The organism is Streptomyces sp. NPDC021100, assembly GCF_044333095.1.
Taxonomy (GTDB): domain Bacteria; phylum Actinomycetota; class Actinomycetes; order Streptomycetales; family Streptomycetaceae; genus Streptomyces.
Window position 1 is genome coordinate 114,249 of the sequence record NZ_JBIRQH010000001.1, and the last position, 55,258, is coordinate 169,506.

General features: G+C 72.2%; 54 protein-coding genes and 5 tRNA genes (2 of these 59 only partly in view). 26 read left to right on the forward strand and 33 right to left on the reverse strand.

Annotated elements, in window-relative coordinates:
* Window positions 1-519, reverse strand: partial view of a bifunctional hydroxymethylpyrimidine kinase/phosphomethylpyrimidine kinase gene (thiD, locus tag ACH4PU_RS00520; RefSeq protein ID WP_398264091.1) — the 5' portion only. The gene continues 270 nt to the left of window position 1, outside the view; only the first 519 of its 789 coding nucleotides appear in the window; the start codon lies at window positions 517-519; its stop codon lies beyond the left edge, outside the window.
* A 21-nt stretch (window positions 520-540) separates the two neighbouring features.
* Complete coding sequence (locus ACH4PU_RS00525) at window positions 541-1,524, reverse strand: thiamine-phosphate kinase (protein WP_185941270.1); 984 nt, start codon at window positions 1,522-1,524, stop codon at window positions 541-543.
* A 155-nt stretch (window positions 1,525-1,679) separates the two neighbouring features.
* On the opposite strand from ACH4PU_RS00525, the gene ACH4PU_RS00530 reads away from it, so the two are divergent.
* Both ACH4PU_RS00530 and ACH4PU_RS00535 read left to right on the forward strand, forming a co-directional pair.
* Entirely contained in the window at window positions 1,680-1,913 is a 234-nt protein-coding gene (locus ACH4PU_RS00530) for an Lrp/AsnC ligand binding domain-containing protein (RefSeq protein ID WP_398264094.1), read from the forward strand.
* A 19-nt stretch (window positions 1,914-1,932) separates the two neighbouring features.
* Window positions 1,933-2,496 (forward strand): DUF3515 domain-containing protein, encoded by a 564-nt coding sequence (locus tag ACH4PU_RS00535; protein ID WP_398264096.1) that lies wholly within the window; start codon window positions 1,933-1,935, stop codon window positions 2,494-2,496.
* Here the strand turns inward: ACH4PU_RS00535 and ACH4PU_RS00540 are convergent.
* The 3 genes from ACH4PU_RS00540 to ACH4PU_RS00550 are packed head-to-tail and all read right to left on the reverse strand — an operon-like array spanning window position 2,493 to window position 5,438.
* Window positions 2,493-3,641 carry a D-alanine--D-alanine ligase family protein gene (locus ACH4PU_RS00540; protein WP_398264098.1) on the reverse strand — a complete coding sequence of 383 codons (1,149 nt, stop codon included), beginning with the start codon at window positions 3,639-3,641 and terminating at the stop codon, window positions 2,493-2,495. The two genes, ACH4PU_RS00535 and ACH4PU_RS00540, sit on opposite strands and share 4 nt — an antisense overlap.
* A gap of 34 nt (window positions 3,642-3,675) precedes the next feature.
* Complete coding sequence (locus ACH4PU_RS00545; protein WP_398264100.1) at window positions 3,676-4,674, reverse strand: NAD(P)H-dependent glycerol-3-phosphate dehydrogenase; 999 nt, start codon at window positions 4,672-4,674, stop codon at window positions 3,676-3,678.
* Window positions 4,671-5,438 carry a lysophospholipid acyltransferase family protein gene (locus ACH4PU_RS00550; protein ID WP_398264102.1) on the reverse strand — a complete coding sequence of 256 codons (768 nt, stop codon included), beginning with the start codon at window positions 5,436-5,438 and terminating at the stop codon, window positions 4,671-4,673. Before ACH4PU_RS00550 ends, ACH4PU_RS00545 begins: the two co-directional genes overlap by 4 nt.
* A gap of 251 nt (window positions 5,439-5,689) precedes the next feature.
* On the opposite strand from ACH4PU_RS00550, the gene cofC reads away from it, so the two are divergent.
* The gene (gene cofC, locus ACH4PU_RS00555; RefSeq protein ID WP_398264104.1) at window positions 5,690-6,370 is read left to right on the forward strand and encodes a 2-phospho-L-lactate guanylyltransferase; all 681 of its coding nucleotides are present in this window, start codon (window positions 5,690-5,692) and stop codon (window positions 6,368-6,370) included.
* 10 nt (window positions 6,371-6,380) lie between these two features.
* Entirely contained in the window at window positions 6,381-6,605 is a 225-nt protein-coding gene (locus ACH4PU_RS00560) for a hypothetical protein (protein ID WP_398264106.1), read from the forward strand.
* Window positions 6,606-6,924: 319 nt separating this feature from the next.
* On the opposite strand, the gene ACH4PU_RS00565 is transcribed toward ACH4PU_RS00560, so the two are convergent.
* The 4 genes from ACH4PU_RS00565 to leuC form a co-directional block, all read right to left on the reverse strand.
* On the reverse strand, window positions 6,925-7,605 hold the full coding sequence (locus ACH4PU_RS00565; RefSeq protein ID WP_185941264.1) for an HU family DNA-binding protein: 681 nt from the start codon (window positions 7,603-7,605) through the stop codon (window positions 6,925-6,927).
* A gap of 123 nt (window positions 7,606-7,728) precedes the next feature.
* Complete coding sequence (locus tag ACH4PU_RS00570; RefSeq protein ID WP_185941263.1) at window positions 7,729-7,974, reverse strand: hypothetical protein; 246 nt, start codon at window positions 7,972-7,974, stop codon at window positions 7,729-7,731.
* Between the two features lie 192 nt (window positions 7,975-8,166).
* Window positions 8,167-8,760 (reverse strand): 3-isopropylmalate dehydratase small subunit, encoded by a 594-nt coding sequence (leuD, locus tag ACH4PU_RS00575; RefSeq protein WP_185941262.1) that lies wholly within the window; start codon window positions 8,758-8,760, stop codon window positions 8,167-8,169.
* A gap of 52 nt (window positions 8,761-8,812) precedes the next feature.
* Window positions 8,813-10,234: a 3-isopropylmalate dehydratase large subunit gene (gene leuC / locus ACH4PU_RS00580; protein ID WP_398264109.1), complete on the reverse strand. Its 1,422-nt coding sequence runs from the start codon at window positions 10,232-10,234 to the stop codon at window positions 8,813-8,815.
* Window positions 10,235-10,331: 97 nt separating this feature from the next.
* Here leuC and ndgR point away from each other — a divergent pair, with 97 nt between their 5' ends.
* Complete coding sequence (gene ndgR, locus ACH4PU_RS00585) at window positions 10,332-11,060, forward strand: IclR family transcriptional regulator NdgR (RefSeq protein WP_040889156.1); 729 nt, start codon at window positions 10,332-10,334, stop codon at window positions 11,058-11,060.
* Window positions 11,061-11,294: 234 nt separating this feature from the next.
* Here the strand turns inward: ndgR and ACH4PU_RS00590 are convergent, their stop codons facing one another.
* On the reverse strand, window positions 11,295-11,789 hold the full coding sequence (locus tag ACH4PU_RS00590; RefSeq protein ID WP_398264112.1) for a DUF4188 domain-containing protein: 495 nt from the start codon (window positions 11,787-11,789) through the stop codon (window positions 11,295-11,297).
* 81 nt (window positions 11,790-11,870) lie between these two features.
* Here ACH4PU_RS00590 and ACH4PU_RS00595 point away from each other — a divergent pair, with 81 nt between their 5' ends.
* Complete coding sequence (locus tag ACH4PU_RS00595) at window positions 11,871-12,530, forward strand: MerR family transcriptional regulator (protein ID WP_398264114.1); 660 nt, start codon at window positions 11,871-11,873, stop codon at window positions 12,528-12,530.
* 28 nt (window positions 12,531-12,558) lie between these two features.
* Here ACH4PU_RS00595 and ACH4PU_RS00600 read toward each other — a convergent pair whose 3' ends face one another.
* The 9 genes from ACH4PU_RS00600 to ACH4PU_RS00640 all read right to left on the reverse strand — a co-directional run bounded on the left by ACH4PU_RS00600 (window position 12,559) and on the right by ACH4PU_RS00640 (window position 16,953).
* Window positions 12,559-13,437: an MEDS domain-containing protein gene (locus ACH4PU_RS00600; RefSeq protein WP_398264116.1), complete on the reverse strand. Its 879-nt coding sequence runs from the start codon at window positions 13,435-13,437 to the stop codon at window positions 12,559-12,561.
* Between the two features lie 98 nt (window positions 13,438-13,535).
* Window positions 13,536-13,608 (reverse strand) — tRNA-Glu (locus tag ACH4PU_RS00605).
* Between the two features lie 30 nt (window positions 13,609-13,638).
* Window positions 13,639-13,710, reverse strand: a tRNA-Gln gene (locus ACH4PU_RS00610).
* 13 nt (window positions 13,711-13,723) lie between these two features.
* Window positions 13,724-13,796, reverse strand: a tRNA-Glu gene (locus ACH4PU_RS00615).
* Window positions 13,797-13,857: 61 nt separating this feature from the next.
* A tRNA-Glu gene (locus ACH4PU_RS00620) sits at window positions 13,858-13,930 on the reverse strand.
* Window positions 13,931-14,011: 81 nt separating this feature from the next.
* A tRNA-Gln gene (locus ACH4PU_RS00625) sits at window positions 14,012-14,083 on the reverse strand.
* A gap of 221 nt (window positions 14,084-14,304) precedes the next feature.
* Window positions 14,305-15,816, reverse strand: coding sequence for a glutamate--tRNA ligase (gene gltX / locus ACH4PU_RS00630; RefSeq protein ID WP_398264118.1), 1,512 nt, complete (start codon window positions 15,814-15,816; stop codon window positions 14,305-14,307).
* Window positions 15,809-16,591 (reverse strand): fumarylacetoacetate hydrolase family protein, encoded by a 783-nt coding sequence (locus tag ACH4PU_RS00635; protein ID WP_185941256.1) that lies wholly within the window; start codon window positions 16,589-16,591, stop codon window positions 15,809-15,811. The genes gltX and ACH4PU_RS00635 overlap by 8 nt, the downstream gene beginning before the upstream one ends.
* Window positions 16,592-16,764: 173 nt before the next feature.
* Complete coding sequence (locus tag ACH4PU_RS00640; protein WP_398264120.1) at window positions 16,765-16,953, reverse strand: hypothetical protein; 189 nt, start codon at window positions 16,951-16,953, stop codon at window positions 16,765-16,767.
* A gap of 560 nt (window positions 16,954-17,513) precedes the next feature.
* Between ACH4PU_RS00640 and ACH4PU_RS00645 the strand changes: the two genes are divergently transcribed.
* The 8 genes from ACH4PU_RS00645 (at window position 17,514) to ACH4PU_RS00680 (ending at window position 28,042) form a co-directional block, all read left to right on the forward strand.
* The gene (locus tag ACH4PU_RS00645; protein WP_398264122.1) at window positions 17,514-21,443 is read left to right on the forward strand and encodes a nitrate- and nitrite sensing domain-containing protein; all 3,930 of its coding nucleotides are present in this window, start codon (window positions 17,514-17,516) and stop codon (window positions 21,441-21,443) included.
* Window positions 21,444-21,452: 9 nt separating this feature from the next.
* Entirely contained in the window at window positions 21,453-21,866 is a 414-nt protein-coding gene (locus ACH4PU_RS00650; protein ID WP_398265291.1) for a roadblock/LC7 domain-containing protein, read from the forward strand.
* Between the two features lie 103 nt (window positions 21,867-21,969).
* Window positions 21,970-22,377, forward strand: a complete 408-nt coding sequence (locus ACH4PU_RS00655; RefSeq protein WP_185941253.1) for a DUF742 domain-containing protein — start codon at window positions 21,970-21,972, stop codon at window positions 22,375-22,377.
* Window positions 22,358-22,939, forward strand: a complete 582-nt coding sequence (locus ACH4PU_RS00660) for an ATP/GTP-binding protein (RefSeq protein ID WP_185941252.1) — start codon at window positions 22,358-22,360, stop codon at window positions 22,937-22,939. Before ACH4PU_RS00655 ends, ACH4PU_RS00660 begins: the two co-directional genes overlap by 20 nt.
* A gap of 334 nt (window positions 22,940-23,273) precedes the next feature.
* Window positions 23,274-26,327 carry a nitrate- and nitrite sensing domain-containing protein gene (locus ACH4PU_RS00665; RefSeq protein WP_398264125.1) on the forward strand — a complete coding sequence of 1,018 codons (3,054 nt, stop codon included), beginning with the start codon at window positions 23,274-23,276 and terminating at the stop codon, window positions 26,325-26,327.
* Between the two features lies 1 nt (window position 26,328).
* Window positions 26,329-26,751 (forward strand): roadblock/LC7 domain-containing protein, encoded by a 423-nt coding sequence (locus tag ACH4PU_RS00670; protein ID WP_179082803.1) that lies wholly within the window; start codon window positions 26,329-26,331, stop codon window positions 26,749-26,751.
* An 84-nt stretch (window positions 26,752-26,835) separates the two neighbouring features.
* Window positions 26,836-27,480: a DUF742 domain-containing protein gene (locus ACH4PU_RS00675; RefSeq protein WP_398264127.1), complete on the forward strand. Its 645-nt coding sequence runs from the start codon at window positions 26,836-26,838 to the stop codon at window positions 27,478-27,480.
* The gene (locus ACH4PU_RS00680) at window positions 27,461-28,042 is read left to right on the forward strand and encodes an ATP/GTP-binding protein (RefSeq protein ID WP_049717346.1); all 582 of its coding nucleotides are present in this window, start codon (window positions 27,461-27,463) and stop codon (window positions 28,040-28,042) included. The genes ACH4PU_RS00675 and ACH4PU_RS00680 overlap by 20 nt, the downstream gene beginning before the upstream one ends.
* A 252-nt stretch (window positions 28,043-28,294) precedes the next feature.
* On the opposite strand, the gene ACH4PU_RS00685 is transcribed toward ACH4PU_RS00680, so the two are convergent.
* From ACH4PU_RS00685 to ACH4PU_RS00695, 3 genes are all read right to left on the reverse strand, one after another.
* On the reverse strand, window positions 28,295-28,489 hold the full coding sequence (locus tag ACH4PU_RS00685; RefSeq protein ID WP_398264129.1) for an acyl-CoA carboxylase subunit epsilon: 195 nt from the start codon (window positions 28,487-28,489) through the stop codon (window positions 28,295-28,297).
* 15 nt (window positions 28,490-28,504) lie between these two features.
* Window positions 28,505-30,088, reverse strand: a complete 1,584-nt coding sequence (locus tag ACH4PU_RS00690) for an acyl-CoA carboxylase subunit beta (RefSeq protein WP_398264131.1) — start codon at window positions 30,086-30,088, stop codon at window positions 28,505-28,507.
* Between the two features lie 197 nt (window positions 30,089-30,285).
* Window positions 30,286-32,613, reverse strand: coding sequence for a polysaccharide lyase 8 family protein (locus ACH4PU_RS00695; RefSeq protein ID WP_398264133.1), 2,328 nt, complete (start codon window positions 32,611-32,613; stop codon window positions 30,286-30,288).
* 323 nt (window positions 32,614-32,936) lie between these two features.
* Between ACH4PU_RS00695 and ACH4PU_RS00700 the strand changes: the two genes are divergently transcribed.
* Window positions 32,937-33,557, forward strand: a complete 621-nt coding sequence (locus ACH4PU_RS00700; protein ID WP_398264135.1) for a YceI family protein — start codon at window positions 32,937-32,939, stop codon at window positions 33,555-33,557.
* 22 nt (window positions 33,558-33,579) lie between these two features.
* Here the strand turns inward: ACH4PU_RS00700 and cimA are convergent, their stop codons facing one another.
* Window positions 33,580-35,202, reverse strand: a complete 1,623-nt coding sequence (cimA, locus tag ACH4PU_RS00705; RefSeq protein WP_398264137.1) for a citramalate synthase — start codon at window positions 35,200-35,202, stop codon at window positions 33,580-33,582.
* Between the two features lie 425 nt (window positions 35,203-35,627).
* On the opposite strand from cimA, the gene ACH4PU_RS00710 reads away from it, so the two are divergent.
* Genes ACH4PU_RS00710 through ACH4PU_RS00725 form a run of 4 tightly spaced genes read left to right on the forward strand, consistent with a single transcriptional unit; the run spans window position 35,628 to window position 39,316 of the window.
* Window positions 35,628-36,866: an asparagine synthase-related protein gene (locus ACH4PU_RS00710; protein WP_398264139.1), complete on the forward strand. Its 1,239-nt coding sequence runs from the start codon at window positions 35,628-35,630 to the stop codon at window positions 36,864-36,866.
* Window positions 36,863-37,114 carry a lasso peptide biosynthesis PqqD family chaperone gene (locus tag ACH4PU_RS00715; RefSeq protein ID WP_398264141.1) on the forward strand — a complete coding sequence of 84 codons (252 nt, stop codon included), beginning with the start codon at window positions 36,863-36,865 and terminating at the stop codon, window positions 37,112-37,114. The genes ACH4PU_RS00710 and ACH4PU_RS00715 overlap by 4 nt, the downstream gene beginning before the upstream one ends.
* Window positions 37,111-37,575: a lasso peptide biosynthesis B2 protein gene (locus ACH4PU_RS00720; protein ID WP_398264143.1), complete on the forward strand. Its 465-nt coding sequence runs from the start codon at window positions 37,111-37,113 to the stop codon at window positions 37,573-37,575. The genes ACH4PU_RS00715 and ACH4PU_RS00720 overlap by 4 nt, the downstream gene beginning before the upstream one ends.
* Window positions 37,535-39,316: an ABC transporter ATP-binding protein gene (locus tag ACH4PU_RS00725; protein WP_398264145.1), complete on the forward strand. Its 1,782-nt coding sequence runs from the start codon at window positions 37,535-37,537 to the stop codon at window positions 39,314-39,316. Before ACH4PU_RS00720 ends, ACH4PU_RS00725 begins: the two co-directional genes overlap by 41 nt.
* Before the next feature lie 3 nt (window positions 39,317-39,319).
* Here the strand turns inward: ACH4PU_RS00725 and ACH4PU_RS00730 are convergent, their stop codons facing one another.
* From ACH4PU_RS00730 to ACH4PU_RS00740, 3 genes are all read right to left on the reverse strand, one after another.
* A complete protein-coding gene (locus ACH4PU_RS00730) occupies window positions 39,320-40,651 on the reverse strand; it encodes an MFS transporter (protein WP_398264147.1) in 1,332 nt (443 codons plus the stop codon).
* Window positions 40,652-40,944: 293 nt separating this feature from the next.
* A complete protein-coding gene (locus ACH4PU_RS00735; RefSeq protein WP_398264149.1) occupies window positions 40,945-42,030 on the reverse strand; it encodes a branched-chain amino acid aminotransferase in 1,086 nt (361 codons plus the stop codon).
* A gap of 208 nt (window positions 42,031-42,238) precedes the next feature.
* Window positions 42,239-43,300, reverse strand: coding sequence for a 3-isopropylmalate dehydrogenase (locus ACH4PU_RS00740; RefSeq protein WP_398264151.1), 1,062 nt, complete (start codon window positions 43,298-43,300; stop codon window positions 42,239-42,241).
* Window positions 43,301-43,438: 138 nt separating this feature from the next.
* Here ACH4PU_RS00740 and ACH4PU_RS00745 point away from each other — a divergent pair, with 138 nt between their 5' ends.
* Window positions 43,439-45,013: a purple acid phosphatase family protein gene (locus ACH4PU_RS00745; protein ID WP_398264153.1), complete on the forward strand. Its 1,575-nt coding sequence runs from the start codon at window positions 43,439-43,441 to the stop codon at window positions 45,011-45,013.
* Window positions 45,014-45,032: 19 nt separating this feature from the next.
* Here the strand turns inward: ACH4PU_RS00745 and ACH4PU_RS00750 are convergent, their stop codons facing one another.
* From ACH4PU_RS00750 to ACH4PU_RS00760, 3 genes are all read right to left on the reverse strand, one after another.
* Window positions 45,033-45,428, reverse strand: coding sequence for a hypothetical protein (locus ACH4PU_RS00750; protein ID WP_398264155.1), 396 nt, complete (start codon window positions 45,426-45,428; stop codon window positions 45,033-45,035).
* A 247-nt stretch (window positions 45,429-45,675) separates the two neighbouring features.
* Complete coding sequence (locus ACH4PU_RS00755; protein WP_398264157.1) at window positions 45,676-45,810, reverse strand: hypothetical protein; 135 nt, start codon at window positions 45,808-45,810, stop codon at window positions 45,676-45,678.
* A 368-nt stretch (window positions 45,811-46,178) separates the two neighbouring features.
* Window positions 46,179-46,595, reverse strand: a complete 417-nt coding sequence (locus ACH4PU_RS00760; protein WP_398264159.1) for a hypothetical protein — start codon at window positions 46,593-46,595, stop codon at window positions 46,179-46,181.
* A 260-nt stretch (window positions 46,596-46,855) separates the two neighbouring features.
* Between ACH4PU_RS00760 and ACH4PU_RS00765 the strand changes: the two genes are divergently transcribed.
* The 3 genes from ACH4PU_RS00765 to ACH4PU_RS00775 all read left to right on the forward strand — a co-directional run bounded on the left by ACH4PU_RS00765 (window position 46,856) and on the right by ACH4PU_RS00775 (window position 48,679).
* Window positions 46,856-47,035: a hypothetical protein gene (locus ACH4PU_RS00765; protein WP_398264161.1), complete on the forward strand. Its 180-nt coding sequence runs from the start codon at window positions 46,856-46,858 to the stop codon at window positions 47,033-47,035.
* Between the two features lie 84 nt (window positions 47,036-47,119).
* On the forward strand, window positions 47,120-47,644 hold the full coding sequence (locus tag ACH4PU_RS00770) for a MepB family protein (protein ID WP_398264163.1): 525 nt from the start codon (window positions 47,120-47,122) through the stop codon (window positions 47,642-47,644).
* A gap of 159 nt (window positions 47,645-47,803) precedes the next feature.
* A complete protein-coding gene (locus tag ACH4PU_RS00775; RefSeq protein WP_398264165.1) occupies window positions 47,804-48,679 on the forward strand; it encodes a ribosome-inactivating family protein in 876 nt (291 codons plus the stop codon).
* Here ACH4PU_RS00775 and ACH4PU_RS00780 read toward each other — a convergent pair.
* Window positions 48,651-49,136, reverse strand: a complete 486-nt coding sequence (locus ACH4PU_RS00780; protein WP_398264167.1) for a hypothetical protein — start codon at window positions 49,134-49,136, stop codon at window positions 48,651-48,653. The genes ACH4PU_RS00775 and ACH4PU_RS00780 overlap by 29 nt on opposite strands.
* A 432-nt stretch (window positions 49,137-49,568) precedes the next feature.
* Between ACH4PU_RS00780 and ACH4PU_RS00785 the strand changes: the two genes are divergently transcribed.
* The gene (locus ACH4PU_RS00785) at window positions 49,569-49,838 is read left to right on the forward strand and encodes a hypothetical protein (protein WP_398264169.1); all 270 of its coding nucleotides are present in this window, start codon (window positions 49,569-49,571) and stop codon (window positions 49,836-49,838) included.
* A gap of 9 nt (window positions 49,839-49,847) precedes the next feature.
* The gene (locus tag ACH4PU_RS00790; RefSeq protein WP_398264171.1) at window positions 49,848-50,120 is read left to right on the forward strand and encodes a hypothetical protein; all 273 of its coding nucleotides are present in this window, start codon (window positions 49,848-49,850) and stop codon (window positions 50,118-50,120) included.
* 180 nt (window positions 50,121-50,300) lie between these two features.
* On the opposite strand, the gene pruA is transcribed toward ACH4PU_RS00790, so the two are convergent.
* A complete protein-coding gene (gene pruA, locus ACH4PU_RS00795) occupies window positions 50,301-51,932 on the reverse strand; it encodes an L-glutamate gamma-semialdehyde dehydrogenase (RefSeq protein WP_398264173.1) in 1,632 nt (543 codons plus the stop codon).
* Between the two features lie 32 nt (window positions 51,933-51,964).
* Window positions 51,965-52,891, reverse strand: a complete 927-nt coding sequence (locus ACH4PU_RS00800) for a proline dehydrogenase family protein (RefSeq protein ID WP_398264175.1) — start codon at window positions 52,889-52,891, stop codon at window positions 51,965-51,967.
* A 272-nt stretch (window positions 52,892-53,163) separates the two neighbouring features.
* Between ACH4PU_RS00800 and ACH4PU_RS00805 the strand changes: the two genes are divergently transcribed.
* Window positions 53,164-54,402 carry a PucR family transcriptional regulator gene (locus tag ACH4PU_RS00805; RefSeq protein ID WP_398264177.1) on the forward strand — a complete coding sequence of 413 codons (1,239 nt, stop codon included), beginning with the start codon at window positions 53,164-53,166 and terminating at the stop codon, window positions 54,400-54,402.
* Window positions 54,403-54,546: 144 nt separating this feature from the next.
* Here ACH4PU_RS00805 and ACH4PU_RS00810 read toward each other — a convergent pair whose 3' ends face one another.
* On the reverse strand, window positions 54,547-55,258 hold the 3' portion of the coding sequence (locus ACH4PU_RS00810) for a methyltransferase (protein ID WP_398265294.1). 293 nt of this gene lie beyond the right edge of the window; 712 of the gene's 1,005 nt are visible here — the last part of the coding sequence; the start codon falls outside the window, past its right edge — the gene reads right to left on this strand; it ends in the stop codon at window positions 54,547-54,549.

Genomic DNA, 55,258 nt, shown 5'->3' on the forward strand with positions numbered 1-55,258 from the left:
CAGCACCCACCGCGGCCCGAAGGCCAGAACGGCGTCCGCGGCCCGGCGGAGGTCCCCCTCGCCCGTGACGCGGACGCCCGTCAGCCACGCCGTCTCGTCCAGGTTGGGCGTGGCCACGGTGGCCAGAGGCAACAGCTTCATACGCAGAGCGTCGAGCGCGGAAGCGGCGAGCAGCGGATCCCCGTGCTTGGAGACGCCCACAGGGTCGACCACGACGGGCGTCCCGACGCCCGCCAGCAGCTCGGCCACCGTCTCCACCAGTTCCGCCGAGGCCAGCATCCCGGTCTTGACGGCCTGGACGCCGATGTCGTCGACGACGCTGTGGAACTGGGCCCGTACCGCCTCCGCGGGCAGCGGCCAGGCGCCCTGTACGCCGCGGGAGTTCTGGGCGGTGACGGCGGTGAGGACGCTCATGCCGTGCGTCCCCAGGGCGAGCATCGTCTTGAGGTCGGCCTGGATGCCGGCCCCGCCGCCGGAGTCGGAGCCGGCGACGGTCAGCACACGCGGAGGTATCGGCATGAGCACCAACCTACGCGCCGCTCAGTCCTCCTCCGCCTCCGGCAGGTCCTCGTCGCCGAAGTGGTCCCAGCCGCCCGCCCGCTCCCAGGGCGCGCCGTCGACGGTCACCTGGGGCAGGGCGGACGGGTTGACGACCTCGCCGATCACCTTCCAGCGGGCGGGCAGTTTCACGTCCGGCGGGAAGGTGGCGACGATGGCGTGGTCCTCGCCGCCGGTGAGCACCCACTGGAGCGGGTCGACGCCGACGGCCTGCCCGATGTCGGACATCTGCGTGGGGACGTCGATGGCCGCCGTGTGCAGGTCGATCCGGACCTTGCTGGCCTCGGCGATGTGCCCGAGGTCGGCGATCAGCCCGTCGCTGACGTCGGTCATGGACGTGGCGCCGAGCGAGGCGGCGGCCGGGCCCGCGTGGTACGGGGGTTCGGGGCGGCGGTGTGCCTCGACGAAGGCCCGGGGGGAGCGGAAGCCCCGGGAGAGGACGGCGAGTCCGGCCGCCGACCAGCCGAGCCAGCCGGTGACCGCGACGACGTCGCCCGGCTGCGCGCCGGAGCGCATGACGGGTTCGTGGTTGCGGAGGTCGCCGAGGGCCGTGATGGACACGGTGATGGTCTCGCCGCGCACCACGTCCCCGCCGACCACCGCCGCGCCGGCGACCTGACATTCGTCGCGGATTCCGTCCATGAGCTCCACCGGCCAGGTGGCGGGGAGTTCGGCCGGGACGACGAGGGCGAGCAGCACGGCGGTCGGCACGGCGCCCATGGCGGCGATGTCGGCGAGGTTCTGGGCGGCGGCCTTGCGGCCCACGTCGTAGGCGGTGGACCAGTCGCGGCGGAAGTGCCGCCCCTCCAGGAGCACGTCCGTGCTGGCCACGACCCTCCGGTCGGGCGCTGCGACCACCGCGGCGTCGTCGCCCGGTCCGAGCCGGACGGCCGGGGTGGTGGTGAGCCGGGACGTCAGCTCCCTGATGAGGCCGAACTCCCCCAACTCGCCGACGGTGCCTTTCACTGCGCTCCTCCTCGGAGTATCCGGTGCTGTGGTCTCGCGGTTCCCGAGGAACCGCGCGCCGCGCAGGTGGCGCGGGTCTCCCCGTGCCGTGCGGCGGCGCGGTACGGTGGCGTCTCTTCTCCCCACATGATCCTCGAAGCCGCCCTGGAGGTTCCGTGGTACAGGCGTACATCCTGATCCAGACCGAGGTCGGCAAGGCGTCGACCGTGGCCGAAGTCATCTCGAAGATCAACGGCGTGATCCGGGCCGAGGACGTGACGGGTCCCTACGACGTCATCGTCCGCGCCCAGGCCGACACCGTGGACGCGCTCGGCCGGATGGTCGTTGCCAAGGTCCAGCAGGTGGAGGGCATCACCCGGACGCTGACCTGCCCGGTCGTCCACCTGTAGCCCCTCGTATGCTCGGCCGGTGAGCACTGTGCCCGCCCGTTCAGCCCGTTCCACCCGTACCGTCCGTCCCGTCCGGCCGCGCCGGCGGGCCGCCCTGTCCGTCGCGGCGGCCCTGCTGTGCGCGGCCGTCGGCTGTTCGGCGGCGGACGACGCCCCGCGTCCCGCCGTACCGGCCCCGTCCGGGCGCCAGGCGGCGCTCTGCCGGGCGCTGCACGAGAGGTTGCCGGACGAGGTGGGCGGACTGAAGCGGCGCGCCACCGATCCCGTCTCGGACTTCACCGCCGCCTGGGGCGACGGCCCGTGGATCGAGCTGCGCTGCGGGGTGCCGCGGCCGGAGATCTTCAACGATGTACGGACGCAGGCCGTGGACATCGACGGGGTGAAGTGGTCGCCCGAGCGGCTGCCGGACGGGAGCATCCGCTGCACCACCCCTCTGCGGCCGGTGTACGTCGAGGTCACGCTGCCGAAGGAGGTGGTCGGCGACGGCGGCGACATGAGCGCGCTCGTCGATCTCGCCGCCGCCGTCCGGAAGGCGGTGCCGTCCGACGACCCGGACGACTCCCCCGCTCCGAAGACCCCCTAGCGCAGGCCCGTCGAGCGGCGCAGCGCGGCCTGGAGGAGGCGGTCCACCAGCTCCGGGTACGTGACGCCGCTCTCCTGCCACATGCGCGGGTACATGGAGATGGGCGTGAAGCCCGGCATGGTGTTGATCTCGTTGATGACGAACTCGCCGTCCTCGGTGAGGAAGAAGTCAGCGCGGACCAGGCCCTCGCAGGAGACGGCCTCGAACGCCTGGACGGCCAGCTCCTGGACGCGGCGGGTCTGCTCGTCGGTCAGCGGCGCGGGGACGATGCCGGCGGCCGAGTCGATGTACTTGGCCTCGAAGTCGTAGAAGGAGTGCGCCTCGACCGGCGGGATCTCGGCGGGCACGCTGGCGCGCGGGCCGTCCTCGAACTCCAGCACCCCGCACTCGATCTCGCGGCCCCGCAGCAGGGCCTCGACGAGGATCTTGGGGTCGTGGCGGCGGGCCTCCTCGATGGCCTCGTCCAGGCCGGAGGCGTCGTCCACCTTGGTGATGCCGATGGACGAGCCGGCGCGGGCGGGCTTCACGAAGAGCGGCCAGCCGTGCTCGTCGGCGAAGTCCAGCACCTTGCGGCGGGCCGCTTCGCGGTCGTTGTCCCACTCACGCGGGCGGATCACCTCGTACGGGCCGACCGACAGCCCGTAGGAGATGAAGATCCGCTTCATGTACTCCTTGTCCTGGCCGACGGCCGAGGCGAGCACACCGGCGCCCACGTAGGGGATGCCGGCCAGTTCCAGCATGCCCTGGAGGGTGCCGTCCTCCCCGTAGGGGCCGTGCAGCATCGGGAAGACCACGTCGACCTCGCCGAGCGCCTTGGGCACCGAGCCGGGCTCGGCGTAGACGATCTCGCGGTTGGCGGGGGCGACGGGCAGCACGACCTCGCCCTCCGACGACTCGGCGAGCCGGTCGACGCTGGGCAGCGTACGGCCGGAGATGGCCATCCGCTCGGGGTCGTCGGTGGTCAGCGCCCAACGGCCGTCCTGCGTAATGCCGATCGGCAGCACGTCGTACTTCGTGCGGTCGATCGCGCGCAGCACCGCGCCGGCGGTGACCACGGAGATGGCGTGCTCGGAACTGCGGCCGCCGAAGACGACCGCGACGCGCGGCTTGCGACCGGGGCTCTGGATGGGGTTCTCGCTGCTCATATCGCGTTGAGCGTACCTGGTGACCCCGCCGGTCTCAGTGCCGCTCCGGCTTGGCGCTGCGCGCCATGAGCTCCTTCAGGGCGACCATCGGCGGCTTGCCCTCGTGGACGATGCCCACGACCGTCTCGGTGATCGGCATGTCGACATGGTGCCTTCGCGCCAGATCGAGCACCGACTCGCAGGACTTGACGCCCTCCGCCGTCTGCTTGGTGACGGCGATGGTCTCCTCCAGGCTCAGCCCGCGGCCGAGGTTGCGGCCGAAGGTGTTGTTGCGGGAGAGCGGGGAGGAGCAGGTGGCGACGAGGTCGCCCATCCCGGCGAGTCCGGCGAAGGTGTGCGCGTCGGCGCCCATCGCCAGGCCGAGCCGGGTGGTCTCGGCCAGTCCGCGGGTGATGAGGGACGCCTTGGCGTTGTCGCCCAGGCCCATGCCGTCGGCGATGCCGACCGCGAGCGCGATGACGTTCTTGACGGCGCCGCCGAGCTCGCAGCCGACCACGTCGGTGTTGGTGTAGGGGCGGAAGTACGCGGTGTGGCAGGCGGCCTGGAGGCGCTTGGCGACGTCCTCGTCGCGGCAGGCGACGACGGCGGCGGCGGGCTGCCGGTCGGCGATCTCCTTGGCCAGGTTGGGGCCGGTGAGAACGGCGACGCGGTCCGGGGAGACCCCGGCGACCTCCTCGATGACCTCGCTCATCCGCTTGGCGGTGCCGAGTTCGACGCCCTTCATCAGGGAGACCAGCACGGTGTCGTCGGCCAGCAGCGGCTTCCAGGCGGCGAGGTTGCCGCGGAGCGTCTGGGAGGGCACGGCGAGCACGGTGAACGCGGCCCCGGCGGCGGCCTCGGCGGGGTCGGTGGTGGCCCGGACGGCGGAGGGCAGTTCGACGCCGGGGAAGTAGTCCGGGTTGGCGCCCTTGTTGACGGCGTCCACGACGGCGGCGCGGCGGCCCCACATGGTCACCTCGCAGCCGGCGTCCGCGAGGATCATCGCGAAGGCGGTGCCCCAGGAGCCGGTGCCGAAGACGGCGCAGCGTGTCACTTGCCGTCCTCCTGGCGGTCGGTGCCGGCCTGCCGGCGGGCGGCGGCGGCCGCGCGGGCCTTCTTGAGGGTGTACGGCTCGGCGGGGGCCGGCTCGTCGCGGAGTTCGGCGAGGAGTTCGGTGATCGCGGCCATGATCTTGTCGGTGACCGCGCGCAGCACCTCGGCGGTCGGCTCCTTGTCGTGGAACTCGGCGAGGTCCACGGGCGGGCCGGCCATCACCCGGAGGGTCTTGCGCGGGAAGAGGCGGACCTTCTTCTCCTTGGCGTAGGGCGGCATGGCCTCGTGCGCGCCCCACTGGGCGACCGGGATGACGGGCGCCTTGGTGAGCAGGGCGACCCGGGCGGCGCCGGTCTTGCCCTCCATGGGCCACAGGTCGGGGTCGCGGGTCAGGGTGCCCTCGGGGTAGAAGGCCACGCACTCGCCCTTGTTGATGGCGTCGACGGCGGCGCGGAAGGCGTTGGCCGCGTCGGTGCTCTCGCGGTAGACGGGGATCTGGCCGGTGCCGCGCAGCAGGGTCCCGACGAAGCCGTTGCGGAAGAGCCCGGCCTTGGCCAGGAAGCGGGGGACGCGCCCGGTGTTGTACTGGAAGTGGGCGTAGGACAGCGGGTCCAGATACGAGTTGTGGTTGATGGCGGTGATGAAGCCGCCGTCGGCGGGAATGTGCTCCATTCCGCGCCACTCCCGCTTGAACAGAACCACGAGCGGCGGTTTCGCCAACACCGCCGTAAAGCGGTACCAGAAGCCGATTCTGTGGCGGGACACCCGTACACCCTTCTCTTGGGACCTGGAAGCTTCCACGGGCCTGCTGCTCTCCCGGGGCCGGACAAGTGTGGCGCCAGGTACCCGGTCTGTCGAGAACACCGTAACCCCGCGCCCCTCCGGCGGCAGCGGCCGGACTCCCGGAGCGGGGGCGCGCGGCCGGGGGCGACAATGGGCCCGGCAGGGGCCGGTGGCGGCCGGGCGGGACCCGGGGGGACTCGGCGTGGCCCCGGGTGGAGGAGAGAGGGAGTGCCGTGCGCTGGACGCTGGTGGTGCCGCTGAAGCCGCTGGCGCGGGCCAAGAGCCGGCTGGCGGCGGCCGCGGGCGCGGGATCCGGTACGAGCCGGCCCGCGCTGGCGCTGGCCTTCGCGCTGGACACGGTGGAGGCCGCGCTGTCCTGTACGGCGGTACGCGATGTGGTGGTCGTCACCGACGACCCGCTGGCCGGCGCGGAACTGAGGGCGGTCGGTGCCCGTACGGTCGCCGAACCGGTGGGCGGCGCGGGCCTCAACGCGGCGCTCGCGCACGGGGCGCGGACGGTCCGCGCGCACCGTCCGCGGTCGGGCGTGGCGACGCTGAACGCGGATCTCCCGGCACTGCGCGCGGTGGAACTCGGGCGGGTGCTCGATTCGGCGGCGGAATTCCCGCGCGCATTTCTCGCGGACGCCGAGGGAATCGGGACGACGCTGTTGGCGGCGGCTCCCGGAATGCTTTTGGCGCCGGCGTTCGAGGGCCGCTCGCGCGCCCGGCACCGGGCTTCCGGGGCGCGGGAAATCGGGTTGCCGGGGGTGGATTCCGTACGCCGGGACGTGGACACCCCGGCGGATCTCCGGGCCGCGCTGGCCCTGGGCGTGGGACCGCGCACGGCCGCGGCCGCCGGTGCGTGGACGGCCGCCGGGCCGCCGCGCGGGGCCGCCGGCACGGCGACGGACTAGGCTCTCGGGCATGCAGGCCACCGCGTACACCTACGACCCCGAGACCCGCTGCGGAAGCGTTCTCCTCGACGACGGCACCCCGGTGCCGTTCGACGCCGAGGCGTTCGACGCGGGCGGTCTGCGGCTGTTGCGGCCGGGGCAGCGGGTGCGGATCGAGCTCGCGGACGCGGCGGAGGGGCCGGCGGACGGGCCGGGGCGGCGGCGTGTGACGTTGGTGACGTTGCAGACCTTCTGACGCGCCCTTCCCGTTTCGGGGCGCCGGGCGGGACTTCGGGCGCCGGAACGGCCGACGGCTTCCCGGAAGCACGGCCTCCGGCACACCCTCCCGGGCTGCCGCCCCCTTCCCGGCTCCTGGCGGCCGGTCTGAACTCCCGCGACGGCTCCGGCGTCCGGGGAGGCCCGTTCCGGGCGCCTACGGGCCTCAGCGGCCGTACAGCCGCTCCCGCGGAGCCGGGTTTCGCGCCCCCGTCCGCCGCCGTGCCGGAGGCGAACGCACCGCGGGCCGGGCTCCCCGAAGGGAGCCCGGCCCGGCGCGTGACGCCGTCAGCGGCTTTTTACTTCTTCTTGGCCGCGGCCTTCTTGGCGGTGGTCTTGCGCGCCGTGGTCTTGCGCGCCGGAGCCTTGGTCGCCGTGGCCTTCTTCGCCGGGGCGGTCTTCTTCGCCGTGGTCTTCTTGGCCGCGGCGGCGGTCGTCTTCTTCGCCGGCGTCGCCTTCTTCGCCGCTGCCGCCTTGGTGGCGGGCGCGGTCTTCTTGGCGGTGGTCTTCTTCGCGGCCGCCGTGGTCTTCTTGGCGGTGGTGGCCTTGGTGGCGGTGGTCGCCTTCTTGGCCGTGGTCGCCTTCTTGGCGGCCGTCTTCTTGGCGGTGGCCTTCTTGGCCGCGGCCTTGGTGGTGGCCTTGCCACCGGAAAGGCTGCCCTTGGGCGCCTTCTTCACCGCGACCTCGCCGCCCTTGGGCAGCTTCTTCGAGCCGCTCACCAGGTCCTTGAAGCCCTGACCGGCGCGGAAGCGGGGCACCGAGGTCTTCTTGACCCGGACGCGCTCGCCGGTCTGCGGGTTGCGGGCGTAACGGGCCGGGCGGTCGACCTTCTCGAACGAGCCGAAGCCGGTGACCGAGACCCGGTCGCCGGCGACGACCGCACGGACGATCGCGTCGAGTACCGCGTCGACCGCGTCAGCGGCCTGCTGACGGCCGCCGAGCTTGTCGGCAATCGCTTCAACGAGCTGCGCCTTGTTCACGTCTTCCCCTTCGGAGACACCTGCTGGAATTTGTTCCAGCCTTTTCGCACGTTAGGCAGATATATACCGCAAATCAAACACGAAACGGTCTAATCACCCTTGTGCCGCAACGAACCCGACCCATCACGGAGTTCCGTCGGTGCCGCGCTCTGAAGGGAAACGGCCCTCGTCGAGGTCCTTCATCAGCCGGTCCAGGCGCATTGCCGCGCCTGAGAGATCGTGCTTCGCCGCGGCCGTGATGGCCAGCAGCTTCCGGGACAGCGCCATCCGTACGCCCTCCGGGACTTGCAGTGCGCGCACTCGGGAGTGCGCTTCCTTGAGTTGGTCGGCGACGAGCCGGTAGAGCCCGAGTTGGCTGTCGCGTTCCATGCACCGATTGTGCCATCTGAGGCGAGTTGTCGCCTCACAGGGCCTCAACAACGCGATGCGCCCCCTGTCCGAAGACAGGGGGCGCATCATGCCAAACCTGGGGTGAACAGCGGAAATCGAGGGTCGGTCCGGGGCCCGGGCGCTGGGCCGAACGGGCGGGAAACCGGGTCGGCGACCGGGCCGGAAACCGCCTCAGACCTGGGCCGTGGACGGCTTGTGGGCCGGCCGGCGGGCCTCGAAGGCGGCGATGGCGGACTCGTGCCGGAGGGTCAGCCCGATGTCGTCCAGCCCCTCCAGCAACCGCCACCGGGCGTTCTCGTCAAGGCTGAAATCGGCCGTGATGCCCTCGGCCCGCACCTGACGGGCGACGAGGTCCACGGTCACCTCCGCGGCGGGGTCGGCCTCGGTCAGCTCCCACAGCCGCTCGACGGTCTCCTGCGGCAGGACGACCGTCAGCAGACCGTTCTTGAGCGAGTTACCCCGGAAGATGTCCGCGAACCGTGCGGAGATCACGGTTTTGAAACCGAAGTTCTGCAGCGCCCAGACCGCGTGCTCGCGGGAGGAGCCGGTGCCGAAGTCCGGCCCGGCCACCAGGACCGAGGCGCCCGCGCGGGCGGGCTCGTTGAGGACGAAGTCCGGGTCCTTGCGCCACGCCTCGAAGAGGCCGTCCTCGAAACCGTCGCGGGTGACCTTCTTCAGCCAGTGCGCCGGGATGATCTGGTCCGTGTCCACGTTGCTGCGGCGCAGCGGCACGGCCCGGCCGGTGTGTGCGGTGAACGCTTCCATGAGCTGCTCTTCCTCGCTGGGTGGGGTGCTGGGGTAGGGTGCCCTGCGCCGTTCAGGCGGCGAGGACCGGACCGGCCGGGAGATCGGCGGGCGAGGCGAGCCGGCCGAGCACGGCGGTGGCGGCGGCGACCTGCGGCGAGACCAGGTGCGTCCGGCCGCCCTTGCCCTGCCTGCCCTCGAAGTTGCGGTTGGAGGTCGACGCCGACCGCTCGCCCGGCGCCAGTTGGTCGGGGTTCATGCCCAGGCACATCGAGCAGCCGGCGTGCCGCCACTCGGCGCCCGCCGCGGTGAACACCGCGTCGAGCCCCTCGTCGACCGCCTGCAGCGCCACCCGGACGGACCCCGGGACGACCAGCATCCGCACCCCGTCGGCGACCGCGCGGCCGCGCAGGACGTCGGCGGCGGCCCGCAGGTCCTCGATCCGGCCGTTGGTGCAGGAGCCCACGAAGACGGTGTCCACCCGGATGTCCCGGAGCGCCTGACCGGCCGTCAACCCCATGTACTCCAGGGCCCGTTCGGCCGCCGAGCGCTCCGAGGCGTCCTGGTACGAGGCGGGGTCGGGGACGGCCGCCGACAGCGGCGCGCCCTGCCCCGGGTTGGTGCCCCAGGTGACGAACGGGGAGAGGGCCGACGCGTCGATGACCACCTCGCGGTCGAAGACGGCGTCGTCGTCGGTGCGCAGGGTGCGCCAGTGGGCGACGGCGGTGTCCCAGTCGGCGCCCCGGGGCGCGTGCGGGCGGTCCTTCAGATAGGCGAACGTGGTCTCGTCCGGGGCGATCATGCCCGCCCGGGCGCCGGCCTCGATGGACATGTTGCAGACGGTCATCCGGGCCTCCATCGAGAGCTTCTCGATCGCGGACCCGCGGTACTCGATGACGTACCCCTGGCCGCCGCCGGTGCCGATCTCCGCGATGACGGCGAGGATCAGGTCCTTCGCGGTGACCCCTTCGGGGAGTTCGCCCTCGACCGTGACGGCCATGGTCCTGAACGGCGACATGGGCAGCGTCTGGGTCGCGAGGACGTGCTCGACCTGGCTGGTGCCGATGCCGAAGGCGAGGGCGCCGAACGCGCCGTGGGTGGAGGTGTGGCTGTCCCCGCAGACCACGGTGGTGCCGGGGTGCGTCAGTCCCAGCTGCGGTCCCACTACGTGGACGACGCCCTGCTCGACGTCGCCCAGCGGGTGCAGCCGGACCCCGAACTCGGCGCAGTTGCGGCGGAGGGTCTCCAGCTGGACGCGCGAGACCGGGTCCGCGATGGGCTTGTCGATGTCGAGGGTGGGGGTGTTGTGGTCCTCGGTGGCGATGGTCAGGTCGGTGCGGCGCACCGGCCGGCCCGCCTTGCGCAGTCCGTCGAACGCCTGGGGGCTGGTGACTTCGTGCAGCAGGTGGAGATCGATGTAGAGGAGGTCGGGCTCGCCCTCGGCGCGCGCCACGACGTGCTCTTCCCAGACCTTCTCGGCCAGTGTGCGTCCCATCGCTGTCCCTCCGGATCGGGGTGCCGTGGGTACAGGTTGGCGGCTTCCGGGAAAACGTGAACTTGCGTTTCATAGTGTGAGACGCGAGTATCGTTGCATGGACAATTCTGGTGGCGCCTCGAGCGGAGTGGGCGTACTCGACAAAGCGGCCCTGGTGCTGAGCGCCCTGGAGTCGGGTCCGGCGACGCTCGCCGGGCTGGTGACGGCCACCGGCCTGGCGCGCCCGACCGCGCACCGGCTCGCGGTGGCCCTGGAACACCACCGCATGGTGGCGCGTGACATGCAGGGGCGCTTCATCCTCGGCCCCCGGCTGAGCGAACTCGCGGCGGCGGCGGGCGAGGACCGCCTGCTGGCCACGGCCGGCCCGGTCCTCACGCACCTGCGCGACGTGACGGGCGAGAGCGCCCAGCTCTACCGGCGCCAGGGCGACATGCGCATCTGCGTCGCGGCGGCGGAACGGCTGTCCGGACTGCGGGACACGGTCCCCGTCGGGTCCACCCTGCCGATGAAGGCCGGTTCCGCGGCTCAGGTCCTCATGGCCTGGGAGGAGCCCGAGCGGCTGCACCGCGGGCTGCAGGGGGCCCGGTTCACGGCCACGGCGCTTTCGGGTGTGCGGCGGCGCGGTTGGGCGCAGTCGATCGGGGAGCGGGAGCCTGGCGTCGCGTCCGTCTCCGCCCCGGTGCGCGGGCCGTCGAATCGGGTGGTGGCGGCCGTATCGGTGTCCGGGCCGATCGAGCGGCTCACCCGGCATCCGGGGCGTATGCATGCACAGGCGGTGCTCGATGCCGCGGTGCGGCTGACGGAGGCGCTGCGGCGCAACGGGTGAGGGTGCCCCGGTCCCGCCCTTTCACCGTTTCCCGGGAAGGGCCCCGGACCCCCTGAAACCGCGCTTCGCGCGGTTGTCCTCAAACTCCCCCAGAGGGGGCACCCCCAACGGGCTGAAATGCGCGCCCGGGCGCACGATCCAGCCCGTCCGGCGTTTGAGGACGAGCGGCGAAGCCGCGACAAGCGGGGTCTGGGGCACAGCCCCAGGAATCCGGCGAAGGGGCGGGTCAGGGGCTCAGCCCCCCGCAGGGGCCCCGAGCCGCTCCGCGGCCCGCTCGCCCCGCCGGGCCACCGGCTCGACCCCGTGGGCAGCCCCGAGACCATGCCGCGGCATCCCGCTGTAGAGCGTCTCGTACGACCCCGCGGGCACCACATACGTCTCGTGCCAGATCCCCACCCGCCCCGCCGCCTCCCGCGCCCGCCGGTTGAACGCGCCCCACGCAGGCCGGTGGAGCCGTCCCCCGTCCGCCGCGTAAGCGAGCAGCTTCTCCCGCGACTCCCAGTACTGGAGCACCGTGTACTCCCGCGGCCCGGCGGTCAGCAGCCGGTGCCCCAGGAGCCCGGCGTCCGGGTCGCGCCGGAGTTCGGCCAGCATCCGCCCCATCGCCCCGAACACCGGCACCCAGTGGCGCACGGAGCGCCAGCGGTTGATCCGCATGCCGATCAGGAAGACCACCACGTCCCCCTCGGCCGCCGCCGTGACCCGGCCCGCTATCGGTGACACACCCATGGCACAACCCCCACCCGTCATTGGATAGCGGCGCTATCCATGGTTGGATAGTTGCACTATCCGATGGAGGGCGCAAGGGCCATGCGACTGGGCGAACTCAGCGAACGCAGCGGCGTTCCCACCGCGACGATCAAGTACTACCTGCGGGAAGGGCTGCTCCAGCCGGGCCGCCGGGTCTCGGCGACGCAGGCGGAGTACAGCGAGGACCACCTGCGGCGGCTGCGGCTGGTGCGGGCGCTGATCCAGGTCGGTGGGGTGACGGTGGCCGCCGCCCGGGAGGTCGTCGCCGCGGCGGAGGACACCTCCCTCGACCACCACATGCGGCTGGGGGCGGCCACCTGGGCCCTGCCGCAGCCCCCGGCGCCCGCCGGGGACGACGCGGCCACGGAGGCCGCGCACCGCACGGTGGACGAGCTGCTGACCCGGCTGGGCCGGCGGCCGGAGCGGGTGGACATCACCTTCTCCCCCGCCTACCGGACCCTGGTCGACTCGGTGGCCGCCCTGCTCCGGCTCGGCTACCCGTGCGACATCGGGAATCTGCTGCGCTACGGGCGGTGCGCCGAGGAGATCGCCGTGGGCGACCTCGACCTGGTGACGGCGGAGCCGACGGCGGACGGGCAGGTGGAGCGGGCCGTCGCGCTCACCGTGCTCTACGAGCCGGTGCTGCTCAGCCTGCGGCGGCTGGCGCACGCGGAGGAGTCGGCGCGGCGGTTCGGCGCCGGCCGGGACGAAGGGGCCTGAGGGCCGCCCTGAAGCCCCTGGCGTCCGCTCAGCCGACCCTCTCCGCCAGCCGCAGCCCGGGCGTGCGGTCCCAGCCGATGAGCGTGATGACCTGGCACAGCCGCGGCGCCAGGCCGGTGAGTTCGACGGAGCGGTGGCGGGCGGCGCGGGCCCGCGCGAAGCTCATCAGCAGCCGGAGGCCGCCCAGGTCGGGGAACTCGACGCCGGACATCTCCAGGCGGAGGTCGCCGCGGACCGCGGCCACCGAGCGCAGGGCGTCCCGGAGCTGCCGGTGGGCGGAGGCGTCGACCCGGCCCTCCAGGCGCAGGCCTGGCGGCCGGTAGGTGCGGACGACGACCAGGTCGGCGGTTCTGACCAGCGGGTCGGGGCCCACGCCGCGGGTGTGGGCCGAGGTGGCGGCGTCCAGCGCCTCGGGGGCGCAGCGCCGGACGTCGTACTGGCAGACGGCCAGCGCGCGGCCGGCGGCGAACTCCTCGCCGAGGAGGGACTCGTACCGCAGCAGCCGGCGCACGTCGCGCCCGTCGTGCGGGGCCGGGCAGGGCTCCCCGGCGATGCGCAGGGCGCGGTAGCCCTCCGCGCGGCAGCGGGTGGCGGCGGCGCGTAACCGGTCCCGCAGCGCGGCGGGCTCCAACGGGCCGTCGCCGGTACGGAGTTCGTCCAGGGGGAGCACTTCCACGCCGGTGCGCGGGGACGGCAGCCGGTACCGGTCGAGTAGGGCCGCGGGGTCGTGGGGGTCCCGGCGGCCGGCCAGATAGAGGATCTTGTCCTGGGCGTCCAGGCCGCCGCGGACGAACTCCCGCAGCACCGCGGTCCGCTCCTCGTCGGAGGCGAAGAGCAGGCAGGCGTGGTCACCGGGCCGGAGGTCGCCGACGGGGGTCCGGTGGAGCGCGCCACGGGGAAGGGCCATGCGGGGAATTATGGCGACGGCGCCCCCGGGCGAGAAGAGCGCACGGGGCGGGAACGGGAAATGCCCCCCGCGTATCGCGGGGGGCATTTCCGTGTGCGTACCCCCGACCGGATTCGAACCGGCGCTACCGCCTTGAGAGGGCGGCGTGCTAGGCCGCTACACAACGGGGGCTTGCTCTATTGCAGACTCGAAAGTCTTGCGCTGGGCTACCAGGACTCGAACCTAGACTAAATGAACCAGAATCACTCGTGCTGCCAATTACACCATAGCCCATGGTGATGACCAGTACCCCCGACCGGATTCGAACCGGCGCTACCGCCTTGAGAGGGCGGCGTGCTAGGCCGCTACACAACGGGGGCCCTAGCGATCCATCGACATCGCCTCCGGATTCTCTCCGGATGGTGACGGATTCAGGATCAGTACCCCCGACCGGATTCGAACCGGCGCTACCGCCTTGAGAGGGCGGCGTGCTAGGCCGCTACACAACGGGGGCTCGCACTTCGCTTTTTGCGCTTTCGCGCGGTTTCTACTTTACCAGTAGATTTGCCAGAGAATTTCCAGTGAATTTCTCTTGCTGGGGTACCAGGACTCGAACCTAGACTAAGTGAACCAGAATCACTCGTGCTGCCAATTACACCATACCCCACCAGAACTCAACCCCCCTGAAGGGGTCTTGCTCGGCTCGCGCCCTCCGCTCCGGCCTCTCGGCCCTCCCGGGCGGCGCAGGAAGAACATTACCCGAAGGTGGACGGGGCACCAAAATCGATAACCCGGGCCGGTGCCCGGGCGGCCCCCGGGACACGGGGAAGGGCCCCGGAGGCCGCCTGAGCGGCTTCCAGGGCCCTTCGGGGCACGGGCGGGGAGGCGTCAGGCGGCCAGCTTCGCCAGGGCGGCGTCGACGCGCTCCAGGGTCCGCTCGCGGCCGAGGGCCTCCAGCGACTCGAAGAGCGGCAGGCCGACCGTACGGCCGGTGACGGCCACCCGGACCGGGGCCTGGGCCTTGCCGAGCTTGAGGCCGTGCTCCTCGCCGGCGGCGACGACGGCGGCCTTCAGCGCCTCGGCGTTCCACTCAGCGGCGGCCAGCTTCTCGCGGGCGGTCCGGAGCAGGGCGTCCGAGCCCTCCTTCATCGCCTTGGCCCAGGACGCCTCGTCGTCCACCGGGCGGTCGAGGAAGAGGAAGTCCACGTTGGCCGTGATGTCGGAGAGGACCGTGAGGCGGGTCTGGGCCAGCGGGGCCAGCTCCGCGAAGGCGGCGGCGTCGAACGCCTCGGGCGCCCAGGGGGCGTGCGGGGCGCGCAGCCAGGGCTCGCAGGCCGCGACGAAGTCCTTGACGTCCAGCCGGCGGATGTGGTCGGCGTTGATCGCCTCGGCCTTCTTGAGGTCGAAGCGGGCCGGGTTGGCGTTGACGTCCTTGATGTCGAACGCCGCGACCATCTCGTCCATCGAGAAGATGTCCTGGTCGGCCGAGAGGGACCAGCCGAGCAGCGAGAGGTAGTTGAGCAGGCCCTCCGGCAGGAAGCCGCGCTCCCGATAGAGGTTGAGGGACGACTGCGGGTCGCGCTTGGAGAGCTTCTTGTTGCCCTCGCCCATGACGTACGGCAGGTGGCCGAACTCCGGGACGGCCTTGGCGACGCCCAGCTCGATCAGCGCCTTGTAGAGCGCGATCTGCCGCGGGGTGGAGGACAGCAGGTCCTCGCCGCGCAGCACGTGGGTGATCTCCATCAGCGCGTCGTCGACGGGGTTGACGAGCGTGTAGAGGGGCGCGCCGTTGGCCCGGACGATGCCGAAGTCCGGCACGTTCTCCGGGGTGAAGGTGAGCTCGCCGCGGACCAGGTCGGTGAAGGTGATCGCCTCGTCGGGCATCCGGAAGCGGACGATCGACGGGCGGCCCTCGGCCTCGTAGGCGGCCTTCTGCTCGGGGCTCACGACCCGGCACTTGCCGTCGTAGCCGGACGGCTTGCCGGCGGCGCGGGCGGCCTCGCGGCGGGCGTCGAGCTCCTCGGTCGTGCAGTAGCAGTGGTAGGCGTGGCCGGCGGCCAGCAGCTTCTCCGCGACGTCGCGGTAGATGTCCATGCGCTGCGACTGGCGGTAGGGCGCGTGGGGGCCTCCGACCTCGGGGCCCTCGTCCCAGTCGAAGCCCAGCCAGCGCATCGCGCCGAGGAGCTGCTCGTACGACTCCTCGGAGTCGCGGGCCGCGTCGGTGTCCTCGATGCGGAAGACCAGGGTGCCGCCGTGGTGGCGGGCGAACGCCCAGTTGAAGAGGGCGGTGCGGACCAGGCCCACGTGGGGGTTGCCGGTCGGCGAGGGACAGAAACGTACGCGGGGGGGTACCCCCTGCTCGAGCGAAGTCGAGAGCTTGGGGGAGTTCGCGTTAGCCACGCTTGATCACCTTGTTGGTGAGAGTGCCGATGCCTTCGATGGTGACGGCGACCTCGTCGCCGTCGTGCAGGGGTCCGACCCCGGCGGGGGTGCCGGTGAGGACGACGTCGCCGGGGAGCAGCGTCATCGCCTCGGTGATGTGGACGATGAGCTCCTCGACGGAGCGCAGCATCTGGGCGGTGCGGCCGCTCTGCCGCAGCTCGCCGTTGACCGTGCAGGTGATCGCCAGGTCGCCCGGGTCGACCTCGGTCTCGATCCAGGGGCCGAGCGGGCAGGAGGAGTCGAACCCCTTGGCGCGGGCCCACTGCTTCTCGCGCTGCTGGACGTCGCGCGCGGTGACGTCGTTGGCGCAGGTGTAGCCGAGGATGACGTCCTTGACGCGCTCGCGCGGGACCTCGCGGCACATGCGGCCGATGACCACGGCCAGCTCGGCCTCGTGGTGGACGTCACTGCTGAAGGACGGGTACGCGATGGGGTCGCCCGGGCCGACGACCGAGGTCGACGGCTTGAAGAAGGCGACGGGCACCTCGGGCACCTCGTTGCCCAGCTCGGCGGCGTGCTCGGCGTAGTTGCGGCCGATGGCCACGACCTTGCTGGGCAGGACGGGCGGGAGCAGGCGGACCTTGCTCAGCGGCACCTTGGTGCCGGAGCGTTCGAAGTCGCCGTAGGGAATGCCCTTGATGATGTCGAGGACGGGACCGCCCTCGGTGGAGGCGTCCCCCTCGACCACGCCGTAGCCGACGTTGCCGTCGATGGAGAATCTGGCGATGCGCACGGGAAGCTGAGCCCCTCACTGATCCGGCCGGAGTCTGACACTTCAGGCTATCGCGGGGGCCGCGCGCGCTCCGTGCGCGGCGTTCGGCCGGGCGGGCCAGGCGGGGCCGGGACGAGCGAGGGGCCCGCCGGATCCGGCGGGCCCCTCGGGGGCTCCTCGGGCGCGCGGGCGCGTCAGTCCTCGACGAGGACCGGCGCGGGGGCGGTCATCAGGACGGTGCGGCGCGGGTTGGCGGTGACCGTGGGGAGCTCGACCGCGTGCTGCGGGCGCTCGGCCTCGAAGAGCGCCTTGGCGTCCTCGAGGTTGGCGAGCGTGGTGCGGCGCGGGTTGGCGGTCTTCCGGGAGGGGCTGGTGGTCTTCACTGTGCGGTTGCCTCGCGTTGTCTCTGGTGTCGTCGGTCTCGTCGTCGCGGTCGTCGCGGGCTTCGAGGGCGGCCGGCCGTGGCCTCGCGGGTCGTCCGCGGGCGTCGGCGGCCGTCACGTCCGCGCAAGGATCCAGGCTAGGCGCGCCCTTCCCCGCCATACCGAGCAGGATGCGGGGTGTCACCTGTGAGTTTCCTCACGAACCTTGGGATAAATACCGCATAACCGACAGCCGCCCCGCCTGCACGAAACGGACATCGCCGGACTGAAGCTGACGTTCCGCTCCTGATCATGGCGACTGGGACAGGTCGCTCACTGCGACGAGGTGCGGATCATTCGCCCATGAAAGTCCGAATTGATAGGAGTGGACCCTCCACGGAGAGCGACAGCGTGGGCTACCGTCCGTGACCGATCCGCGGTGGGGCGCACCGGCCTTGTTGGCGCATCCGGCACTGTGCTGGAATTCCACGGACCGCCAGGGGGGCACCGCGGTCCCCCCACGACTCGACACCGTTCCTCCGCTCGCCGGGGGGACGCCTGGTCCAGAGGTTGCGACGCTAGTGCAGGGACGTTTCAAGAGGGATGGCAGCGCTGCGGCGGAGCCGGAGCCGCACGGTGCGGCGACAGGTGGCGACCGCGGCACGCCCGTCGACGCGCCGGCCGGCGGTGAACCCACCGGCGGCCCCAAGGGGAAGGGCAAGGCGAAGGTCCCCAGCGGGCCGGGCTCACGAATAGCCCTGCGCAACTGGCGAATCAGTACCCGCCTGGTGTCCCTGCTCGCCCTGCCCGTCGTCGCCGCGACGACCCTGGGTGCGCTGCGTATCGACAGCTCGCTGCAGGACGTCGACCAGCTCGACCACATGAAGCTGCTGACGGACATGACCAGCGTGGCCACCGACCTCGCCAACGCGCTCCAGGAGGAGCGCGACCGGTCCGCCGCGCCGCTGGTCCTCAAGGACCAGAAGAACGACGACGTCGTGGCGCCGCGCCAGCGGACCGACAAGGCGATCGAGGAGTTCAAGAAGCTCACCGAGCGGGTCAAGCCCGACGACGCCACCACGACCGGCGTCAACGCCACGCTGGTGGAGATCTCGCGGCAGCTGACGGACATCCAGAAGTACCGCACCTCCGCGTACAACGACCCGAACCAGATCTCGCGGACCGTCAACGCGTACAACAGCCTCGTCACCTCGCTGATCACGCTGTCCCAGGACATGGCCCTGGCGTCCAGCAACAGCGAGATGATCGCCTCCACCCGCGCCCTGGCCTCGTTCTCCTCTGCCAAGGAGTACGCGTCCATGCAGCGCGCGCTGATCAGCGCCGGTCTCGCCCGCTCGCCGCACGAGCTCTCCGACAACGACCGCCTCTTCGGCCAGTCCGCGTTCACCGGCGAGGACCAGGCCTACAAGCGCTTCCTCCGCGTCCACGGCGACACGGACCGGGAGCTGCTCCAGGGTCTGAACGGCGGCACCTACGACATCTCGCAGGCCAACGCCTACGCCGAGCGCGTGCTGATGCGCGGCGACGGCCTGCGCGGCGCGGACAGCCTCACCTACCGCGACTGGTTCGACCGCGACAGCGTCAAGATCGCGGAGATGTCCAAGATCGAGACCACGCTCCTCAACGAGATGGAGCAGAAGGCCCTCGAACTCCGCGACGACGCCCAGCAGGAGGCGTACCTCAACGGTGCGCTGATCATCCTCGTCCTCGGCATCTCGCTGGTCGGCGCCTTCGTCGTGGCCCGGTCCATGGTGCGCTCGCTGCGCCGGCTCCAGGACACCGCGCAGAAGGTCGCCCAGGAACGCCTGCCCGAGCTGGTCAAGCAGCTCTCCGAGGCCGACCCGCAGGACGTGGACACCTCCGTCGAGTCCGTCGGCGTGCACAGCCGCGACGAGATCGGCAAGGTGGCCGCGGCCTTCGACGACGTGCACCGCGAGGCCGTCCGCCTCGCCGCCGAGCAGGCCCTCCTCCGGGGCAACGTCAACGCGATGTTCACCAACCTCTCGCGGCGGTCGCAGGGCCTCATCCAGCGTCAGCTCTCGCTCATCTCCGAACTGGAGTCCCGCGAGGCCGACCCGGACCAGCTGTCCTCGCTGTTCAAGCTCGACCACCTCGCGACCCGCATGCGCCGTAACGGTGAGAACCTCCTCGTTCTCGCCGGTGAAGAGCCCGGCCGCCGGTGGACCCGGCCGGTCCCGCTCGTCGACGTGCTCCGCGCCGCCGCGTCCGAGGTGGAGCAGTACGAGCGCATCGAACTCACCGGTGTGCCGCCGACCGAGGTCGCCGGCCGCGTCGTCAACGACCTCGTGCACCTCCTCGCCGAGCTGCTGGAGAACGCGACGTCGTTCTCCTCCCCGCAGACCAAGGTCAAGGTCACCGGTCACGCCCTGCCCGACGGCCGGGTGCTGGTCGAGATCCACGACACCGGCATCGGCCTCTCCCAGGAGGACCTGGCGGCGATCAACGAGCGGCTGGCCAGCCCGCCGACCGTGGACGTCTCCGTCTCCCGCCGCATGGGTCTGTTCGTGGTCGGCCGCCTGTCCCTGCGACACGGCATCCGCATCCAGCTCCGCCCGTCGGACTCCGGCGGCACCACCGCGCTCGTCATGCTGCCGGTCGACGTCGCCCAGGGCGGCAAGAAGCCCGGCCCCGGCGCGCCCGGCGGCCCCGGCCTGCCCGGTGGCGGCGCCCCCGGCGGCATGCCCGGCACGGGTGTCCCGAGTGCTCCGGGCATTCCCGGCGGGAAGGCCGCGCCCGGCCTGCCCGGTCCCGGCGGTCCCGGCGGTGCCCCGCAGGCGCCGGCCCGCGACCGCGGCCAGCTGCCGCCCAAGGGCCCGCGCCCGCCGGCCAACCCGTCGCGGGCCGGCGGCCTGACGCAGAGCGGTCTGCCGACGCGCGTTCCCGGGGCCACCCCGGGCGCGGGCGCGCCGACCGGCGGCCCCAGCCTCTTCGACGCCCCGCCGCACGCCGGCGCGGGTGACGACGCCTCCTCCGGCGGCAAGGGCGCCGACGGCCGGTCCGGCCTGCCGCCGCGCGGCAAGCGGCCCGCCGTGATCGCGCCGGTGGGCAACGGCCGCCGCCCGCAGGCGCCGCAGCGCGGTGAGGGCACCGGCTCCGACCTGCCCGTCCGCGGTGGCGGCGAGGCCGGCAAGGGCGGCGAGTCCACCAAGAGCGGCCTGCCCAAGCGCGGCGACCGGACGAGCACGCCCGGCGGGCTCCCGGTCCGCGGCGCCGGCACGCCGTCCGGTCTGCCCGAACTGCCCGTCCGCGGCGGCGGCGAGGACAAGCCCGCCCCCGGCGGGCTGCCCCAGCGCGGCGGTGCCGGGAACGGCCTGCCCCCGCGCAACGCGCTCTCCGGCCTGCCGAAGCGCGGCGACCGCAAGAACACCCCCGCCGAGCCGCCGGCCCGTCCGGCGCCGAGCTGGGGCAACGACCGCTCCCCCGCCGCGCCGGTGGACGACTGGCCGCTGGCCTCGAACGGTGCCTCGCGCGCCGCGCAGGACACCCCGCGCGGCCACGACGGCGTCGAGACCCCCGAGCGCGCCGAAGGACCGTCCGCCACCGGGCAGTTCCCGCAGCTCGCGCCCGTACCGGAGCCCGAGAGCAGCAGCACCGGCCGCCACGCGCTGCCCGCCGTCCCCGACGGTGACGCGGACGGCCCCGGCGGCACCGGGCAGTTCCCGCGCCTGGCGCCCGTGCCCGAGCCGGAGAGCAGCAGCACCGGCCGGCACGCGCTGCCCTCCCGCGACGCCACGTCTCCGGCCGACCCGGGCACCACCGCCGCCTTCCCGCAGCTGGCCCCCGTGCCGGACGCCGACGGCGCCGGGCGGATCGTTCCGCCTGCCGGTGCCGGCCGCTTCGGGCAGCAGGACGCCGGGCAGCAGGACTTCGGACGACAGGACACGGGCCGGTTCGAGACGGGCCGGTTCGAGACGGGCCGGTTCGACACCGGGCAGTTCGACACCGGGTCCGGCAACACCCCGCGGCACGACGGCACGCAGGAAGCGACGCCGCTCTTCCAGGAGCTGGAGTCGCACTGGTTCCAGGACCAGGAGACCCGCGAGCGGGCGCCGGAGCCGGCGGCCGAGCCCGAGGCGCCCCGCGGTCTGCCGCGCCGGGCCCCGCGCGCCGAGGCCCCCGCGGCCCCGGCCGCCCCCACCGCCCCCGACGTCACGGCGCAGACCCCGCTGCCGGACTGGCGCGAGTCCCCCAACGACGAGCGCTGGCGCCGGGCCGAGCAGGTCCGGGTGCCCGCCGCGGACGGGACCACCTCGTCGGGCCTGCCCCGCCGGGTGCCCCGGGCCAACCTCGTCGAGGGCACGGCCCAGCAGCAGGCCCTGCCGGAGGGTCCGCAGGTCTCGCGCGCGCCCGACGATGTGCGCGGCCGGCTGACCAACCTCCGCCGGGGCATTCAGCAAGGACGTCAGGCCGGCACCAGCCCGGCCACCGGTAGCCACCACGGTGGCCCCACCTACCAGCAGGAGCGTTAGTTGAGTCCGATGAGCCAGGCGGCGCAGAATCTGAACTGGTTGATCACCAACTTCGTGGAGAGCACCCCGGGGGTGTCCCACACGGTGGTGGTGTCCGCCGACGGACTGCTGCTGGCCATGTCCGAGGGGTTCCCCCGGGACCGCGCGGACCAGCTGGCGGCGGTGGCCTCCGGCCTGACCTCCCTGACGGCCGGTGCCTCGCGCATCTTCGAGGGCGGGCCCGTCAACCAGACCGTGGTGGAGATGGAGCGCGGCTTCCTCTTCATCATGTCCGTCTCCGACGGCTCCTCGCTGGCCGTGCTGGCGCACCCCGAGTGCGACATCGGCCTCGTCGGCTACGAGATGGCCCTGCTGGTCGACCGCGCGGGCAATGTACTGACGCCCGACCTCCGCGCCGAACTGCAGGGAAGCCTGCTGAACTGACCGTACACACACCGCAAATCCCGTCCGACCGTACGGCCGAAAGCTCCCACCGGCCCCCGCTCGACGGCATCATTGCCTTCCTGCTGTCCCGCCCGGAGGATTCATGACCCCGCCCGTCTCGCCCGGCCCGTACGGCGCCTCGCACCACATGCCGTACGGGAGTGAAGGCGACCAGCCACTGGTCCGTCCCTACGCCATGACGGGCGGCCGGACCCGGCCGCGCTACCAGCTCGCCATCGAGGCGCTGGTCAGCTCGACCGCCGACCCGGCCCAGCTGGGCAATCTGCTGCCCGAGCACCAGCGGATCTGCCACCTCTGCCGTGAGGTGAAGTCGGTCGCGGAGGTCTCCGCGCTGCTGAACATGCCGCTCGGCGTGGCGCGGATCCTGGTGGCCGACCTGGCCGAGGCCGGGATGGTGGCGATCCATCAGCCGGGCGGCGGCGGCGAGGCCGGCGGAACGCCGGATGTGACACTGCTCGAAAGGGTGCTCAGTGGACTTCGGAAGCTCTAGCGGGACCACCGGTCGCGCCACGACCTCCGCGAAGATCGTGGTGGCCGGTGGTTTCGGCGTGGGCAAGACCACGTTCGTCGGCGCCGTCTCGGAGATCAGCCCGCTGCGCACCGAGGCCGTGATGACGTCCGCGTCCGCGGGCATCGACGATCTGAGCCACGTCCAGGACAAGACGACGACCACCGTCGCCATGGACTTCGGCCGCATCACGCTGGACGACGACCTGATCCTGTACCTGTTCGGCACGCCCGGACAGGACCGGTTCTGGTTCATGTGGGACGACCTGGTCCGCGGTGCCATCGGGGCGGTCGTCCTGGTGGACACCCGCCGTCTCGCCGACTGCTTCCCCGCCGTCGACTACTTCGAGAACAGCGGGCTGCCGTTCGTCATCGCCCTCAACGGCTTCCACGGAGAGCAGCCCTACTCCCCCGAAGAGGTGCGCGAGGCGCTGCAGATCGGGCCGGACGCGCCCATCATCACCACCGACGCGCGGCATCGGAACGAGGCGAAGAGCGCGCTCATCACGCTCGTCGAGCACGCCCTGATGGCGCGGCTGAAGTAGCCGGCGGGAGCGGGCGGCCGTGTGGGATGCGCCACGGGCCGCCCCCGGGCTTCATAACGTTTCGACAGAGAATTGACCGGGGCGCGACAGGCCCGCCACCACGGGCCGCAGCCGTCCGGTTCCCCTCCGCACATGTTTCGCCCGCCTTTTGGCGTCGCTCGCTCTTAATGCCCGTTTTATGTCGGGCGGATCCCCCTGGCCGTCGGCTCTGCCCACTGTTTGGAACGCACTGGTCCGGCGTGCTGGAATTTCCCGAACTGGGCCGTCGTGGCCCAGCCGAAAGACGGCACGACGTCCTCGACGTCGGTGCCGACGCCGAGAGGTTGTTGGACGAGTGAGGCGAAGAAAGACCGGCACCGCGCAGCAGGCGAAGGACGCGCGGGGCAACTTCACACCGCCGTCGCAGGCCGCGGTGGCGCCCTCGGACGTTCCCCGTACCCCCGTCGCGCCCAGTGGCGGTGGCGGACGGCTCTCTCCCCGCAACTGGCGGGTGGCCACCCGGCTGAACGCGATCCTCCTCATCCCGGTGCTGGTCGCCCTGGTCTTCGGTGGTCTCGGCATCAAGAACTCGGTCGACACCTGGACCGAGGCCGAGGACGCGGCCGACACCGCCCGTGTGGTGCGGGCCGCGGCCGACTACGCCCAGGCGATCGTCGACGAGCGCGACAAGAGCGTCATCCCCCTGCTGGCGAAGCAGCACGAGGACGAGAACGTCAAGAAGGCGCGGGAGGCGACGGATTCCGCCCAGACCGCCTTCAACGACACCGTCCGCTCCATGCCCGACACCCCCAGCCTGCAGCGCCGGCTGGCGGCGGTCCGGGACGCGGAGAAGAAGCTGCCGCAGATCCGGAAGACCGCCTACGCCTCCGAGGCCGCGAAGACCGAGGACGCGTACGGCTCCATCCAGCGTCCGCTCATGGCGTTCACCAACGAACTCGGCCTGGGCACCGGCACCGTCACCTCGTACGGCCGCATGGTCTACGCCGTCTCGCTGGCCAAGGCCGCCGAGTCGCTCCAGCGGTCCATGGGTACGCACCTGCTGGCCAAGCCGGACATGGCCGCCAAGGACCGGCGCTTCCTGCTGACCTCCTTCTCCTCGTACAACTTCCTCGAGTACATCGCCTCCGACGAGTACACGACCGGTGGTTCCCAGGAGGACATCGACCGGCTGAAGAACACGCTCAAGGAGAAGGCGCAGGTCGAGCAGCAGAACAAGATGGCGCTCGCCATCATGTCCGGCGAGTCGCCGGAGAAGCTGAAGGCCCTGGGCATCACCCCGGAGTCCTGGTACACCACGGCCACCGGGAAGTTCAACGCCTACCGCGACGTCGAGTCGCACCTCGCCGACCACGCGGTGGACGAGGCGTCGCAGGTCTCCGCCGACGCCCGGCAGGACGCCATCGTCAACGGGTCGATCATGATCGTCGCACTGCTGGCCGCGTTCTTCGTCGCCGGGCGCATCGCCCGCTCGATGAGCCGCAGCATGCGCCGGCTGCGCGGCGCCGCCTTCGAGGTCGCCGAGCAGCGGCTGCCGGCCCTGGTCGACCAGCTCTCGCGCACCGAGCCGGGCCGGATCGACACCCGGGTGCAGCCCATCCCGATCGACACCAAGGACGAGATCGGCGAGGTCGCCCGCGCCTTCGACCAGGTGCACCGGGAGGCCGTCCGGCTCGCCGCCGAACAGGCCATGCTCCGCGGCAACGTCAACGCGATCTTCACCAACCTCTCCCGCCGCAACCAGAGCCTGATCGAGGGCCAGCTGGAGCTCATCACCGGGCTGGAGAACAACGAGGCCGACCCGGACCAGCTGGAGAACCTCTTCCGGCTCGACCACCTGGCCACCCGTATGCGCCGCAACGGCGAGAACCTCCTCATCCTCGCGGGCGAGGAGCCCGGCCGCCGCTGGGACCAGCCGATCCCGCTGGTGGACGTGTTGCGCGCGGCCTCCTCCGAGGTGGAGGCGTACGAGCGCATCGAGCTGGACGGCGTCTCCGAGGCCGAGATCCACGGTCTCGCCGTGACCGACCTCGTGCACCTCCTCGCCGAGCTGCTGGAGAACGCGACCACGTTCTCCTCCCCGCACACCAAGGTCCGCGTCAACGCCACGCGTCTGCCCGACGGCCGCGTGATGGTCGAGATCCACGACAAGGGCATCGGCCTCACCCCCGAGGACTTCGCGGACATCAACCACAAGCTGGCCAACCCGCCGACCGTGGACGCCACGGTCTCCCAGCGGATGGGTCTCTTCGTGGTCGGCCGGCTGGCCATGCGGCACGGCATCCGCGTCCAGCTCCGTCCCTCGGGCGAGCAGGCCGGCACCACCTCGCTGGTCATGCTCCCGGAGCCCATCACCCATGGTGGCGGTGGCGAGGACGAGCAGGCAGGCGACGACTTCACGGTCTCCCGGATCGTCCCGGAGCAGCAGGCCGGCGCCGTCGGGCCGGCCGGCGGCGTCCGTACCGCCGCGGAGCTGGGCTTCGACGACTCGCGCTATGAAGCGGGCGCGGCCGGCGCCCCGGTGCTCGACCCGCTCGGCCGCTCGCGGCTGCGCGAGGAGCGGCGGGCCGCCCTGGAGGCACACACCGCCGGGCAGCCCGGGCACGACACCGGCGGGCACCAGGTGCCGTCGCACGACACTCAGCAGACTCCGTTCGCCCCGCACGCCACGGGTGAGCAGCCGTATACGGAAGCCGCCTACAGCGAACAGGGCTTCACCGACCAGCAGGCCTACGGCGACTTCAACGCCCCCGCCTACCAAGGCGAGTGGGGCGGGACGACTCCGGAGGCCACTCCGTACCAGCACGGGTACGCGTCGGGTTACGGAGCGGAATCGGAATCTCAGCCGTCCGCTGACACGGCGCAGCCGGAGCGCGTAGAGTTCGACCGTCCGGGCCCCGCCACGAGCGGCCCTCCCTCGCTGACCGGGTCCGGTCTGCCTCGCCGCGATCGGCAGTGGCAGCAGCCGGAGACGGGCGAGGAGGCCACGAGGGGCGGCGCAGAACCGGACCGGTCCCAGCAGGACATCTCCCGGCCTCGGAACGAGGGGGACACGTCCGCCGGGCAGTCGGCCAACGACGAGCGCTGGCAGCGCGCCGAGCGGCTCCGGGTGCCGAAGGCGGACGGAACGACTTCCTCCGGTCTCCCGCGCCGCGTGCCCAGGGCCAATCTGGTCGAGGGCAAGGCGGTGGAGACCTCCCAGGGCGGCCCGCAGATATCCCGGGCACCCGAGGACGTCCGCGGCAGGCTCGCCAACCTGCGCCGCGGTGTCCAGCAGGGGCGCAGCGCGGGAACGGACTCCTCGGAGTTCCCCGCGATCACCGCGCAGGAGCAGCAGCAGCAACACGACCAGGGCTTCGGCCCCGGCGGCACCTACGAGCAGGAGCGTTAGTGTGAGCCCGATGAGCCAGGCGGCGCAGAACCTGAACTGGTTGATCACCAGTTTCGTGGAGAACACCCCAGGGGTGTCCCACACCGTCGTGGTCTCCGCCGACGGACTCCTTCTGGCCATGTCCGAAGGGTTTCCGCGGGACCGCGCGGACCAGCTGGCGGCGGTGGCCTCCGGCCTGACCTCCCTGACCGCGGGTGCCTCGCGCATCTTCGAGGGCGGCGCCGTCAACCAGACCGTGGTGGAGATGGAGCGCGGCTTCCTCTTCATCATGTCCGTCTCCGACGGCTCCTCGCTGGCCGTGCTGGCGCACCCCGAGTGCGACATCGGCCTCGTCGGCTACGAGATGGCCCTGCTGGTCGACCGCGCGGGCAACGTGCTCACGCCCGACCTCCGCGCCGAACTGCAGGGGAGCCTTCTCAACTAGCAGAGAGACAGTGCGTTTCGCGCCACCGCGCCTTAAGGTGCGGTGGCGCGACCAGCAGCAGACAGGAAAGTCGGAGGAGGAGCCGTGGCAACGCCCCCAGGCGGTTACCCGTATGGCAATGACCAGCAGGAGAACCCGCCGCTGAACCGCTTCAACTTCCCCTCCGCGCCCACCCCCAGGGACCGGTCGGAGGCCCAGCACCCCTCACAGGTGCCCTACACCCCGCAGCCCCCGGCACCGCCGCACGCGGTGCCCGGCGGCGGGTACTCCCCTCCCAGCGCGCCCGGGCACGTCCCGACGGGCCATGTCCCGCCCCCCGCGGGGCAGGGCCGGCACGCGGGACAGGGGCCGCAGCACCGGCGTTCGGGGTCGCCCTCGGGTGGCAAGAGCAACCCGTTGGTCCGCCCCTACGCCATGACCGGCGGCCGGACCCGGCCGCGCTACCAGCTCGCCATCGAGGCGCTGGTGCACACCACGGCCCAGCCGGCCCAGCTCCAAGGGCAGTTGCCGGAACACCAGCGCATCTGCCATCTGTGCCGCGAGATCAAGTCGGTAGCCGAGATCTCGGCACTCCTCTCCATCCCGCTCGGCGTCGCCCGAATCCTGGTGGCCGATCTGGCCGAGGCCGGGCTCGTCGCCATTCATCAGCCCGGCGGCGACGCGTCCGCCGGCGGCCAGCCTGACGTGACACTGCTCGAAAGGGTGCTCAGTGGACTTCGGAACCTCTAGCGGCGAGGCAGCCCGCTCCACCACCAGCGCGAAGATCGTGGTGGCCGGTGGTTTCGGCGTGGGCAAGACCACGTTCGTCGGCGCGGTCTCGGAGATCAACCCGCTGCGCACCGAAGCCGTCATGACCTCCGCCTCGGCGGGCATCGACGACCTCACGCACGCGCCGGACAAGACCACGACGACCGTGGCGATGGACTTCGGCCGGATCACCCTGGACCAGGACCTGATCCTCTACCTGTTCGGCACGCCCGGGCAGGACCGGTTCTGGTTCATGTGGGACGACCTGGTCCGCGGTGCCATCGGGGCGGTCGTCCTGGTGGACACGCGGCGTCTCGCCGACTGCTTCCCCGCCGTCGACTACTTCGAGAACAGCGGGCTGCCGTTCGTCATCGCGTTGAACGGCTTCGACGGGCATCAGCCGTACACGCCCGACGAGGTGCGGGAGGCTCTTCAGATCGGGCCGGACGCGCCGATCATCACGACGGACGCTCGGCATCGGAACGAGGCGAAGAGCGCGCTCATCACGCTGGTGGAGCACGCGCTGATGGCGCGCCTGCGGTAGCGCCTGCGGCGGGCTGTACCCCAGACCCGCCCCTTCGCCGATTCCTGGGGGCAAGCCCCCAGACCCCCTGTCCTCAAACGCCGGACGGGCTGATATTCAGCCCGTCCGGCGTTTGAGGACAGCGCGCGCAGCGCGCTTGGGGGTGCGGGGGCGCAGCCCCCGCAAGAAACGGGAAGGGGCGGGACCGGGGCAACCCCGGCGAAGCCGAAAAGGCCCCGCACTCTCACGAGTGCGGGGCCTTCTGCGTGGGCGTCAGCCCTGCCAGCTGTGAGCGGCGGTGAAACCGCCGGAGCGCTCCAGGCGGCGCCAGGAGGCGGCGGACCGCCGCGGGCCGGGCACCGGGGCCGAAGACCCCGCGGACGCCCGGGCGAGCAGCACCGCGGTGACGGCGGCCAGCTCCTCGGGCCCGGCCGTCCCCTTCTCGACGCGAACAAGCGTGTCAGTCATGTCTGTCCTCTGGGGTTACTGGGGCGGATTGCCGTGCTTGCGGGACGGCAGATCGGCGTGCTTGGTCGCGAGCATCGCCAGCGACCGGATCAGCACCTGCCGCGTCTCCACCGGATCGATGACGTCGTCCACGAGGCCGCGCTCGGCCGCGTAGTACGGATGCATGAGCTCGGCCTTGTACTCCTTGACCATGCGGGCCCGCATCGCGTCGGGATCGTCGGCGTCCGCGATCTGCTTGCGGAAGATGACGTTGGCGGCGCCCTCGGCGCCCATGACGGCGATCTCGTTGGTGGGCCAGGCGTAGGTGAGGTCGGCGCCGATGGACTGGGAGTCCATGACGATGTAGGCGCCGCCGTACGCCTTGCGCAGGATCACCGAGATGCGCGGCACGGTGGCGTTGCAGTAGGCGTAGAGCAGCTTGGCGCCGTGCCGGATGATGCCGCCGTGCTCCTGGTCGACGCCGGGCAGGAAGCCGGGGACGTCCAGGAGGGTGACGATGGGGATGTTGAAGGCATCGCACATCTGGATGAACCGGGCCGCCTTCTCGGAGGCCTCGATGTCCAGGACGCCGGCCAGCGACTGCGGCTGGTTGGCGATGATGCCGACGACCTGGCCGTCGAGCCGGGTCAGGGCGCAGATGATGTTGGTGGCCCAGCGTTCGTGGACCTCGAGGTACTCGCCGTCGTCGACGATCTCCTCGATGACCTTGCGCATGTCGTAGGGGCGGTTGCCGTCGGCCGGGACGAGGTCCAGCAGGGCCTCGCCGGTGCGGTCGACGGGGTCCTCGCAGACGACCCGCGGCGGGTTCTCACGGTTGTTCTGCGGGAGGAGGGAGAGCAGGTAGCGGACCTCCTCCAGGCAGGTCTCCTCGTCGTCGTACGCGAAGTGGGCCACGCCGGAGGTCTCGGCGTGCACGTCGGCGCCGCCGAGGCCGTTCTGGGTGATCTCCTCGCCGGTCACCGCGCGGACCACGTCCGGGCCGGTGATGAACATCTGCGAGGTCTCGCGGACCATGAAGACGAAGTCCGTCAGGGCGGGCGAGTAGGCGGCGCCGCCCGCGCACGGGCCGAGCATCACCGAGATCTGCGGGATGACGCCGGACGCCTTGGTGTTCCGCTGGAAGATGCCGCCGTAGCCGGCGAGGGCGGAGACGCCCTCCTGGATGCGGGCGCCGGCGCCGTCGTTGAGCGACACCAGGGGCGCGCCGGCCGCGATGGCCATGTCCATGATCTTGTGGATCTTGGTGGCGTGGGCCTCGCCCAGCGCACCGCCGAAGATCCGGAAGTCATGGGCGTACACGAACACGGACCGGCCGTGGACGGTGCCCCAGCCGGTGATGACCCCGTCGGTGTACGGCTTCTTCGCCTCCAGGCCGAAGCCCGTGGCGCGGTGCCGGCGCAGCGGCTCGACCTCGGAGAAAGAGCCCTCGTCCAGCAGCAGATCGATACGCTCGCGCGCCGTCAGCTTTCCCTTGGCCTTCTGTGCCTGGGTAGCCCGGTCGCTGGGACCACGCCGAACCTGCTCGCGGATGGCGTGCAGCTCGGCGACGCGCCCACGGACGTCACTCGCCTCTTCGGGCGCACCTTCGAGATTGCTCATGGATAGACGGTACGTGGGACCCGTGCCGGAACATCATGTCGACTCCGCACAAGGTAGTGCTCGATTTGGTGGGCAAGGAGCACAGAATCGCACTGCGCCCCTATCAGTTGCCCCTGTTCGTCTGGACTTCCCACGCTGTGGGTAGTCCACAAAACCACTCGGATACACCGCCGTCCGGCCGGGGGCCGGGCGGGGTGTCAGCCGGTCTCGACCTCGCAGCGGTGCGGCAGGCACCGGGTTCCCGGGCGGATCCGCAGCCGCAGTCCGGGTCCGGTGGCACGTACCTGTACGGACGGGTCGTGGGACACCACCCGGCGCACCGGCCGCGCCCAGAGGAGGTCGGCCGGCGCGCCCGTGCGCGGGGGTTCGGCGAGGTGGAGGGTGGCGCGCCGGCCCCGCCGGTGGATGAGGACGGCGGCGGGGGCGGTCACGGTGAGGGTGCCCACAGTGCCGGGGCGCCAGAAGGCGGCCGCGGTGAGGTCGGGCGTAGCGAGACGTACGGCCTGGAGGTCCGCGGTGTTGGCGAGGACGGTCAGCCGGCCGTGGTCGGCGGCGCGGGCGGCGACGGCGGCCCGGCTCGCGCCGGGCATCAGCAGGTGGACGAGGGCGGCGCCTTGGGGGTCGGTGCCGTGCGGGTGCCACAGGGTGAGGTAGCGGCGGATGAGCGGGCGGGGGGAGCCGCCGGCGTTGACGTCCCGCCAGGCGCCGGTGCGGTGTTCGTCCAGGACGCGCACGGGCGCGCCGCCGGGGAGCACCCAGCCGCCGTGCCCCTCCAGGTGGATCCAGTGCGCCCGGGGGAAGAAGGCGTCCCCCGGGCAGCACACGCCGTCCACGGTGAGCCGGGGCAGCCCGGTGAGCCGCCGGTTGTCGAGCACGGTCTCGACGGGCGTGCCGTCGTGGGCGGTGACGCCGGCGGTGAGGCAGACGACGGCGTCGTCCGCGCACACCCACGTCCGGCGCGCCTCCAGGGTGGAGCCGAGCCCCTTGAGGTGCTGGCCGAGAAGCGCGTACGTGCCGTCGGTGACGCCGCCCACCCAGCGCGCGCCGGGTCTCGGCTCGCCCCAGGCGCCGCCCGCGTTGTCGGCGAGGCGCTTGGCGGAGACGGTGGTGCCGGGGAGGCGGTAGGGGTCGACGGTGGCCCAGAACCCGTCGCCGTACTGGTCCTCGCCGCCGGGTCCCCACCAGAGGAGCATCCCGGCGCCGGTGTGCCAGCCGCGCGGGTTCTCACCGTTGCCGTTCTCGTAGTGGGCGACGCGGTCGGAGGCCATGGCGAGGGCGGCGGTCCAGCCGGGGCGGCGGTGTACGGCCCGGTCCATGGCGGGGAACAGCCGGTGCCCGGCGGTCTCGGGTGCGGCGGGTTCCGGTCCGGCGAGGACGGCCGCGAGCCGGGCCAGGTCGGCGGTGTCGAACTGGGGGTCGGCGAGGAGCGGGGCGGCCGGGTCGCGGGCGGCCCAGCCCTTGATCAGGCCGTGCCACCGGGCGCGCGTGGCGGCGGGCGCGCCCCCGGCGAGCAGGGCGATGGCCGCGACGAGGGCGTGGCCGCGCTGCCGGTCGCTCTGCGGCGGGCCGTCGTCGGTCAGGCCCCGGCTGACGGCGCGGCCGGAGACGGTGTCCGCCACCAGCCCGTGGTGGATCAGCGGGACGAACGCCCGGTCGACGGCGTCGTGGACGAAGCGGCGGCCGGGGTCGGTGACGTCCCAGGCGGAGCCGCGCAGCAGGGCGAGGAGCCGGGCCAGGCCGTCGAGCAGCACCCAGCCGTAGGTGCCGGTGTAGGGGACGGCGGTGTGCTGGAGGAACGATCCGTCGGCGTACAGCCCGTCGCCGTGGTCGACGTGGGCGAGGACCGGGGAGAGGGCGTCCCGGGCGAGGGCGAGCTTCGCCGGCGCCTCCCCCAGGACGCCGCGGAGGGCGACGACGCGGCAGAGGTCGACGCGGTTGGCGCCGGTGCTGGTGCCGGTGTAGGCGCCGAGCAGCGCGTCCGGGACGAAGTGATCGACCGCCGCGAGCGCGTCGGCGCGGCGGGCGGGCCCGGCTTCCGCGTACAGCAGGGTGAGCGTGTCGAGCAGCGGGCGCGGGGTGCCGATCTGCCACTCCCACCAGTTGCCGTACCGCTCGGTGCCCGGGTGGTAGACGGCCCGGCGGACGTGGTCCAGGCCGGCGAGGACGTCGGCGGCGAGCGCCGCGTCGCCGGTGAGCCCGGTGCCGGGCTGGACGTAGGCGCGGGCCATGACGTGCAGCCGGGTGTGGCTGAGGGTGATGCCGGCGGGCGGGTCGAAGGGGGCGTCGGGCCAGAGCGACCCGGGGGCGGGCCGCATCCGCGCGCGGTGGGCGCGGGCGGTCTCGCCGGTGCGGCGCAGGACCGCGCGGTACGGCTCGGCGGCCGGGTCGAGGCCGGTACCGAGGAGGAGGTCGCGCCAGCGGTGGCGGAGGGGGGTGAAGGGGTCGCCGGGGGCGGGTGGGATACCCGCGACGGGGGCGGCGAGCGCCGTGGCGAGGAAGGCGCGGCGGGTCCAAGGTGGAGGCATGGGGGTCCTCACGGTGCGGGAGGGCTGCGCGGGACGGCCCACACGGTGCCAGGGCCCGGCGGGGCGGCGCAATGAGGCGGGTGCGAGCGCCGTCCGTTCCACGCCGCTCCCCCGGGCGCCCCTGCGCCCCGCCCGGCGACCCGGCCGGAAACGGTCTCCCGGCACGTCGGCCCGGGCGCGGAAAATCCCCGCCGGGAACCCCTCCCGATTAAGTTGAAGGATGAACCAACCCCCACTACCGTGGACACGGATCGAGCGACCGATCCGATCGACCCACCCCGCCGGCCCCGCCCGGCCGGCCGTCGACCCGCGAGGAGAACGCCATGGGCCCCTTCACCCGCAAGTCCGCCTCCGACTCCGCCACCCCCGAGACCCCGGCCGCCGCGAACCCCGCGCTGGCCGCCCTCACCGGCGACTGGACCATCGACCCCGTCCACAGCACCCTCGGCTTCATGGTGCGCCACGCCATGGTCACCAACGTCCGCGGCTCCTTCCACGAGTACCAGGGCACGCTCCACCTCGACGGAACCGACCCCTCCCGCTCCACCGCCGCCATCGACATCACCGTCGCCAGCGTGGACACCGGCATGAAGGACCGCGACGCACACCTCCGGAAGGAGGACTTCTTCGACGTCGAACGGTTCCCGCTGATGACCTTCCGCTCCACCGCCGCGCAGTCGCTGGGCGGCGACACCTACCGCCTGACGGGCGACCTCACCATCAAGGACGTCACCCGCCCGGTCACCCTCGACCTGGAGTTCAACGGGTCGGCCGTCGACGCCTACGGCACCGAGCGCGTCGGCTTCGAGGGCCGCGCCGAGATCCAGCGCTCCGACTGGGGGCTGTCCTGGAACGCGGCCCTGGAGGCCGGCGGCGTCATGATCAGCGACAAGGTGAAGCTGGTCTTCGACATCTCCGCCGTCCGCGCCACGCCCCAGGGCTGACCCCCGGCCGGAAGCGCCGGGCTCACTCCCGCGGTTCGACGCCCGCGCGCCACAGGCCGTACGCGTAGGCGTCGTCGAGCGCCTGCCAGGACGCGGCGATGACGTTCTCGGCGACGCCGACCGTGGACCACTCCCCGTCCTGGTCGCTGGTGGAGACCAGGACGCGGGTGATCGAGCCGGTGCCCAGGCTGCCCTCCAGGATGCGGACCTTGTAGTCGGTCAGCTCCAGCCCGCCGAGCTGCGGGTAGAAGGGTTCGAGGGCCGAACGCAGCGCCCGGTCCAGGGCGTTGACCGGGCCGTTGCCCTCTGCGGTGGCGACGATCCGCTCGCCCTTGGCCCAGATCTTCACCGTCGCCTCGTTGGCGTGGGTGCCGTCGGGGCGGTCCTCGGCGATGGCGCGCCAGGACTCGACGCGGTAGTAGCGGAGCGCCCGGCCGGTCACCTCCTGGCGGAGCAGCAGCTCGAAGGAGGCGTCCGCGGCCTCGTACGTGTAGCCCTGCGCCTCCCGCTCCTTGACGCGCTCGACGACCCGGCCGACCAGCTCGCGGTCGCCGCCCAGGTCGATGCCGAGCTCCTTGCCCTTGAGCTCGATCGACGCCCGGCCGGCCATGTCGGAGACCAGCATCCGCATGGTGTTGCCGACCTGTTCGGGGTCGATGTGCTGGTACAGGTCCGGGTCGACCTTGATCGCGGAGGCGTGCAGCCCGGCCTTGTGGGCGAAGGCCGAAACCCCCACGTACGGCTGATGCGTGGACGGCGTCAGGTTGACGACCTCGGCGATGGCGTGCGAGACGCGGGTGGTCTCGGCCAGCTTGCCGGGCGGCAGCACCCGCCGGTCGTACTTGAGCTCCAGGGCCGCGACGACGGGGAAGAGGTTGGCGTTGCCGACGCGTTCGCCGTAGCCGTTGGCCGTGCACTGCACATGCGTGGCGCCCGCGTCCACGGCGGCGAGGGTGTTGGCCACCGCGCACCCGGTGTCGTCCTGCGCGTGGATCCCGAGCCGCGCGCCGGTCGCCGCGAGCACGGCGGAGACGGTCTCGGCGACCCGCGCGGGGAGCATCCCGCCGTTGGTGTCGCAGAGCACGACGACGTCGGCGCCCGCCTCGTGCGCGGCGCGGACCACCTCGGTGGCGTACGCCGGGTTGGCCCGGTGGCCGTCGAAGAAGTGCTCGCAGTCGACGAACACCCGCCGGCCGTGCGCCCGCAGGTGGGCGACGGTCTCCCGGACCATCGCCAGGTTCTCCTCCAGCGTGGTGCGCAGCGCGAGTTCGACGTGCCGGTCGTGCGCCTTGGCGACCAGCGTGACGACCGGGGCGCCGGACGCGAGCAGCGCGGCCACCTGCGGGTCGTCCGCCACGCGGACGCCCGGCTTGCGGGTGGCGCCGAACGCGACGAGCCGGGCGTGGCGGAAGGTGATCTCCTCCCGGGCGCGCCGGAAGAAGTCGGTGTCCCGCGGGTTGGCGCCCGGCCAGCCGCCCTCGATGAAGCCCACGCCGTAGTCGTCCAGGTGCCGGGCGATGGTGAGCTTGTCCGCCACCGTGAGGTTGATGCCCTCGCGCTGCGCGCCGTCGCGGAGCGTGGTGTCGAAGACGTGGAACGCGTCGGACGGCGCCGCCTCGGGGGCGTCCGTGAGGGTGTCCGTCATGCTGCTGAGGCTCCTGTCGGGATCTCGGTCTACCGGAATGACCGGCTCCACCGTCCCTCCATGGTCCCGCGTGCTCCGCTCCCGGCTGAAGGTGGGCCGGAAACGAAAAAACCTCTCGCGGGTGCGAGAGGTCTGCGCGCGGGTCGGGGACGAGGGTGGCCGTGCCGTACCAGGTGCGTACGGAACGGTCACTGCGGACCGGCGCGCCTGCTGCCCGTAATCATGGCGAGCGAGAACACGTGACGAAGTCTTGCACAACCGCCGCCGCGGGAGCGGAACCGTCTCGCCATCCGGGCAGCGATGGACCTCCGGGCGCGGCGCCCGACCGCCCTGAAGAAGTGGAACCGGAATTCTCCCTCACCTTCCGCGACGGCCCCGGATACCGAACACAGCGGTGGTGGAATTCTCCCCGGCCGCACCTCTCCATGGCGCACGGAAAGGCCGCTGTCGCAGCCGCGCTCATTAATTCCGTAAAGGAATACACGGACGGCCGGGACCGCGTCAGCAGCGATCTCTCCGGCGGCCTGGACTCCACCTCCGTCGCCTTTCTCGCCCGGCGGGCGGGCGTCGACGGCATGCCGGCGGTGACGGTCGCCGGACGGGACGCCTTCGCCGAGGACGAGCGCTGGGCGCGGCGCGCGGTGGAGGAATTCCCGGGGCTCGACCACCACGTCATCCCCGCCGACGCGTACCCGCTGTTCTTCGCGGGCGTCGGCACCCCCACCGAACCGCTGGACGAGCCCTTCTACCTCGCCCCGGCCCGCGAGCGCGCGCGGGCGATGCTGGAGCCCGCAGTCCGCGCGGGGTCGCGGATGCACCTCACCGGCCACGGCGGCGACGAGCTCTTCAACGGCGTTCCCGCCGCCTACCGCGACCTCTTCGCGCGCCGGCCGCTGCTGGCGTGGTCCCGGCTCAACGCCACCCGCCATCTGCACGGATGGCCCCTGTTGCCGACCCTGCGGCAGCTGCTCGCCCGGCCGCGGTACGGATCCTGGCTGACCCGCTCCGTGACCCGCGAGCCCCTCGTGGGGCTGCGCACCCCGCTGCTGGGCTGGGGGCCCACGCAGTCCGTCCACCCGTGGATCACCGCTCGCGGCCGGCGGCTGATCCGCGCCGGATATCTGTCGGCGGCGCGGCGGGCCCGGCCCCTGGCCCCCGGGCCGGGGCGCCACACGGAACTCGACGTGATCAGGGCCGGCGCCCGGGCCTTCCAGGCCCTGGAGGACCTGGGCGTCGCCATGGGCGTCCCGGTGGCCGCGCCGTTCTTCGACGACCGGGTGATCGAGGCGGTGCTGTCCGTCCGGCTCGAGGACCGCATGGACCCCGCGCGGTACAAACCGCTGCTGGTCGAGTCCCTGCGCGGCCTGGTGCCCGACGTGCTGCTCGACCGGACGACCAAGGACGAGATGTCGCAGGACCAGGCGCTCGGCCTCCGGCGGCACGCCCCGGACCTGCGCCGGCTGTGGACGGACTCGCGGCTCGCCCGGCGGGGACTCGTCGACGCGGACCTGCTGGTCCGGCTCGCCGACGAGCCGGACACCCCCCTCCTCCAGGAGAACTCCCTCTGGACGGTGGTCGCCTGCGAGTCCTGGCTGCGCGCGATCGAACACCAGGAACGTCCCGAGGCGAACCGGACGACCACCCAGGACAAGGAAGGCACATGAGACTCAGAAGCGGCGTCGCCCTCACTTCGACCGACTACGGAGCCGTCCTCCTCGACGAACGCGACGGCACCTACTGGCAGCTCAACGACAGCGGGGCCGTCATCGTGAGCGCGCTCGCCGAGGGGCTGGCCCCGGGCGCCGTCGCCGAGCGGCTGGCGGCCGAGTTCGACGTCGACGCCGCCGAGGCCGAGGCCGATGTGCGGGAGCTCGTCCGCCAACTCGTCGAGGCGAAGATCGTCCGGCCATGACCACGGAGATGACCATGCCCGCCCGGGGCGCCGGGCGGGGCGGGATCGCCCTGCGGGCGGTGATCGCGCTCGCCTTCCTGCTGGCCAGGCTGCGCCCCGGACGGCTCCGGAAGCTGCTGACCCTGATCAGCCGGGGCGCCCGCCCGGCGCACCACGCCGAGGTCCTGGAGGTGTACCAGGCCGTGGTCGGCACCAGCCGCCGCTGCGCCGGCTGGTACGGCTGCCTGCCCCGCTCCATCGCGATCGCCCTCGTCTGCCGGCTGTCGGGCACCTGGCCCGACTGGTGCGCGGGGGTACGGAGTTCACCGCCGTTCGCGGCCCACGCCTGGGTGGAGGCCGACGGCGGGCCGGTCGGCGAACGCGGCCGGTCCGAGGACTTCCGGCCGCTGATGACCGTGACCGTACGAGAAGGGGGTTCCGGTGCGGGAGACCGGCGAGGGCCCGGCCGGCGGGGGGCGTGAGCCGAAGCCGCTGCGGCTGCTGTTCGGCCATCTGCGGCCGCACTGGCGGACGTTGACGCTCGGCGGCGTGCTGTCCCTGCTCGGCGCGGGCGCCGGGCTGGCCATGCCCCTGATGGCCAAGTACGTCGTCGACGCCCTCGGGGAGGAACGGTCGGCGTCGGGACCGCTGACGGCCCTCACCGCCGTCGCGGTCCTCGGCGCGGGCGCGACGGCGGGCGCCGGCTACCTCATGGGCCGGACCGGGGAGGACATCGTCCTCGGCGCCCGGCGGCGACTCGTGGGGCGCGTGCTGCGCCTGGGGATACCGGCCGTCGACCGGCTCACCCCGGGCGACCTGCTCACCCGGGTCACCAGCGACACCACGCTGCTACGGACGGCGCTCACCACCAGCGTCGTCGAATCGGTCACCGGCGTCTGCACGCTGGCCGGCGCGATCGCCTTCATGGCGGCCCTGGACGGCGTCCTCCTCGGCGTCACCCTCCTCGTCATCGGCGCCGTCGCCGGCGTCTCCGCCCTGCTCATGCCCAGGATCCAGCGGGCGCAGCGCCGGGCCCAGGAGGCCGTCGGCGAGATGGGGTCGGCGCTGGACCGCGCCCTCCAGGCGTTCCGCACGGTCAAGGCCAGCGGCGCCGAGGAGCGGGAGACCGGCGTCGTGGGCGAGGCGGCGGCACGGGCCCGGGACCGGGGGGTGACGGTGGCCGGCTGGACCGCGCTGACCGGCGCGTCGGTCCTGATGGCCGTCCAGCTCGCCTTCCTGAGCGTGCTGGCGGTCGGCGGTACGCGCGTGGCCTCCGGGGCGCTGGAGGTGTCGGCGCTGATCGCCTTCCTGCTGTACCTGTTCTACCTGGTGTCGCCGCTCGGCCAGCTCGTCGAGAGCTGGGCCGCCGTACAGCAGGGACTCGTCGCGGTCGGGCGCGTCCACGAGATCGAGGCGTTGCCCGGCGAGCCGGCCGGCACCGCCCCCGCCGCGGGCGCGACAACGGCCACGGGACCGGTCGGACTCCGGTTCGACGACGTGGTCTTCCGGTACGGGGACGACCGCGGGCCGGCCCACGACGGCGTGACCTTCGAGGTGCCCGCCCGGGGCATGACCGCGCTCGTCGGGCCGTCCGGTGCGGGGAAGTCGACGGTGTTCGCCCTGCTGGAGCGCTTCTACGACCACCAGTCGGGCACCATCGCCGTCGACGGCCGCGACATCCGCGACTGGCCGCTGGCCGAACTCCGCGCCTCCGTCGGCTACGTGGAACAGGACGCGCCGGTCCTGGCCGGAACCCTGCGGGACAACCTGCTGTTCGCCGCCCCCCGGGCCACGCCCGACGAACTGGTGCGCGCGGTGGCGCGCACCGGCCTCGACGAGCTCGTCGCCCGGCTGCCCGAGGGCCTCGACACCCCGGTCGGACACCGGGGCACAGCGCTCTCCGGCGGCGAGCGCCAGCGCGTGGCGATCGCACGGGCGCTGCTGCGCAAGCCGCGCCTGCTCCTCCTGGACGAGGTGACCTCGCACCTGGACGCGGTCAACGAGCAGCGGCTGCGCGACGTCGTCCTGGAACTGGCCGCCGAGACCACCGTCCTGGTGATCGCCCACCGGCTCTCCACCGTCGTGCGCGCCGACCGCATCGTGGTCATGGAGGCGGGCCGGGTCCGCGCGGTCGGCGGCCACGAGGAACTCGTCGGCTCCGACGACCTGTACCGCGAACTGGCCACCACCCAACTGGCGGCGGACCCGTCCGGCGCGCCGTAGGGCTCAGGCGAGCGGAGCGGTGGCCCGGTCCGGCTCCTCCGTGCCCGGCCGTTCTTCGCCCGGCCCCCCGCCGACCCGCTTGAGGTCGATGTCCCGGGTCTCCCGCATCGTCAGGTACACCACCAGCGATACGGCCGCGCAGCCCGCCACGTACCAGGAGAAGCCCGACTCGATCCCGCTCTTCTTGAACCACAGCGCCACGTACTCCGCCGTGCCGCCGAACGCCGCGTTGGCGATCGCGTACGGCAGCGCGACGCCGAGGGAGCGGACGCCGGTCGGGAAGAGCTCCGCCTTCACACAGGCGTTGATGGAGGTGTAGCCGGTGACCACGATCAGGGCGAGCAGCGCGAGACCGAGCGCGGGCCAGAACGAGCCGGCGTGCTTCAGCAGCGTCATGATCGGCACGGTGAGGAACGTCGAGCCCACCGCGAACGTGATCAACAGCGGCCGGCGGCCGATCCGGTCCGAGAGCGCGCCCGCGAGCGGCTGGAGACAGGCGAAGACGAGCAGCGCGCAGAAGCTGACGAGGGTGGCGGTCTGCTTGGGCAGACCCGCGGTGTTGGAGAGGTACTTGGTGAGGTACGTGGTGTACGTGTAGTACGCCACCGTGCCGCCCATGGTCAGCGCGATGACCAGCAGCGCCTCGCGCTTGTGCCGCAGCAGGGCGCGGACCGTGCCGCGTTCGCCCTCCGGAGTGTCGTCCGCCTCCTGGTACGTCTCCGTCTCCAGCATGTTGCGCCGCAGGTAGAAGATGACGGCCGCGCCGAGGGCGCCGACGACGAACGGGATCCGCCAGCCCCACTCGTGCAACTGGGCGGAGGTCAGGGTGTGCTGGAGCACGATCAGCAGCCCCAGGCCGAGGAGTTGGCCGGCCGTCATGGACACGTACTGGAAGCTGGACGCGAACCCGCGGCGGCCCGGCGCCGACGCCTCGGTGAGGTACGTGGCACTGGCCGCGTACTCGCCGCCCACCGACAGCCCCTGCAGCAGCCGCGCCACCAGCAGGACGGCGACACCGCCGTACCCCGCCACCCCGTAGGTGGGCGCGGCGGCGATCAGCACCGCCGAGGCGGACATCAGCGTCACGGTCAGCGTCAGCGCCGCCTTCCGCCCCCGCCGGTCCCCCACCCGCCCGAGCAGCCAGCCGCCGACCGGCCGCATGAAGAAGCCGACGGCGAAGATGCCGGCGGTGTTCATGAGTTTGGCGGTGTCGTTGCCTTCGGGGAAGAAGGAGCCCGCGAAGTAGGTCGCGAAGCTGGCGTAGACGAACCAGTCGAACCACTCGACCATGTTGCCGGCCGAGCCGATCCAGATCTTCTTCCAGTGCTGTCCCATGCAGGGCACGGTGGCGGAAGGGTGTGGTTTCGGACAAGGGGTCCGTGGCAACGATCGCGCTTACATGCGTGCGTTGTGGTCGCGGGTTGATGTGCCCCGGTCCCGCCCCTTCGCCGTTTCCTGGGGCTGCGCCCCAGACCCCGAAACCGCGCTCCGCGCGGTTGTCCTCAAACGCCGGACGGGCTATATAGCCCGTCCGGCGTTTGAGGACGAGCGGCGAAGCCGCGAAAAGGGGGTCTGGGGGCTTGCCCCCAGGAAACGGCGAAGGGGCGGGACCGGGGCACCCCAACCGCTTACCCCAGCCGGTGCATCCACCCGTACGTGTCGTCCGCAGCCCCGGTCTGGATGTCCAGAAGCGCCTGCCGCAGCCGCATCGTCACAGCCCCCGGCCCGCCGTCCCCGACCGTCCAGTCCCCGCGAGCGGACTTCACCGACCCCACCGGCGTGATCACGGCGGCCGTGCCGCAAGCGAACACCTCCGTCAACGACCCGTCCGCGGTGGCGTTCCGCCAGTCCTCCACCGAGATCCGCCCCTCGGCGACCTCGTACCCGAGGTCCGAGGCGATCCGCAGCAGCGAGGCCCGCGTGATGCCGGGCAGGAGCGACCCGGTCAGCTCGGGGGTGACGATGCGGTTCCCGTACACGAAGTACAGGTTCATCCCGCCCATCTCCTCGATCCAGCGCCGCTCCACCGCGTCCAGCCAGACCACCTGGTCGCAGCCCTTCTCGGCGGCCTGCGCCTGGGCGACGAGGGAGGCGGCGTAGTTGCCGGCGCACTTGGCGGCGCCGGTGCCGCCGGGGGCGGCGCGCACGTATTCCTCGGAGATCCAGACGGAGACGGGCTTGACGCCGCCCGCGAAGTAGGCGCCGGCCGGCGAGGCGATGACGACGAAGAGGTACTCCTTGGCCGGGCGCACCCCCATGCCCGCCTCGGTGGCGAACATGAACGGCCGCAGATAGAGGGAGGCTTCGCCGGAGGCCGGCACCCAGGCGCGGTCCTGCCGCACGAGCGCGTCGCACGCCTCGATGAACGTCTCGACCGGCAGTTCGGGCATGGCCAGCCGGCGGGCGGACGCCTGGAAGCGCTTGGCGTTCTCGTCCGGGCGGAAGGTGGCGACGCCGCCGTCGGGACGGTGGTAGGCCTTGAGGCCCTCGAAGATGGCCTGCCCGTAGTGGAGCGTCATGTTGGCCGGGTCGATCGACAGCGGCGCGTACGGCACGAGCTGGGCGTCGTGCCAGCCGACCCCGTCCGCCCACTTGATGGTGACCATGTGGTCGGTGAAGTGACGGCCGAACCCGGGGTCCGCGAGGATGCGCTCCCGCTCCGCGTCGGACAGCGGCTGCGAGGAGGGCTTGAGCTCGATCGTGGGCGTGGTCATGGATGCGTGTCCTTAACTTTCGGGTGCTGCGGACCGCGCTCACGCCGTCCCCGCTCTGGCGGACGTCCGAGCTTCTTCGCCTCTTTTCGCGGCCCCGTGTCCGATTATCGCTCGGAGGGGGGCATGAACGAAATACCTGTGCGAACGCCGAGGAGGCGCGCGGCCCGGTGGAACGGTGGGGACTCCGGCCGCGCGCGGGGCGGACGGGTCAGGCGGGTACGCCCGGTACCTCGGAGACCAGATTCACGAGCGCGGACCCCGTCTCCTCCGTCGAGCGGGCGGCGCCCCCCGCCCGTCCCGCCAGATCGGCGGCCACGGCTGCCTCCACCCGCGCCGCCTCCTCCTCGTACCCGAGGTGTCGCAGCAGCAGGGCGACGGAGAGGACGGTCGCCGTGGGGTCGGCCGTCCCTGTGCCCGCGATGTCCGGGGCCGAGCCGTGGACCGGCTCGAACATGGAGGGGAACGTGCCGTCCGGGTTGATGTTGCCGGACGCGGCGGTCCCGATGCCGCCGCTGACGGCCGCCGCGAGGTCGGTGAGGATGTCGCCGAAGAGGTTGTCGGTGACGATCACGTCGAACCGCTCGGGCTGCGTGACGAGGAAGATCGTCGCCGCGTCCACGTGCAGGTAGTCCGTCGTGACCTCGGGGAACTCCCGGCCGACCCGGTCGAAGACGGACTTCCAGAGCCGGCCCGCGTACACCAGGACGTTGTTCTTGTGCACGAGCGTGAGCTTCTTCCGCGGCCGGGCCTGGGCCCGCGCGTACGCGTCCCGGACCACCCGCTCCACCCCGTACGCGGTGTTCACGCTGACCTCGGTGGCGACCTCGGCCGGGGTGCCGGTGCGCAGCGAGCCGCCGTTGCCGGTGTACGGGCCCTCGGTGCCCTCGCGGACGACGACGAAGTCGATGTCCGGGCGGCCGGCGAGCGGGCCGGTGGTGCCGGGGTACAGCCGGGAGGGGCGCAGGTTCACGTGGTGGTCGAAGGCGAAGCGCAGCTTGAGCAGCAGGCCTCGCTCCAGCACGCCGGACGGTACGGAGGGATCGCCCACCGCGCCGAGCAGGATCGCGTCGTGCTCCTTGAGGGACTCCAGTTCGGCGTCGGGGAGGGTCTCCCCGGTGGCGTGCCAGCGCCGGGCGCCGAGGTCGTACTCCCGGGTCTCCAGCTTCACGTCGGAGGGGAGGACGGCGGTGAGGACGCGGAGGCCCTGGGCCACCACTTCGGGGCCGATGCCGTCACCGGGGATCACTGCGAGGCGGATGCTGCGAGACATGACGGGACCGTACTCCCTCGTCCCACTGAATGACACTCGCCGTCCACCATATGGACGTGGGGTAACCGGCTGAGACCAGTTCGGCGGATTTCGGCGGAAGTGGGTGACGGGACGGGCCTTTGCTGGCACGTTCCCGGCATGGACACTCCACGCGTAGGCATTCCCGGCTCGCTCGCCGAGCGCATGACCATGCCGGAGCAGCACGAGTACCTGCGGAGCAAGCTCACCCGGCGCGGTCTGCTGCGCGTGGGCGCGGTGACGGCGGGGGCGGTCGCCGGGACGGGCCTGCTGGGAGCGGCGCCCACCACTGCCCTGAGCACCCCCACCCTCGTGACGGCGAGAGCCACCACCCGGGTCGACGGCTCCCTGGTCGCCCCCTTCGGCCGGCACCTCGCCTTCGGCGCCGACCCGAAGACCCAGATGCGCGTCTCGTGGCAGGTGCCCTTCGCGGTCCGCAAGCCGTTCCTGCGGATCGGGCTGAAGCCGTGGGACCTCGGCCGCCGCGTCGAGGCGGAGGCGCGGCACCTGCACACCCCGCCGCTGGTGAAGAAGCTGCCCGCCGTCGACCAGTACTACCTGCACGTCGCGCTGGACGGGCTGCGGCCCGGCACCACGTACTACTACGGCGTCGGGCACACCGGCTTCGACCCGGCGGACGCCCGGCACCTGGGCACGGTCGCGTCCTTCCGCACCGCGCCCGCGCGCCCGGAGCGGTTCGTCTTCACGGCCTTCGGCGACCAGGGCGTCGGCTACCACGCGCTCGGCAACGACCAGTTGCTGCTCGGCCAGGACCCGGCGTTCCACCTGCACGCGGGCGACATCTGCTACGCGGACAGCAGCGGCTCCGGCCGGCCCGGCGACGTGTACGACGCGCGGGTGTGGGACCAGTTCCTCGGCCAGACGGAGTCGGTGGCCCGGAGCGTGCCCTGGATGGTGACCACCGGCAACCACGACATGGAGGCGTGGTACTCCCCCAACGGCTACGGCGGCCAGAGCGCCCGCTGGGCCCTGCCCGCCAACGGCTTCGACCCACGCAGGTCGCCGGGCGTCTACTCCTTCGTCCACGGCAACGTCGCCGTCGTCGCCCTCGACGCCAACGACGTCTCGTACGAGATCGCCGCCAACACGGGCTACAGCGGCGGCAGGCAGACCGCCTGGCTCGACCGCCGGCTGCGCGAGCTGCGGGCCCAGCGGGACGTGGACTTCGTCGTCGTCTTCTTCCACCACTGCGCCTTCTCGACGACGAAGGCGCACGCCTCGGACGGCGGCGTCCGCGACGCGTGGCTCCCCCTGTTCGACAAGCACCGCGTGGACCTCGTCGTCAACGGCCACAACCACATCTACGAACGCACGGACGCCCTCCGCGCGGGCCGGCTCCGCCGCCGCGTCCCGATCGGCGCGACGGTCGACCCGTCCCGCGACGGCATCGTCTACGTCACCGCCGGCGGCGCGGGCGCGGACCTCTACGACTTCCCCGTCCCGGACAGCTACGAGGGCCACGTCCACGACCTCGAAAGCGTCGCCAGCTACCACTGGAAGAAGGGCCGGGTGAAGTCCCCCGAACGAGTGGAGTGGTCGCGCGTCCGCTACACGGGCCACTCCTTCCTGGCGGTCGAGTGCGAGCCGGGCTCGCGGCCCCGGCTGCGGGTCACGGCGCTGGCGGAGAACGGCAGGCGCGTCGACCACTTCGACGTGGTCCGGGCGGGGCGGTAGGCGGAGCACGCGAAGCCCGTCAGGCGCCGGCGGCCACGATGCCGGACACGAACGGGACGTCGTCGAGGGGAGGGAGGTCCCGCCCGGCCGGGCCACCGGTACACGTGCGGGGCGCGGCGTCGCTCAGGACGGCGATGTCCTGGACGCCCACGTTGACCAGAGCGGGGAGCGACGGCCCGGCGCCGGCCGGGGCTGGGGCGGGGACTGGGGCCGGAGCTGGGGCGCACAAGGGCTGGAGCAGAGGCGAGGGCAGGGGCAGAGCCGGGGGCGGAGGCAGACCCGCGCCACCGCCGGTGACCGGCGTGAGGACGCCACCGCCCGGCCCCCCGGCCCAGGCCGGGGCCGCCGCGGCCTGGGCTCCGGCGAGCAGCGCCAGCACGACGCCGGTGGCACGGGCAAGGGTGTGTCGGTTCATGAACTGACGAACGATGCCGGCCCGCCCGCGGATACGGAGCCGCCCGCTCCGCGGGCTGATCAAGGACGCGTACGCGGCCGGGTACTGCGCGCACGTACGCGACAGGGCCGCGCCGTCCGCCGAAGTGGACGGGGAGCGAGTCGGCGCTCCGACGGATGACCGGCCCGCGCACGACGCGACCGCGCCACCGGGCGCCGGCCCAGTGGGCGGCGACGGAGCCCGGTGAACCTACGCGGTCACCGGAGCGTCAGTGGCCCGCCGGGCCCCCGTTGTCGCGGCGGTCGAGGGCGCGCTGCAGAGCGGCGGCGGCGTTGAGGCGGTCGGCGTCGCGCTCGGCGCGGCGCGTGCGACGGGGCTTGCGGACGGCGGTGGTCTCGGCCATGGGTCACGTCTCCTCTGGAAGAAGTCCTGCGAGGGATGCGAAGAGCCGGAGAAGGGGCGGGGGCCCGGACGCTCACAGGGGTCACCTGCATACACGCGCCCGACCACGTCCGCCGTCGCTCGATGAAGCGGAACGCTCGGCTTCCTCCACGCTAAGCGAGCATTCCCGCGCTGTCGCCGTATTTACTCGGGCTTCCTACTATCTGAGACGGCTCGCTCGCACCGCCCCGGCCGGCCGTGCCCACGGCGCGGGCTGCCCCGGAGGCCCCGGGGCGTCGGACGGCGAAGGGGTCGGTGGACCCGGCGGCACTGCCGGGAGTCCGTCCTCGCCGCCGACAGCGGAGCCGCCGCGGTCAGTCCGTCAGCGCATCAGTAGGTGAGGACGGGGCTGTCCGTGGTCTCCAGGTCGGGGCCGCCGGTCCAGTGGATCTTGGTGAAGGTGACGTAGTCGTGGCCGGAGGCGGGGTTGCTCAGCACGATGCCCAGGTGCTGGTAGCCGTTCCGGCAGGAGACCGACTGGCGGGTGGCGAAGGCCCAAGAGGTCTTGTCGAAGACACCGAACTCCACGTAGCAGTTGGGGTTCACGTTGCCGAGATTCAGGTACGCGTCCGCGCCTATGGTGCCGTTGTTGTGGTCGGCGATGCAGACGTTCTTCCAGGTGGGGCCGGCGCAGCCGCCGCCCGACGACGCGGCCGCGGTGCCGGCGGCGGACACGGCCGCCGTCGCGGCCAGCGCCGCGGTGGCCAGCGCGAGGGCGGCGCCGCGCTTGATTCTCAGTGCACGCATGGAGAGCTCCTTGACTGGAGTGCGACCGGCCCGGTCGGACCGACGACGCCACAGTCGCAAAAGGTGCTCAACAGTCGATAAAAGGTGTTCAACGACTGATAAACGATGACACATGGCCCACCGGTGCCCCAGCCACGGGTGTCGAACCGGCGAGCGGAGGATCGATTCACCGTCCACGCACGGGTGATGCCTCGCATACGGCGGAGGCCCTGCGGGCAGACCCGGCCCGAACCGATCACCCGACCATCGGAAGGCACCTCATGCGCCGCGTCACCACCGTCCTCCTCGGAGCCGCCGCGATCCTCGGCATCCTCACCCTTCCCGCGAGTGCCGACGACGCGCCGTGGAGCCGCCTGGTGAGCGTGAACGCCAACGCGGCCAGCGCGGACCCGTGGCACTCGGGCGCTCCCGAGCGCAACGGGCTGGTCGTCCTGCCGTGACCCCGCCGTGCTGCCCGGGCCCCGGACGCCGGTGCCCGGGCAGCGCGCCACTCAGGCCCTGTCGCGCGATGGCAGGATGCCGGGATGGTGACGAATGAGCCGTGGGCGGGGACGCACGACGACCTGGCGGCGGCGGAGGCGCTGGTGTACGGACCGGGCGGTTTCGCCTGCTCCCCGCCGGTGCCGGAAGCGGAGAGCGCCGAGTACGCGGCGTGCGCCTTCACGCTCGACGGCCGGTCGGTTCGCTTCCGGGTGGGCAAGACCACCCCGACGAAGGTGGGCCAGTTCGTCACCTTCTGGCAGCGGTCCGAGGAGGGGCCGATCCGCCCCTTCGACGCCGACGACGGGGTGGACCTCTTCGTCGTCGGCAGCCGCGACGACGACGGCTTCGGGCAGTTCGTGTTCCCGCGCGAGGTGCTGTGCGAGCGCGGCATCGTCTCCCGTGGCGGCTCCGGCGGGAAGCGCGGGTTCCGCGTCTATCCCCCGTGGGTGACCACGACCAGCCGGCAGGCCCGCGGCACCCAGGCATGGCAGGTGGGCTTCTTCCTCGGCCTCGGCCGGAACGAGCCCGTCGACCTGGGACGCGCCCGCACCCTCTATCACCCCTAGGTTCCCGGCTCTTCGTACGCGGAGAGGCAACGCGACGTGCGCTGCCCGGCAATTCATGCGCCCGGGCCCGGTTTAGCGTGCGAGTCCGGCCGACGGCGCCACGGACATGAGGCGCCCGATCTCCTCCGCCGGCCACCGGACCAGGAAACGACAAGGGAAATGCTGCGAAAACTCTGCGCCCTCCTGCTGACGCTCGCGACGGCGATGGGCCTCGTGACCGTATTGAGCGGCACGGCCTCCGCCGCCAACTACCAGGTGCTCGACTGGCGCGTCTCGAACATCACCGCCGGCGGCAACACCCACCACCACAACTACTGGGACCTGATCGACCGCATTCACCGGTACACCTACGGCGAGCCGACCGGAGTCAACGGAACCGCGCAGACCACGACCGAGCGCGGCCGGCTCATCCAGGTCCGGGTGCTGGACACGAATGACCAACACCTGGCCTCGGTGTACCTCTGGGCCGACGACCTCTACGTCGCCGGTTTCTACGCCCCGACGACGAATACGCACTGGGTGTTCAACGACCGGCGGCAGGAGTTCGCGAACGCGCTGGGCCTCGATCTCAACAACATCCACACCATGCCGACGACCGGGAACTACAGCACCCTCCCGGGCGGCAACGAGCGAAGCGGGCTCGTACTGAACCCCGAGCGCATCTACAACGCGATGCGGACGCTCGGCCGGGCGAACCAGTACAACGACAACGTCGGCCGCTCGCTGGTCGTGGCGATCCAGACCTTCTCCGAAGCGGCACGCTTCGGCAGCGTCTTCGACGTCGTCCGGGGCAACATCCAGAACCCCAACCAGAACCGGCCCCTGGACTACGATTCGGGCGCTCCCCGAGGCATGATCCTCAACACCGCCCTGGAGAACCAGTGGGGCGACGTCTCCGACTTCGTGCGCAACTCGCGCCAGAATCCGTCCAACCAGTCGATCTGGGTCATGGGCCACCGGCTCACCACCGTGGCGGCCCTGCTCTACTACGTCGGCTTCGTCGAGGTCAACGGACACCGTTTCTCGCAGCGTTGAGCCTGGAACGTCCGATGAACCAGGCCCGGGCGGGCGCGAACAGAGAGACGCGGTCGTAAGGCGCCGGCAACGCGGTGAAGCGAGTGATCTCGTCGGTCTTGTCGGACACCCGCGTCTGGGTGACGGTCCGGCCGTCGCCGGTCGTCACGGCCAGCTGGTGGGCAGCGGGCGACGTGCCGTGCCGGGAGCCACGGGCGGCCTTGCCGTCCACGGCGATCGAGTCCGATCCGGCTGGATCGGCGCCGGTCAGGTCGGCCAGTCCGCCGGGACGGACCAGTCCGATGACCCGCCGGACCGTGGCGGCGCCCGGTGCGACGCGCACGCCCAGCGCTCCCGCGACCCGGGCGCCCAGCCGGGCAAGGGTGTGCTGCGGGGCGTTCGCGGACCGCTGGCCCATGGCCGCGTACGAGCGCGCACCGGCCACCACCGCCGAGGCGGCAGCCAGGAGCGCTGCCACGAACGGGTGCGCACCCCTCGGCATCGACGTGGATCGGGCAGCAACCGCAATCCGCTCTACCAGCGGCAATGCCGCCAAGCTGTCCAGAGCGGGCGACTTGATCAGACAGGCGGTGGCAGACTGGCGGCGCACCGAAGCTCCGGCGGTTCAGGGCGACTTGGGAAGGTCACCCCGTTCAACCGGAGCTTCGATGCGTTCGCGACCGCCCTATCCGGACGCCTGCGGACTCACGCGCCCATCAGGACCTTGAAACGACCCTGGATCCCGAGCGGAGAGGAACGCGACGGTCGTATCCCGAACGCTTCCCTCCAGGGGCCGACACGCGACGTGCTGGTGCTGCTGCCGCGCATGCGGTACTGCACCACGAGAGGGATAGTGATGAGTGGGCGCTAGAGCCTCCCTTTGATATCACTCCCGCGAGAAGGTGGTCTCATGGCGTGGAATTGGGATGGTGAATTCTGGGTTGGGCCCAAGACGACGCTTCCCGTTTGGATCGGATGGGGCTCATGGCTCGGGCCGACGTACATCCAGGCCATGCCGATATCCCCCACCGGAAAGAAGCTGTTCGTCATGGACCAGGCCATGCGGAATCTTGGGAACGTCGTGTCCGGTACCACTATCCAAGGTAACTGGCAGTTCGGGGCGGACATCTACAACCCGAACGATGTCTGGGTGTCATTCAGGCTGTTCGGACTGGACTAGGGAGAGATCATGAACGCAGATTCAGTTCGCGGCCCCTCGCTCCTGGTCCTCGCGGACGCCGAAGGCAAGATCCATGGAGTCGTTCGCCGAGGGGAGTCTCAGGACAAAGGGGCCCCGACTCATGTCGGCCTGGAGGCTTCCGACGAGCTGTCCCTTCATGAGATTCCGCTACCGGCGGAGCTGCGGGGCCAGGAGATCGGACCTGACGCGTTCGATGCCTACGAGGTCGCCACGGAAGAATCCAACAAGGCCGTGCTGAGGCGTCGCGGCGGGGGAATCTGAAATCCTCCGGTGAGATCGGACGAGCCGCCGGGGGAAGCCGGGCCGACTGGCGACCCTCAAGCTGCGGCTCGGCTCGCCCGCGTACGCCTTCGCCGCGTAGAAGGCGCGGCGTAGAAGGCGACGCAAACGCCCCCGCCCGGCGCGAGCCGGACAGGGGCGGGAGCACAAGGGAAAAGCAGGTCAGCCCATGTGCGGGTAGCGGTAGTCGGTCGGCGGGACCAGGGTCTCCTTGATGGACCGGGTCGAGACCCAGCGCAGGAGGTTGGTGGCCGCACCGGCCTTGTCGTTCGTACCGGAGGCGCGGCCGCCGCCGAAGGGCTGCTGGCCGACGACGGCGCCGGTCGACTTGTCGTTGATGTAGAAGTTGCCCGCGGCGAAGCGGAGCTTCTCCATCGCGTCGGCCACCGCGGCGCGGTCCTGGCCGATGACCGAGCCGGTCAGGGCGTACGCCGAGACGGACTCCATCTGCTGGAGCATCGCGTCGAAGTCCTCGTCCTCGTAGACGTGGACGGCGAGGATCGGGCCGAAGTACTCGGTGGTGAAGACCTCGTTGGACGGGTCCGTGCACTCGATGACGGTCGGGCGGACGAAGTAGCCGACCGAGTCGTCGTACGTACCACCGGCGACGATGGTGCAGGTCGGGTCGGCCTTGGCGCGGTCGATGGCGGCCTTGTTCTTGGCGAAGGCGCGCTCGTCGATGACGGCGCCGATGAAGTGCGACAGGTCGGTGACGTCACCCATGGTGATGCCGTCGACCTCGGCCGCGAACTCCTCCTTGAAGCCGTCCTCCCAGATGGAGCGGGGGATGTAGGCGCGGGAGGAGGCCGAGCACTTCTGGCCCTGGAACTCGAAGGAGCCGCGGGTCAGGGCGGTCTTCAGGATGGCGCGGTCGGCGCTCGGGTGGGCGACGACGAAGTCCTTGCCACCGGTCTCGCCGACGAGGCGCGGGTAGCCCTTGTACTTCTCGATGTTGTTGCCCACGGTCTTCCAGAGGTACTGGAAGGTCTTGGTGGAGCCGGTGAAGTGGATGCCCGCGAGCTCGGGGTGGTTCAGGGCCACCTCGGAGACGGCGAGGCCGTCGCCGGTCACCAGGTTGATGACGCCCTTGGGGAGGCCGGCCTCCTCCAGGAGCTGCATCAGCAGCACGGCGGCGTGCGTCTGCGTCGGGGACGGCTTCCAGACGACGACGTTGCCCATCAGCGCGGGCGCGGTCGGCAGGTTGCCGGCGATGGCCGTGAAGTTGAACGGCGTGATCGCGTAGACGAAGCCCTCCAGCGGGCGGTGGTCGCTGCGGTTCCACACGCCGGTGGAGTTGGCGACCGGCTGCTCGGCGAGGATCTGGCGCGCGAAGTGCACGTTGAAGCGCCAGAAGTCGACGAGCTCGCAGGGGGTGTCGATCTCGGCCTGCTGGGCGGTCTTCGACTGGCCGAGCATGGTGGAGGCGGCCAGCGTCTCGCGCCACGGGCCGGCGAGCAGCTCGGCGGCGCGGAGGATGATCGCGGCGCGGTCGTCGAAGGACATGGCGCGCCAGGCCGGGGCGGCGGCCAGGGCGGCGTCGATCGCGTCCTGGGCGTCCTGCTCGGTGGCGTTGGCGTAGGTGCCGAGGCGGGCCTTGTGGTTGTGCGGCTGCACGACGTCGAAGCGCTCGCCGCCGCCCATCCGCTTCTCGCCGTTGATCGTCATCGGCAGGTCGATGGGGTTGCCCGCCAGCTCCTTGAGCTTGGCCTCGAGGCGGGCGCGCTCCGGGGAGCCCGGGGCGTAGGAGTGCACCGGCTCGTTGACCGGGGCGGGGACCTGGGTGACAGCGTCCATGAGTCTCGTTTCCTTATCGGGGTTGGAGGGTCTCAGCCCTTGGTGATCATCGAGCGGAGGAAGAACAGCAGGTTGGCGGGCTTCTCCGCGAGCCTGCGCATGAAGTACCCGTACCAGTCGGTGCCGTAGGCCGTGTAGACCCGCATCCGGTGGCCCTCGGCGGCCAGCCGGACGTGCTCGTCACCGCGGATGCCGTAGAGCATCTGGAACTCGTACTCGTCCGGCTTGCGCCCCGCCTGCCGGGCCAGTTCCTGGGTGATCGCGATCAGACGCGGGTCGTGCGACCCGATCATCGGGTAGCCCTCGCCCGCCATCAGTATCTTGACGATGCGGACGAACGCCTTGTCGATCTCGGCCTTGTCCTGGAAGGCGACGGAGGCGGGTTCCTTGTACGCACCCTTCACGATACGCACCCGGCTGCCGGCGGCGGCGAGCCGCCGGGCGTCGTCCTCGGTGCGGAAGAGGTACGCCTGGATGACGCAGCCGGTCTGCGGGAAGTCCTTCCGCAGCTCCTCGTGGATGGCGAACATCGAGTCGAGGGTGGTGTGGTCCTCGGCGTCCAGCGTGACGGTGGTGCCGATGGCGGCGGCGGCCTCGACGACCGGGCGGACGTTGGCGAGGGCCAGCTCGTGGCCGCCTTCCAGCGCCTGGCCGAACATCGACAGCTTGACGGACATCTCGGCGCGCTCGCCGAGGCCCAGCTCCTTGAGGCGCTCGATCAGCTCCAGATAGGCGTCACGGGCCGCGTACGACTGCTCGACGGTGGTGATGTCCTCGCCGACGACGTCGAGGGTGACCTCCAGGCCCTTGGCCGCGGCGTCCTTGACGATCGGAATGACCTGGTCGACGGTCTCGCCCGCGATGAAGCGGTCGACGACCTGCTTGGTGCCCGGGGCGGCCGACACGAAACGACGCATGCGGTCGCTGCGCGAGGCGGCGAGGATGACGGGACCCAGCACGGGCACCTCCACGATGACGGCCGGTCCCCCTCGGGACGACGGCATAACCAACTCGACGTGAAACGTAGATTTCGCGCCACCTCTCGGGCCATCGACAGCTGTCACGCATCCGTGGCCGGGATCTCAGACAGATGTATGACAATGGTTCCCGGAGACGACGGGGGCGGGGCAAAGCGGACCAAACATCCGGGGAAAGCCCGGCGAAGCTCAGCGGAGCCGGACAAAGCCCGACGAAGCTCGGCGAAGCTCGACGAAAGGGAGTGCGGCGCGTCATGCGGGGCGAGTACCAGCAGCTCGTGGACGAGATCTCGGCGGTGTTCGGCGCGCCCGCGACCCTGGAGGACCGCGACTTCGGCCTGATCGCCTTCGGCGCGCACGGCGGCGACGACGACCTCGAGGTCACCATGGATCCCGTGCGGACGCGCTCGATCCTCCAGCGGCGCTCGACGGCGGCCGTCCGGGCCTGGTTCGAGGCGTTCGGCATCGCGCGGGCGCAGGCGCCGATGCGGATCCCGCCGGACCCGGCGGCGGGCGTGTTCAAGGGCCGCATCTGCCTTCCCGTACGCCACCGGGGCGTGGTGCACGGCTACGTCTGGCTGCTGGACGACGAGCACCTGGCCGGTCTCGACCTGGGCCCCGCCGCGCCGGACCCGCGCGTGGCGCAGGCGATGGAGACGGCCGCCCGGATCGGCGCCCTCCTCGCGGCGGAGGACCGCGCGGGCGCCGAGCTGGGCGAACTGCTGCTGGACCTGCTGACCGCGCGCCCGGCGGGCCGCGACGCGGCCCGCCTCGCCCTCCGCGAGGCCCTGGGCCCGGCGGCGGACGGCCCGCTGGCGCTGCTCGCGGTGGCGCCCTGGCGTACGGACACCGACGACCCCCACGACGCCTCGGGCGACCGCCCGGGCTCGGCGTTCGCCGCCCGGTCGGGCGTGGCGGCGCTCTGCGCGGTGCCGGACAGCCTGCCGGACGGCTCGGCGGCCCTGGCCGCCCTGGTCCGGCTGCGCGCCCTCAGCGCCCCGGCCCCCGCCCGCGCCGCCGCCGACCGGCTGCTGCACTCCCCCCGCGCCGGCGCGGACGGCGGCCCGGGCCTGGCCGCCGCCGGTCTGGGCACCCCGCGCAAAGGCCTCGCGGAGCTGACCGACGCCTGGACGGAGGCCCTGTCCGCGGCCCGCGCGGCCGCGGCCGAACGCCGCCTCGGCCCGCTCGCCGAATGGGCGGCCATCGGCCCGTACCGCGTCCTGACGGGCCTCCCCGCCGACCGGGCGGCCGACCACGCCGTCCGCCCTCTGCTGGAGCGCTCCCACGCGGAGCTGGCCCGCACCACCGAGGTCTACCTCGACTGCGCCGGCCAGGCCGGCCGCGCCGCCGCCGTCCTCGGCATCCACCGCCAGACCCTCTACTACCGCCTGTCCCGCGTGGAACAGCTCACCGGCCTGGACCTGGACAACGGCGAGGACCGGCTGCTGCTGCACATGACGCTGAAGGCGGCGCGGCTGGGTCAGGGCCGGTAGGGCCGCTCGGACCACGCGGCCCCCTCGGACCGCCGGCCCGCTCCGGCCGCGCGGCCTCGAACCGCGCAGCCCGCCCGGACCGCCCGGCCCCCCGGACCGCGCGGCCCGTCCCGCCGTCAGCCGTCAGCGCGGCCCGCTCCGACGTCAGGCCGAGGCCGCGGCCTCGACGAGGGAGAACGGCGCGGCTCCCGTGAGCGGGGTGACCGAGGTGACGGACAGGCCCGCCCGGCCGCACAGGTCCTCGAAGTCCGCGCGGGTGCGTTCGCGGCCGCCCACGTTCACCAGCATGTTGAGATCGCTCAGATAGGTGATTCCGGCGTCGGTGGCATGGCCTTCCGGGTGTGTGCCGACGACGTCGGGGAGGACGGGCTCCACGATCAGGACCCGGCCGCCGTCGGGCGGCAGGGCCTCGCGGCAGTGGCGCAGGATGGTGACGGCCTGTTCGTCCGCCCAGTTGTGCAGGACGCTCTTGATCAGGTGGAGATCCGAGCCCTTGGGGACGGATCCGGGCGCGAGGAAGTCCCCGGGCTGCAGGGTGCAGCGTCCGGTGAGCCCGTGCCGTTCCAGCGTCGCCGGGGCCCCGGCCAGGCCCTCGGCCGTGTCGAAGACGGCACCGGCGAGGCCCGGGTGGGCGGTGAGGACGGCGGCGAGGAGGGTTCCGTCGCCGCCGCCGACGTCCGTGACGGAGGTGAAGCGGCCGAAGTCGTAGGCGGACGGCAGCGCGGCGGCGGCCGCGCCGGTGGCCTGGCTCATCGCGGAGTTGAACGCCGCGGACAACTCGGGGTGTCGGGCGAGGTGGCCGAAGAAGTCCGTGCCGAAGACCGCGTCGAACGCGACGTCGCCGGTGCGGACGCTG

Bases quoted from the DNA above. Each gene is read 5' to 3' on its own strand.
- ACH4PU_RS00540 (WP_398264098.1), bottom strand. From the start codon at position 3,641: ATGAGCAGCGAGAACCCCATCCAGAGCCCCGGTCGCAAGCCGCGCGTC.
- ACH4PU_RS00560 (WP_398264106.1), top strand. From the start codon at position 6,381: ATGCAGGCCACCGCGTACACCTACGACCCCGAGACCCGCTGCGGAAGC.
- ACH4PU_RS00570 (WP_185941263.1), bottom strand. From the start codon at position 7,974: ATGGAACGCGACAGCCAACTCGGGCTCTACCGGCTCGTCGCCGACCAA.
- leuD (WP_185941262.1), bottom strand. From the start codon at position 8,760: ATGGAAGCGTTCACCGCACACACCGGCCGGGCCGTGCCGCTGCGCCGC.
- leuC (WP_398264109.1), bottom strand. From the start codon at position 10,234: ATGGGACGCACACTGGCCGAGAAGGTCTGGGAAGAGCACGTCGTGGCG.
- ndgR (WP_040889156.1), top strand. From the start codon at position 10,332: ATGGACAATTCTGGTGGCGCCTCGAGCGGAGTGGGCGTACTCGACAAA.
- ACH4PU_RS00590 (WP_398264112.1), bottom strand. From the start codon at position 11,789: ATGGGTGTGTCACCGATAGCGGGCCGGGTCACGGCGGCGGCCGAGGGG.
- ACH4PU_RS00595 (WP_398264114.1), top strand. From the start codon at position 11,871: ATGCGACTGGGCGAACTCAGCGAACGCAGCGGCGTTCCCACCGCGACG.
- ACH4PU_RS00600 (WP_398264116.1), bottom strand. From the start codon at position 13,437: ATGGCCCTTCCCCGTGGCGCGCTCCACCGGACCCCCGTCGGCGACCTC.
- ACH4PU_RS00650 (WP_398265291.1), top strand. From the start codon at position 21,453: ATGAGCCAGGCGGCGCAGAATCTGAACTGGTTGATCACCAACTTCGTG.
- ACH4PU_RS00655 (WP_185941253.1), top strand. From the start codon at position 21,970: ATGACCCCGCCCGTCTCGCCCGGCCCGTACGGCGCCTCGCACCACATG.
- ACH4PU_RS00685 (WP_398264129.1), bottom strand. From the start codon at position 28,489: ATGACTGACACGCTTGTTCGCGTCGAGAAGGGGACGGCCGGGCCCGAG.
- ACH4PU_RS00690 (WP_398264131.1), bottom strand. From the start codon at position 30,088: ATGAGCAATCTCGAAGGTGCGCCCGAAGAGGCGAGTGACGTCCGTGGG.
- ACH4PU_RS00695 (WP_398264133.1), bottom strand. From the start codon at position 32,613: ATGCCTCCACCTTGGACCCGCCGCGCCTTCCTCGCCACGGCGCTCGCC.
- ACH4PU_RS00700 (WP_398264135.1), top strand. From the start codon at position 32,937: ATGGGCCCCTTCACCCGCAAGTCCGCCTCCGACTCCGCCACCCCCGAG.
- cimA (WP_398264137.1), bottom strand. From the start codon at position 35,202: ATGACGGACACCCTCACGGACGCCCCCGAGGCGGCGCCGTCCGACGCG.
- ACH4PU_RS00710 (WP_398264139.1), top strand. From the start codon at position 35,628: ATGGCGCACGGAAAGGCCGCTGTCGCAGCCGCGCTCATTAATTCCGTA.
- ACH4PU_RS00715 (WP_398264141.1), top strand. From the start codon at position 36,863: ATGAGACTCAGAAGCGGCGTCGCCCTCACTTCGACCGACTACGGAGCC.
- ACH4PU_RS00720 (WP_398264143.1), top strand. From the start codon at position 37,111: ATGACCACGGAGATGACCATGCCCGCCCGGGGCGCCGGGCGGGGCGGG.
- ACH4PU_RS00730 (WP_398264147.1), bottom strand. From the start codon at position 40,651: ATGGGACAGCACTGGAAGAAGATCTGGATCGGCTCGGCCGGCAACATG.
- ACH4PU_RS00735 (WP_398264149.1), bottom strand. From the start codon at position 42,030: ATGACCACGCCCACGATCGAGCTCAAGCCCTCCTCGCAGCCGCTGTCC.
- ACH4PU_RS00740 (WP_398264151.1), bottom strand. From the start codon at position 43,300: ATGTCTCGCAGCATCCGCCTCGCAGTGATCCCCGGTGACGGCATCGGC.
- ACH4PU_RS00745 (WP_398264153.1), top strand. From the start codon at position 43,439: ATGGACACTCCACGCGTAGGCATTCCCGGCTCGCTCGCCGAGCGCATG.
- ACH4PU_RS00750 (WP_398264155.1), bottom strand. From the start codon at position 45,428: ATGAACCGACACACCCTTGCCCGTGCCACCGGCGTCGTGCTGGCGCTG.
- ACH4PU_RS00755 (WP_398264157.1), bottom strand. From the start codon at position 45,810: ATGGCCGAGACCACCGCCGTCCGCAAGCCCCGTCGCACGCGCCGCGCC.
- ACH4PU_RS00760 (WP_398264159.1), bottom strand. From the start codon at position 46,595: ATGCGTGCACTGAGAATCAAGCGCGGCGCCGCCCTCGCGCTGGCCACC.
- ACH4PU_RS00765 (WP_398264161.1), top strand. From the start codon at position 46,856: ATGCGCCGCGTCACCACCGTCCTCCTCGGAGCCGCCGCGATCCTCGGC.
- ACH4PU_RS00770 (WP_398264163.1), top strand. From the start codon at position 47,120: ATGGTGACGAATGAGCCGTGGGCGGGGACGCACGACGACCTGGCGGCG.
- ACH4PU_RS00775 (WP_398264165.1), top strand. From the start codon at position 47,804: ATGCTGCGAAAACTCTGCGCCCTCCTGCTGACGCTCGCGACGGCGATG.
- ACH4PU_RS00785 (WP_398264169.1), top strand. From the start codon at position 49,569: ATGGCGTGGAATTGGGATGGTGAATTCTGGGTTGGGCCCAAGACGACG.
- ACH4PU_RS00790 (WP_398264171.1), top strand. From the start codon at position 49,848: ATGAACGCAGATTCAGTTCGCGGCCCCTCGCTCCTGGTCCTCGCGGAC.
- pruA (WP_398264173.1), bottom strand. From the start codon at position 51,932: ATGGACGCTGTCACCCAGGTCCCCGCCCCGGTCAACGAGCCGGTGCAC.
- ACH4PU_RS00805 (WP_398264177.1), top strand. From the start codon at position 53,164: ATGCGGGGCGAGTACCAGCAGCTCGTGGACGAGATCTCGGCGGTGTTC.